Genomic DNA, 56,920 nt, shown 5'->3' with positions numbered 1-56,920 from the left:
TGCATGTGCGATCAGGCTTTTTTCATAAGCCGCGACCCGTGCGGAAAGGGCCGCTTTTCCGTCATCCTGAAACGGCAGCGAGGCTTCGGGAACATCACTCTCCAGACCGAGAACGAAGCGGTCCGCGGCATTGCGCAATTCACGCACATTGCCCGGCCACTCGCGCAGGGAGACGGCCGAAAGCAGACTTTGCGGCACCTCCATGTCTTCCCGCCCGTAACGGGCAGCGGCTTCCCGCACGAGATGCAGGAAAAGTAGCGGTATATCTGCGCTGCGCTGCGAGAGCGATGGCACGAGAAGCGTCGCCACGTTGAGCCGATAAAGAAGATCGGCACGGAACCGGCCAGCTGCGACCTCCTGTTCCAGATCGACCTTGCTGGTGGCGATGAAACGGACATCGAGTTCGACCGTTTCATTCGAGCCGAGACGGGTAATCACCCGTTCCTGCAAGACACGCAGGAATCGGCCCTGCAATTCGAAGGGCATGGAGCCGATCTCATCCAGCAAAATGGTGCCGCCGCGAGCATGTTCGAACTTGCCGTAGCGCGGGCGCAGCGCTCCGGGAAACGCACCGGCCTCATGGCCGAATAGTTCACTTTCAATCAGTGTCTGCGGAAGGGCGGCGCAATTGATCGCAACGAAGGGCCGGTTGGCTCTGGCGCTGATATCGTGCAGCGCCCGCGCCACCACCTCCTTGCCCGCGCCTGTGTCACCGACGATCAGCGTATCGGCGTCCGTCGCACCGATGGCGCGGATACGATACCGCAGATCGACCATGATCTGGGTTCTGCCGGGCAGACGCGTTTCGAGATCGTCATGCTTGCCCGCTACCGCCTTGAGGCGGCGGTTTTCCAGCACCAGAGCCCGCCGGTCATTCGCTCTTTTGATGATGCCGGCGAGATATTGCGGCGTAAACGGCTTCTCGATGAAATCATAGGCGCCGTTGCGCATGGCGTTGACCGCAAGCTGCACATCGCCGTGGCCCGTCATCAGGATGACAGGTATTTCAGGATCGAGCTCCCGCACCTTCTGCAGCAGCGTCATGCCATCCATGCCGGGCATCCTGATATCGCTGACCACGACACCGTCGAAGCTGTAACCGATGAGTTCGAGCGCATGTTCTGCGCTTGCCAGCATGGTGACCGCAAAACCGGAAAGCTCCAGTGCCTGCGCGGTGGAAAAGCGCAGTTCTTCCTCGTCATCGATCAACAGAACCCGCGACATGGTCATTCCGCAGCCGCCTCCACGCGCCAGGCGGCGGCTGGCAATTCGATCTCGAACTCAGCCCCGCCCTCTTCATGGTTCCTGACGCGGAGCTGGCCGCCAAAATCCTTGATGATATTATAGGAGATGGACAGGCCAAGACCGAGGCCGCGCCCCACGCCCTTGGTGGTGAAGAAGGGATCGAAAATGCGTTCTGAAATCGCCGCCGGCACACCCGGACCGCGATCACGAATGAAAATCGACACCGACTGGCCATGCTGCACGGCCCGCAGCGCAATGCGGCGATCCTCGCGCCCCTCCACCGCATCGGCAGCATTGGAGATGATGTTGACGAGCACCTGCTGCAGCCGCACCGGGCCGGCCTTCACGGCAAGCGGCACCCGGCCGAGATCCACATCCAGCACCGCATCGGCGGCCTTCAGCCGCGCACCGACGATTTCGAGCGTATCGCGAAGGACGGTTTCCAGACTTACCGCGGCCATTTTTTCATTGGGCTTGCGGGCGAAATTCCTGAGATGCTTGCTGATGGAGGCCATGCGATCGATAAGGCCCGAAATGCGCCTGAGGTTTTCCGTCACCTCCTCCAGCCGTCCCCGCTCCACGAGCAGCGAGGCGTTTTCGGCGTAGTTCTTGGCGGCTGCAAGCGGCTGATTGAACTCATGCGACAACGCCGCCGACATCTGCCCGAGCGCTGCGAGCTTGCCCGCCTGCACCAGATCGTTCTGCATCTTGCGCAATTGTTTTTCCGTCTGGCGGCGCTCGGCGACTTCGTGTTCGATCTCCTGATTGACCCGCGCCAGATCAGCGGTGCGCTCCTCCACCCGGCGTTCCAGTTCCGCCTGGGCCTCAGCCTGATGGGTCAGGCGTTCCCGCAGACGCCGCCGCCTTTGCAGCATGGCGGCGATGAGAGCGGCAGCAAGACACAGGCAGAGGATGATGGCTATCATCGCCGTCTTTACCTGCGTTCGGAGCGAACCCGTGTCCATCAGCACGCTGACTGTCCAGCCCGCGTCCGGCATCGGCTGCGACAGGACCATATATTCCCTTTCACCGTCATCCTGGCTGATCGTCATCAGCTGATGCGAACCGAAATTGCCGTTTTTCAGGGGCAATTCCTTAAGGGTGGCATTGGCGTAGCGGCGGGAAGTCTCCGTTCGCGCCAGCCTTTCGGGCGTCAGCGGCATGAGGCCGGAATAAAGCCATTGTGGCGTTCCGGTCATGAAGATGATGCCTTCGGGGTCCGATACCAGAATTCGGTTCTCGCCATCGCCGAATGACGCTTCTATGCCTTCAATATCGACCTTGAAGACGATGACACCCTTGATCTCCTCGTTGAAGAGAATGGGCGCTGAAAAATAATAGCCACGCTTGTGGGAGGTGGTGCCAAGCGCGAAGAAGCGTGACTGGAAGCCTTTGGCGGCATCCTGGAAATAGGGACGGTAGCTGAAATTCTCACCGACGAAACTTGTGGGACCATCATAGTTGCTGGCGGCGATGGTCTCCCCGTCCAGCGTGATGATGTAGATATCGGAGGATTCCAGCAGGGTGTTGATGGATTTGAGGTAGATATTGGCGCGCTGGCGCAGTTCGGCATCCTTGGGATGTGCGACCAGCTCCTCAATGTCGTCGTGATCGGCAATCAGGGCCGGCAGCGGCTCGTAACGGTTCAAAAGCCCCCCGAGCGCAGAGACGGCCAGCCGCAGCGTCGTGCGGCCCTGCTCGGACATTTCGCCGAAATAGCTTTCCGCTATGATGCCGCCACCTCTCGTCACGGCGCCGTAACCGAGGCCGAGGCTGAGAAGCATCAACACAATCCAGCGATATTTCACCGAAGCTCCCCTCCTGTTGCAGGCATCGAAACCTGCTCTCCCTGAAAGAGTGTAGGAGGAGTGACCGAATTTTCCAAGTGAGCGGAAAAGGCAGGTGGACGATCCTCAAAACAAAAAACCGGCCACGAGGACCGGTTTTTTGCAAAGATGATTTCAGAAAAGCTTATGCGCTTTCCTTCGGCGTCAGAACCTGACGGCCGCGATACATACCGGTCTTCAGATCGATATGGTGCGGACGGCGCAGTTCGCCGGAGTTCTTGTCTTCAACGTAGGTCGCAGACTTGAGACCGTCAGCCGAGCGGCGCATACCGCGCTTGGACGGGCTTGTTTTTCTTTTTGGTACAGCCATTTTTGTTACTCCACTTAAGCGGCGAAACAACGGAACCGGCCAGAACCAAAGGCCGAATGTCGGATGTCTCGATATCGGAAATTTGGCGCGCTTATACATGCCCAAACGGGCTTTGACCAGCCCTGACGCACATTTTTTCCGATTCAACGGAATGAGCGTGGCAAGCCACCCTCAGGCATCACAAATCACGCCTCACGTCTTATCGAAAACGATACGCTCCTTGAAGTGGTTCATGTCCTTAAATTCACAGAAAGCTGGCGGCCGCATCTCTATGACCGGTACGGCGGCGCGCAGCTTTTCCAGTTCCTCGTCGAGCATCGCCTGCCAGCGCGGCAGGCACTCCGGCTCGAACCAGCGGATGATGTAGGACAGGGTGATGTGAAATTCGTAAGTGTCATGATCAGGATGTCGGTAGCCGAAGAAATCGGCGAATGTATCCCGCCAGAGAGCCACGATCCGATCGTCCTCGGCGGTTGCGCCCTTCATCACCAGTCCCACGGGGCGCAGGCCCGTAACCTGCATGTTGAAGGCCGGCAAAGCTGGAAAGGCGGAAAGACGGTCGCGATAGTAGTCCGTCATCGCATCCACCGACGCATCGAGCGGCATTTCGCTCGGCCAATAGGGAAGTGTGCGTCGCAAATCGTTGACACCCTGGAATACCGTCATGTGCAGGCTGGAAATGGGGGTGAAGGCGAGCTGCGGCGCCTCGGCCATATCTAGAAAACACTGGCGGGTCGCAATGATCGCCTTTTCAGTCTGCGATCCCTCGACAAGATGGCAGACGACCGTGTTGCCCGAGTCGGGTAGAAACTCGCCAGCCGCGTTGAAGCGGCTGCCGAGATGGCGCGGCGGCTGATCGTGGTTGGCGGCGGAAATATAGTCGAGATCTTTCGAGACGCGCGGGGCGTGCATGGGAAACTCCTTGTGAGACGTTTCCCCTAGTCCCCACACGCGACAAAGCAATGACATCCGCCGGTCATTGAGCGATCAGTGCGCCTCATCCCAATTGTCAGCCGCACGTGCATCCACCTTGAGCGGCACCTTCATGGAAATCGCCGGCATGGCCGCGTTTTCCATCACGGAGACGACGACCGGCAGGGTCTTTTCGATTTCCGCTTCCTCGACTTCGAAGATGAGTTCGTCGTGCACCTGCAAAAGCATGCGGGCGGAAAGTTTTTCTGCCTCCAGCGCAGGCTCGATACGGACCATGGCGCGGCGGATGATATCGGCGGCGGAGCCCTGGATCGGCGCGTTGATCGCCGCGCGCTCGTTGAAGGCTTTTACCGAAGGGTTGGAAGAGCGAATTTCCGGATAATGCGCGCGGCGGCCGAAAATCGTTTCGACATAGCCGTTTTCACGGGCGAAGGCTTTGGTCGCTTCCATGTAATCGCGAATGCCGGGAAAACGCTCGAAATATTTCTTGATATAGTCGCCGGCTTCAGAGCGGGCGATGCCGAGCTGATTGGCGAGGCCAAAGGCGGAAATGCCGTAGATGATGCCGAAGTTGATGGCCTTGGCGCGGCGGCGGACTTCCGATGGCATGCCCTCGACAGGCACGCCGAACATTTCCGACGCGGTCATCGCATGAATGTCGATGCCGTTTTCGAAGGCGTTGCGCAGCTGCGGAATATCGGCGACATGGGCCAGCACGCGCAGCTCGATCTGGCTGTAATCGGCCGACAGAAGCTTATGTCCTGGCGTGGTGATGAAGGCCGTGCGGATCTTGCGCCCTTCCGCCGTGCGAACCGGGATATTCTGAAGGTTCGGCTCCGAGGAAGACAGGCGTCCGGTGGTGGTGGAGGCGAGCGCATAGGACGTATGCACCCGTTTCGTCTCGGGATGGATATATCCGGGCAGCGCATCCGTATAGGTCGATTTCAGCTTCGTCAGCTGCCGCCAGTCGACGATCTTGCGCGGCAGTTCGATACCTTCCGCCGCAAGATCTTCGAGAACCTGCGCCGATGTCGACCATTGGCCGGTCTTGGTCTTGGAACCGCCCGGCAGCCCCATCTTGCCAAACAGAATATCGCCGAGCTGCTTTGGCGATCCGATGTTGAAACGCTCGCCTGCCAGCTCGTAAATTTCCTCTTCGAAGGACGCGGCCTTCTGGGCGAGTTCGCCGGAAAGACGCGAGAGAATCTGCCGGTCGACGGTGATGCCGCGCTCTTCCATGTGCGCCAGAACCGGCACAAGGGGGCGCTCCAGCCGCTCATAAACCTTGGTCAGTCGTTCCGAGACAAGCCTCGGCTTCAGCGCCATCCAGAGCCGCAGGGTCACATCGGCATCTTCCGCAGCATAAGCGGTTGCCTTGTCGATATCGACAAAATCGAAGGTGACGCTCGACTTGCCCGATCCCGCCACGTCCTTATAGGCGATCGGCGTGTGGCCGAGCCAGCGTTCGGACAGCGAATCCATGCCATGCGTGGCCTTGCCGGCCTCGAGGACATAAGAAATCAGCATCGTGTCGTCGAAGCTCTGCATGACGACGCCGTGGCGTTTCATCAGCAGATAGTCATATTTCAGGTTCTGCGCGACCTTCAGAACGGCTTCGTCCTCGAGCAGGTCCTTCAGGCGCTCCAGCGCTTCGGCAAAAGGCACCTGCCCCTCCGCCATTCTGATGCCGTCGCTGAAGAGATCGCCGCCCGAACCGGTCTTGTGCGTCAAAGGAACGTAAGCGGCGCGGATATCGGTGCCCGTGGCGTCCTTGCCGTTATCGGCAATGGCCAGAGAAAAACCGACAAGCTCCGCCTGCATCGGGTCGAGCGAGGTCGTCTCCGTATCGAAGGCGACGACGCCCGTCTCCCGGGCCGCCGCGATCCAGCGGTCGAGCGTCGCAAGGTCCCTGATCGTCAGATAGGCGGTCGTATCGATCTTGGCGGCGGAAAAAAGCGTCTGTCGCGCTGTGGCGAGATCGGCGGGCGCGCTGCCCTCCCCCGTTACTTTCCTTGCCGGAGCGGCAGGCGAAGCCGAAGCGCCAGCGGCGTTAGTGGCCACTTCGCCAACCTTAACGGCGGCGGCCGGCGCATCGAGATCGGGACCATGGGCATCGGCACCCCATTGTACCGGCACATTGGCAGGGTCGATGGCGGAAGCGTCGGTTTCGGTCGCCTCGGCAACCCGGCGTGTCAACGTCGTGAATTCCATTGCCTTCAGGAAGGCGATCAGTTTTGGGCCGTTCTGCGATTCGAGCACCAGCGCTTCGAGAGACTGATCCAGCGGCACATCGGTTCTGAGCGCCACGAGCTGTCTGGAAAGGCGGGCAAGCTCCGCATTGGCGATGATATTTTCCCGGCGCTTCTGCTGCTTTATTTCGCCCGCTCGCGCCAGCAGCGTATCGAGATCGCCATATTCCTCCAGCAATTGCGCCGCCGTCTTCGGCCCGATGCCGGGAATGCCCGGAACATTATCGGTGGAATCGCCGGTCATCGCCTGCAGGTCGATCATCTTTTCGGGGCCTACGCCCCACTTTTCGACAACGTCCGGAATGCCGATCTGCTTGTCCTTCATGGCGTCGTACATGTGTACATTGGCCGTAACGAGCTGCATCAGATCCTTGTCGGAGGAGATGATCGTAACATCGGCGCCGATCGCCTCGGCCTGCCGGGCATAGGTGGCGATGATATCGTCCGCCTCGAAGCCTTCCGTCTCGATGCAAGGAAGGTTGAAGGCGCGCGTCGCCTCACGGATCAGGCCGAATTGCGGCACCAGATCTTCCGGCGGCGCGGTGCGGTTGGCCTTGTAGAGATCATAAAGTTCGTTGCGGAAAGTCTTCGACGAATAGTCGAAAATCACCGCAAAATGGGTCGGCGTCACCCCGACATCGGTATTGCGCGCATCCTTCAGCAGCTTCCACAACATGTTGCAGAAACCGGAGACGGCGTTGACCGGCAGCCCGTCCGACTTGCGGTTCAGCGGCGGGATTGCATGGAAGGCCCGGAAAATGAAACCGGAACCGTCAACGAGGAAGAGATGATCGCCTTTTTTCATGGGTAGCATGGATAGCGCGGGGCCGTTTTGACGTCTACCGAAACTTCGCACAACGCACCGTAAAGAGCGGGGAATGAAGCGGTAGCACAGGCCTGCAAAATTCACCTGAACGTTACCGATTTGTAATCCGCCCTTCCCTTGAAAAGCCGCATTTGCAGACACATTTCATAAGGGACGGCGCCTGATCACGCCGTAGTCTGATAGCTGGCTCGTCCCCCGCCGCGTCAGACCGGACAAAGGCCTTTCCCCCTCTCCGGGCCTTTGTCCTCCAATATGACCGCCATGGCCGACCCCTCCCGGCCATGGCGGTTTTATTTTATGCGCCGTTTCGGGCTGGCTTAAACATATCATGCGATATATATCGCGCTATCGAATTGCCGGGCTGAGCCGGCCGTGATGCTTTATGGGCGGAAAAATGGGTTTTTCCCGGGACGAATCGGCAATCTATCTCGCTTCGAAAATGGCGCGGGAATTCACCATGGCGCTGCAGAAAAGAGCCGCCGCCCTGGGTTTCTCGCCCGGACAATTCCCCATCCTCATCGAACTCTGGCACGAGGACGGCCTGACCCAGAGACAATTGCTCGATAGAATCGATGTCGAACAGGCGACGCTCGCCAATACGCTCTCGCGCATGGAACGCGACGGGCTGATTGTCCGCAAATCCCATCCAAGCGACCGCCGTGCCCAGATCATCGAGCTGACCCAGCGCGGCAGGGATCTGGAAGCCAACGCCATTGCCGCCTCCGAAGCCACCGAAGACGCGCTGCTCAAGGAGTTCCGGCGTTTCGAGAGGCAGCTTCTGCTGGAATATATGCGCCGGGCGATCGAAAGCGCCAAAAAAACGAAATAGCAATTACAGCCCGAAACCGCTTCGCACTTTCCCTGAACTGCTCTATCGTTCCGGCGGCCGCACGTTTGCCGATTCACGACGCGCCGGCCCCCTTGTTTCCCGCGATGCGCGATGCCCGGATGTTTCGTCTTATCGCCGGGTCACGACAGACATGACAGGATCAGCGATGACAGACGTTTCCCCCATTCTTTCCACCGCCGACGACAATCTCACCTCCAGCCTTGAGCGACTGTTCGAACTCGTACGTATTCCGTCGATTTCGACGGACCCCGCTTACAAGGCGGAATGCCGCAAGGCGGCGGAATGGCTGGTCAGAACGCTTTCGGCGCTCGGCTTTACGGCCTCCGTGCGCGATACCGCCGGCCACCCCATGGTCGTGGCGTGTCACGATGCGGCCACCAAGGACGCGCCGCATGTGCTTTTCTACGGCCATTATGACGTACAGCCGGTCGATCCGCTCGAGCTCTGGGAAAACGATCCGTTCGAACCCGCCGTCAAGGATATCGGCGCCGGCCGACAGGTGATTACCGGACGCGGAACGGCGGACGACAAGGGCCAGCTGATGACCTTCGTGGAGGCCTGCCGGGCGTACAAGGCTGTCAATGGCGGCCTGCCGGTGCGCGTCACCATTCTTTTTGAAGGCGAAGAAGAATCCGGCTCGCCGTCGCTGAAGCCTTTCCTCGAAGCCAATGCGGAAGAACTGAAGGCCGATTATGCGCTGGTCTGCGATACCGGCATGTGGGACCGGGATACGCCCGCCATTGCCGCAGCCCTTCGCGGCCTGGTCGGCGAGGAAGTCGTCATCACGGCAGCCGACCGCGATCTGCATTCCGGTCTGTTCGGTGGGGCGGCGGCAAACCCCATCCACATCCTCACCGATATTCTCGCCGGCCTACACGACGAGACCGGCCGGGTGACGCTTGCAGACTTTTATGACGGCGTGGAAGAAACCCCGGCCAACATCAAGGCCTCCTGGGAAACGCTGGGCCGCACGGCCGAAGCCTTCCTCGGCGAAGTCGGCCTTTCGGTTCCCTCGGGTGAAAAGGGTCGCTCCGTGCTGGAGCAGACCTGGGCGCGGCCGACCGCGGAAGTCAATGGCATTATCGGCGGCTATACCGGCGATGGTTTCAAGACCGTGATCGCTGCCAAGGCCTCTGCCAAGGTGTCTTTCCGCCTTGTCGGCGAGCAGGACCCTGCGGCCATTCGCGAAAGTTTCCGAGCCTATGTGCGCTCGAAGATTCCCGCTGACTGCTCCGTAGAGTTCCACGAACATGGCGGCTCACCCGCCATCCAGCTGTCTTACGACTCGCCCGTGCTGACCAAAGCCAAAAATGCGCTTTCGGAAGAGTGGCCGAAACCAGCCGTCGTCATCGGCATGGGTGGCTCGATCCCTATCGTCGGCGATTTCCAGAAGATGCTGGGAATGGATTCGCTGCTCGTCGGCTTCGGACTTACCGATGACCGTATTCATTCGCCGAATGAAAAATACGACCTGCAGTCCTTCCACAAGGGCATCCGCTCCTGGGTCCGCATTCTCGACGCGCTCGCGGCGAAATAATCCAGAAAAAGGAGGAGGCGCCGAACATTCGGCACCTCCTCGGCACATAAAACAAAAAGGCCGGGCAAGCCCGACCTTTCCATCCGTTTTCCGTCAATGCCAGTACATCCGTGGTCAAAGCGTTTAAACGGCCTGATGCTCCAGAGCGCGTCAAAGATATCGACGCTGCTTTCCGGCTCAGGATCGGCTGCTTTGGTTAATCTTTGGTTAACACAACAGCAGCGGCACTTTTAAAAGCGCCATTCCCGGCAGTTCCGGTCCGGAGCACTGTTGAACCCTATATTGGTATGTGACCCGGCTTTTTCAAGGGCAACCGGTCCAGCCCCTTCCAGCAAAAGAAAAAGGCCGGAAAAATCCGGCCTTTCCATTCATACGAATGACCCTTTCGGGCCAAAGCGCTTATCAGGCAGCAACGAGGTTGCCTGCGGACATCTTGCCCGAGCGGCGATCCTGCATCAGCTCGTAGGAGAGCTTCTGGCCGTCGTTGAGGGCGGTCAGACCAGCGCGCTCAACAGCGGAGATGTGAACGAATACGTCCTGCGAACCGTCGTCAGGCTGAATGAAGCCGTAGCCCTTGGTTGCGTTGAACCACTTTACTGTACCAGTCGCCATAACGATTTCCTTCCGTTGGCAATTGTATTTGCACTGCGAGCAGTGCGGACTTGGGTCGAATTTGAAGGAAAAGATCGTCGTGAGCGTCTAAAAAGACGCCGAAGCTCTGGTCGTCAAACAAATATCGATGGCGAAGTACCTAGGTTGGAAGGGGCTGAAAGTCAAGTTTCTTTGAACACGACCATCTGGTCAGGGTTCAGCGGGGAGCCAGACAACAGGAACGCCAAAAAGCAAAAACCCGGCGCGGGAGGAGGTGCGCCGGGTTCTTGAAACTGACTGACAATTGGGAGGAGGAGTATTGTCAGTCCAATCGGGCGACGCTGGGAGGAGGAGTGCGTCGCTTCGATGATTTGAAGATACAGGATCGCCGCTTAAAAAACAGACGTTTCATCGCAGCGCAGCATTGCGCAAAATGCATAGCTGTTTCGAGGTGACTTGAAGCTTCTCCGCGTAACGCCTAATAAATACGCATGTCTATCGAATCCGTCAGAGCCTTTTTCACCGAAAAGTCGCCCGAGGTTGCCGTGATCGAAACGGAAACCAGTTCGGCGACGGTTGCGCTGGCCGCCGAAGCGCATGGCGTCGACCCCGACCAGATTGCGAAAACCATTTGCCTGAAGGCGGGTGAAACCATTCTTCTCGTCGTCGCCGCCGGCACGAAGCGGCTCGACAACCGCAAATTCCGCGATCATTTCGGCGCAAAGCCGCGCATGCTCGGACCGGAAGAGGTGGTTGCGGTGACTAGCCATCCCATCGGCGGCGTGTGCCCTTTCGGCCTGCCCTCCCCGCTTCCGGTGTTTTGCGACATATCGCTGAAAAACTATCATGAGGTGGTTCCCGCGGCCGGCGCCACCAATGCGGCGGTGAAGATTTCGCCGGAGGTGATGGCCGAATTGACGGATGCGGAATGGGTCGACGTCTGCCAATGACGCCGATTTGATCCGGCCAGGACTTAACCCCGCCTTAAATCGCCGCATTTAAACTCTTCATCCTGGATTAAGGATCGCGCAGGCATAGAAGCCTGAAAACCCGAACGGGATGCGCGCGGTTTCGCGAATAGGAGCGACTTCGGCTGGATGGCAGGCAAGGGTAAATCACGCGAACGGGTAGAACCCTCCTTCGGGGATTTCCACGAATCCGGTGATGACCTGCGCCTCGACGCCAGCGAGCGCATCAGCGGAACCACAAAGCAGCAAGCCAGAAAACCGAAGCCGACATCCGACCGCACCAAATCCAGGAAAAAAGAAAAGCGCACCCGCAGTTCCGGCCGCGGCGCGACGGGCTTCATTCGCTCCCTCGTCTATTGGTGCATCGTACTTGGCATCTGGGGCGGCATCGGTGTTGCCGGTCTCGTTCTCTATTACGGCGCGCGCATGCCCAGCGCCAGCAGCTGGTCCATTCCCGAACGCCCGCCGAATGTGAAGATCGTTTCGGTGAATGGCAGCGTGCTGGCCAATCGCGGCACCACCGGCGGCGAGGCGCTCGCGCTGGAAGATATGTCGCCCTATATTCCGCAGGCCGTCATGGCGATTGAGGACCGGCGGTTTTATTCGCATTTCGGGGTCGATCCGCTCGGTCTCGGACGCGCCATCGTCACGAATGTGCTGACGGGACGAACCGTGCAGGGCGGCTCGACGCTGACGCAGCAGCTCGCGAAAAACCTGTTCCTCTCGCCGGATCGCACGCTGGAACGCAAGGTTCAGGAAGTGCTGCTGTCCTTCTGGCTGGAGCATAAGTTCACCAAGGACCAGATTCTCGCGATGTATCTCAATCGCGTCTATTTCGGCTCCAACGCCTATGGCGTCGAGGCGGCCTCGCGGCGCTACTTCAACAAATCCGCGCGCGACGTCAATCTGGGCGAGGCGGCCATGCTGGCCGGGCTTCTTAAAGCGCCCTCGCGCCTTTCGCCGGCGCGCGACCCGCAGGCGGCGGAAGAGCGGGCGCAGGTCGTGCTGCAATCCATGCGCGATGTCGGCTTCATCACCGACGATGAAATCAAGACCGCCATGTCGCAGCCGCCGACCAAGGCGAAACGGTTCTGGTCTGGCGCCGAACATTACGCCGCCGATATGGTGCTGGAGGAAGTGCGCAACCTCGTCGGCGAGGTCAAGCAGGACATCGTCGTCGACACGACCATCGATCCCAATCTCGAGCGTGACGCCGAAAAGGCGCTGACCCACGTGCTGCAGGGTGACGGCAAGAAGCAGGGCGCTTCGCAGGCGGCGCTGGTTTCCATCGATGGCACGGGCGCGATCCGGGCCGTGGTGGGCGGGGCGGATTATGCCGAAAGCCAGTTCAATCGCGCCGCCAAGGCAAAACGGCAACCCGGCTCCGCATTCAAGCCCTTCGTTTACGTCGCCGCGCTCGAATCCGGGCTCACTCCCTATACCGTTCGTAACGACGCGCCCGTTCGTATCGGCAACTGGACCCCGGAAAATTACGAGAAGAAATATCGAGGCGAAGTGACGCTCGCCACCGCGCTCGCCAATTCGCTGAACACCATTGCCGCGCAGCTGGTGATGGAAGTGGGTCCGGATCGTGTGACCCAGGTGGCGCATCGCATGGGCATCGAATCCGAGCTGCAGAACAATGCCTCCATCGCGCTCGGCACCTCGGAAGTGTCGCTGATGGAGCTGACGGCCTCCTACGCCCCCTTCATGAATGGCGGCTACAAGGCGACGCCGCATATCGTCAAACGCATCACCGATGCGGATGGCAAGGTGCTTTACGAAAACAAATACGACAACCCGCCGCGCGTCCTGAGCGAAGAGATCGCCGCGACCATGAACAGCATGCTGTCGCGCGTTATCACCGAAGGCACCGGCAAGGCGGCACGGCTGCAGGGCTGGCAGGCGGCAGGAAAATCCGGCACGACGCAATCGTTCCGCGACGCCCTTTTTGTCGGCTACACAAGCAACCTGACCACCGGCGTGTGGTTCGGCAATGACGACGGCACATCGATGAAGAAGGTCACCGGCGGCGGACTTCCCGCAAAGGCCTGGAAAGATTTCATGACCGCCGCCCATTCCGGCCTTTCGCCTTCACCGCTCTTCGGGCTTGGCGCAGGCGGCGTGCCGCCGCTTGGGGAAATGCAGCAGCCGGCGCCGGAAAGCGCGCCATCCTCCATCGGCGATATCATTTCCAATGCGCTCGGCGGCGGAACGACGGATAATCGTGCCTATCCCGAAGCCCCCGTTGCGCCGAATCCGAATCAGCCCGGTGTGCCGATGCCGCCGGCAAATATCCCTTCCCGCGATATCGAACCCGGCTATTCAGCCGGCAACGGGCCTGTGCCACCCGCCGATATCGGCGGTCAGGCGCCATCCGGACCGAAGCAGACGACCCTGCTCGATATTCTGATGGGAAACTGACGGCTTAGGATGGCCGAAAGGCGCTTGTCTCAGGGCCGATGGCGATTTCGCCAGCGCTGCACGAAAATTCCCGATTTTGCAGGTTTTGGTTCCATGGGACCGGCCGTCTCCGCAGCCACGAGCGGAGAGGATGCCGACCCTGCAACATCCGCGTGCAGTCTCATTAACCGTAGATTGCCATTTGCGCCGGGGCGGTTACATTTCGGATGACTTTTTACGGTAAATGAATTATTAATCGTTCATATAAATTAATTTTCTTCTATCAAAATAACTTTTCAGGGCTTTATATTATGCTGGGTACTAAAGGCTCATCGCATGCCGTTTTTTACGGTGCCTCCTATTCCGCAGCCACCACTTTCGAATCGCCGGAAACGCAACCTTCCTCTTCGGGAAAAACCGTCTCCGTATTCCTGCGCGGCCAGTTCGCGCTCAAAAGAACGATGGATATCGCAGGGGCGTCCATCGCCCTTGTCGCACTCGCGCCGGTGCTGCTCACCGTGGCAGTGATGGTCAAACTCGACAGCAGGGGACCGGTCCTGTTTTCACAGGTCCGCTGGGGCATGAACGGGCGGAAAATCCGTGTCTATAAATTCCGCTCCATGAGGACCGATCTTTGCGACGCCACCGGTGTGGCGCAAACGGTGAAGAACGACCCCAGAATAACCCGGATCGGCGCGGTTCTTCGCCGCACGAATATCGACGAACTACCGCAGCTTCTGAATGTGCTGAAAGGCGATATGTCGCTGGTCGGGCCCCGCTGCCATGCCATCGGCATGCTGGCGGCCGGCCGTCTTTATGAGGAGCTGGTGCCGCACTACCATATGCGGCACCGGGTGCGGCCGGGCATTACCGGCCTTGCCCAGATGCGGGGGTTGCGCGGCCCGACGGATCGCAGCGACAAGGCGCGCGCCCGAATCGTCTCCGATCTTTATTACGTCGACAATTTTTCGCTCTGGCTGGATATCAAGATCATGGTCGGAACGGTGATTTCCGAGTTGCGCGGCGGCAAGGGGTTCTGATTTTTCAGGCGCCATTGCCGCAGCCGCAATCCGCCGCTGCAAAAATAAAAAGCCCGGCAGCGATGCCGGGCTTTTATCATGAGATCATCATGACAATCAGTTTGTCGGCGCGGGAGCCGCAGCGGGATCCGGAAGCGGTGCTGGGTTTGCCGAAAGCGTCCGCAGATAAGCGATGAGATCGGCGCGTTCCGTCTCCTTCTTCACGCCCGCAAAACCCATGGCCGTGCCGGGAACGTGTTTCTTGGGAGCTTCGAGGAAGAAGCTGAGATGATCGTAATCCCAATGCACGGAACCGCCCTTGGAGAAATCCTTCATGCCCGCGGAGTAGCTGAAACCTTCATGGCTGGCGATCGGCCGGTTGACGATATCGAAGAGATTAGGGCCGACCTTGTTTGCACCACCACTCTCTCCGGTATGACAGCTCGTACACTTCTTGAAGACCGTCTCGCCCTTGGCGGCATCGGCGCTCGCAAGCAATTGCGCGATCGGCGTCGCCGCGGCAGCGGCTTCTCCGCCACCTGCTTCGCCGCCACCCTCTGCCGCAGCAATGGCGTAACCTTCCTTTTCGGGCGCAGGCGCATGGAAAATGCCCTCAGACGCAATCGACACCGACATCAGGACGAAAACCGTGCCAAGCAACGCCCCAACGCCCATATTTACATAAGAATTCATCTATATGCGCTCCCTCGCATCCGCTTGATATAACGGGCATCTTGAAATTGCTCGAAAGCTATGGCTTTTGCACAGCCTGCGCAACTTGAATAATGCTCCCCACACCGTGACGTTTTGACACTTTTCGGGCGGGATTTGAAGGGTGTCGGATGAAGAATCGGGATTTCGAGAAAGCTGTCGTCCTCATACCGGCGCGGATGGCATCCACGCGCCTGCCGGGCAAACCGCTCGCCGACATCGGCGGCAAGCCGATGATCGTGCAGGTGGCGCTGCGCGCACGCGAGGCCGGCGCGGAGCGAATCGTTGTAGCCGTCGATGACGAACAGGTGTTTTTGGCCGTCAAAAATGCCGGTTTCGACGTGATGATGACGCGCGACGACCACCAATCCGGCTCGGACCGCATTTTCGAAGCGCTGCAGAAAGCCGATCCCTATGGCAAGGCGGAATATGTCATCAATGTCCAGGGCGATCTTCCGACCATCGAAGCGGAGACGATCCGCGCTTCGCTGCGTCCGCTGGAAAATGCCGCCGTCGATATTGCGACACTGACGGTCGAAATCACCGACGACGAAGAAAAAACCAACCCAAACGTGGTGAAAGTGGTGGGCAGCCCGCTTTCCGAGTCGCGATTGCGCGCGCTTTATTTTACCCGCACCACCGCCCCTTATGGCGATGGCCCGCTTTATCATCACATCGGACTTTATACCTATCGCCGCGCCGCGCTGGAAACATTCGTGAGCCTGCCGCCCTCGCCGCTGGAAAAACGCGAGCGGCTGGAACAGCTGCGCGCGCTGGAAGCGGGGATGCGCATCGACGCCGAAATCGTCAGTTCCGTGCCGCTCGGCGTCGACACGCCGCACGATCTGGAAAAAGCCCGCAAAATCCTCGCAAGCAGAACCCTCTAACGGACAGTCCCATGACCTTGAGCACAAATCGCATTGCCTTCCAGGGCGAATTCGGCGCGAATTCCGATATGGCCTGCCGTGACATGTTCCCGGATATGGAGCCTTTGCCGTGCCCGACATTCGAGGATGCCTTCAACGCCATTGAAAATGGCGAAGCCGATCTCGGCATGATCCCGATTGAAAACACGCTGGCCGGCCGCGTTGCGGATATCCATCACCTGCTGCCGGAATCGCGCCTGCACATCATCGGCGAATATTTCATGCCGATCCGCTTCCAGTTGATGGTGATGCCGGGCGTGAAGAAGGATGAAATCCGCACCGTCCACAGCCACATTCACGCGCTTGGCCAGTGCCGGAAAATCATCCGTTCGAACGGCTGGAAGCCGGTCATCGCCGGCGATACGGCGGGATCCGCAAGACTGGTGTCCGAAAAGGGCGACCGCAGCATGGCGGCTCTCGCGCCGCGCCTTGCCGCCAATCTGTACGGCCTCGATATTCTTGCTGAAAACGTCGAAGATTCGGAAAACAACGTCACGCGTTTCGTTGTGCTTTCCCGCGATGAAAACTGGGCCAAGCGTCAGTCTAGTGACGAAATCGTCGTCACTACCTTTGTCTTCAACGTCCGTAATATTCCGGCCGCGCTCTACAAGGCCATGGGCGGCTTCGCGACCAACGGCATCAACATGACGAAGCTCGAAAGCTACCAGCTCGGCGGCAAATTCGTGGCGACGCAGTTTTATGCCGATATTGAAGGCCATCCCGATGACGAGCCGGTGCGGCATGCGCTGGACGAGCTGCGCTTCTTCTCCGAAAAAGTCCGCATTCTCGGCGTCTACAAGGGCCATGCGATGCGCGGCAAGCTCAACCAGGGTTGAGCCTGCCGAACGCGATTATTTCGTCCATTCCACCCAGTCGCGCATCAGCCGGTGCGCGATTGCGCCGCCGGGAGGCGCGGAAAAGCCCTCACCCGTTGCCGTCTCCAGCATTTTTGCGACTTCCGCCCGCGTGAACCAGCGGCAATCCTCCAGTTCGATCTCATCGCGGGCAATATCGAAAGACAGTGCCTCGGCATAACAGCCGATCATCAGCGTATGCGGCATCGGCCAGGGCTGCGATGCGTGATAACGCACGCGGCCGATTTCGACGCCGGATTCCTCATGCGTTTCGCGGCGAACGGCCTGCTCGATGGTTTCGCCCGGCTCCACAAAACCGGCAAGGCACGAATACATGCCCGGTGCAAAATGCGCACCACGGCCAAGCAGGCACAGATCACGCTCTATATCGAGCGTCATCATGATGACGACGGGATCGGTGCGGGGAAAAATCGTGTGGTTGCAAGCGGCGCAGATACGCTTGTAGCCGCCGATACGCAGCTCCATGGCGCCGCCGCACTTACCGCAAAAGCGATTGTCGGCGTTCCAGTGGGTGAGGCTGACGGCCTGGGCAACCTCGCTCAACAATTCCTCATCGAGAAGATGGTCGCGATAAAGGGTACGGGCATCGGCTAGTTTATAGTGGCTCGCGAGCTGATCCTCGGCCACGGCGACCGGCACCGCGATTCTCGGCTCGCCGGTTTCGCGATATCCGAGCAGCACGGCATTGTCGAAATCCGGCTGCAGTTCGGCCAGCTCATAGGCGGAAAACAGGGGGTCGATGACCTGCTCGTCATGCTTCAGGACAAGCCGGTTGCCGGAAAAGGCAAAAATATGGGTGCCGTCTATTTTCAGTGCATCGGCAACGCACTCCTCCGTTCGCTTTTCAGCGAAACGGTCGAGGGCGTTTTTGGAAAAGGCCGTCAGCAGGCTTGCTTCGGGATGGGGGGCAGTGGTTTCAAAAATTTTCATGGAAATCATCAGAGCGCGCCGGAGATTTTTTTCATCAAAGTTTCCTTTTCGCCCACGGCATAAGGCACAGGCGTTCCGTGACCCCAGATGGGACCCGGCCAGCAGGTGTCTCCTTCATTGCGGGCGATAATATGGACATGAAGCTGCCGGACGATATTGCCCAAAGCACCGACATTGATTTTGGTGGCTCCGGTGATTTCTTTCAAGGCAGACGCGACGAGATTGGTCTCGAATGTCAGCACGGCCTGATCAAGCGGGGTGAGATCGAACAATTCACTGACGCCATCTCGCTGCGGCACCAGCACCAGCCAGGGCCAGCGGTTGTCGTTTTGCAAACGCAGTTCACATAGTCCCAAACGCGTCACAAGCACACTGTCGCGCGCCAGTCTGTCGTCCAGCCGGAATGTCTCCAAGGTGTCCTCCATGTTTGTTTTCATCGTGATAGCAGTTTTTTGAAGGCTTGGCTTGCATTTGCTTTCGATATTGCCGATATGTGGCCCCGGGAGGTTGGTGGTGGACGAGCCACTCGCCAACCGGGTCAGGTCCGGAAGGAAGCAGCCCTAACGAGCCCGGCACGGGTCGCCGTGCCAGCCTCCCACCCTTTTTTAAAAGACGTGCTCAGCTTTCGCCGGGCCAGTTCAGCGCCCCAAGACAACTGGCAAAACAAACTGGCGAGGCAATGAGCGACACTGTACCCACCACATCAAGCGAATCCCAGGTCGGGACCGGCTACCGGGTACTGGCGCGCAAATACCGTCCCAAGGATTTTTCCGATCTGATGGTCGGCCAGGAGCCGATGGTCCGCACGCTGACCAACGCGTTTGAGACGGGGCGTATCGCGCAGGCCTATATGCTGACCGGCGTTCGCGGCGTGGGCAAGACGACCACGGCCCGCATTCTCGCCCGCGCGCTGAATTACAAGACCGACACCATCGACAAGCCGACCATCGACCTGCGCATTCCCGGTGAACATTGCCAGGCGATCATGGAAGGCCGGCATGTCGACGTGATCGAGATGGACGCCGCCTCCCATACCGGCATCGACGATATTCGCGAGATCATCGAGCAGGTGCGTTACCGCCCGGTCTCGGCGCGCTACAAGGTCTATATCATCGACGAAGTGCACATGCTGTCGACGCAGGCTTTCAACGGTCTTCTGAAGACCTTGGAAGAGCCGCCGGAGCATGTGAAATTCATCTTCGCGACCACCGAAATCCGCAAGGTTCCGATCACCGTTCTGTCGCGCTGCCAGCGCTTCGATCTGCGCCGCATCAGCGCCGCCGATCTGGTCGGCCTGTTCACCGCCATTGCCGGTAAGGAGGGGTTTGACGCCGATCCGCAGGCACTGTCGATGATTGCGCGTGCGGCCGAAGGTTCTGCCCGTGACGGTCTTTCCCTTCTCGATCAGGCGATTGCCCATGGTGGAGGCCGCGTTGAAGCCGAAGCGGTGCGCGGTATGCTCGGCCTTGCCGACCGTGCACGTATCGTCGATCTCTTCCAGCATGTCGTCAAAGGCGATGTCGCGGCCGCCCTTTCGGAATTCAACGGGCAATATGAGGCGGGTGCAAACCCTGTCGTGGTGCTCAACGACCTTGCCGATTTCACCCATCTCGTCACCCGCATGAAATATGTGCCTGACGCGGCGGAAGACCCCTCGCTTTCCGAGATCGAACGCGTGCGCGGCGCAGAATTTGCCGAGACGATTGCAGTAACCGCGCTGTCGCGCATCTGGCAGATGCTGCTGAAGGGCATTCCGGAAACGGAAAACGCCTCGCGCCCTGCGGGTGCGGCCGAAATGGTGCTGATCCGGCTTTCGCATGCCGCCAATCTGCCCGCGCCTGAAGATGCCGCACGGCGCTTGGCGGAGCTTTCGAACGGTGACGGCGGTTACGCCAATGGCGGACCTTCGGGCGGCGGCAATGGCGGCGGTGCCCGCGCCTATTCGTCGGGACAGGCCGTGGCCGCGGGAAGACCTGTCGATCTTCCCGCCCAGCGCCAGGCGACGCCACAGACCTCCGCCGTGCTGCGCGCTGTTCCGGACAGCCGCCCGCAGGAGATGCAGGTCGCGGCACCGAAAACCGAAGAGCGGCCGGAGCCGAAGGTTCCCGTCAATTCGGTGCAGGATATTGCTGATCTCTGCCAGAAGAACCGCGATCCCGTCATGCGGGCCAAGGTGCGCAACTTTGTGCGGCTGGTGCGGCTGGAGCCCGGCCGACTTGATATGCGCCTCGGCGAAGGCGCGCCCGGATCGCTTCCCGGCGAACTTGGCGTCAAGCTCAAGGAATGGACCGGTATCCACTGGATCATCAGCCTCAGCAAGGAACAGGGCGAGCCGACCCTTGTGGAAGCGGAAGGCAATGCCCGCGACGCCCGTCTTGTCGATGCGCGTCAGGATCCTGACGTGGCCGCCATTCTGGCGCAGTTTCCCGGCGCAAAAATTACCGACGTGCGCATCCGCGCCGCCGCACAGGATGAGGCGGAAGAAATCGCGCCGCCATCGGTTGCCGAATCGAGCGAGGGCGACATCCTTCCCGGCGACGACATCGAGTTTTAAACAAAAAGAACAGGAGATTGGCACATGCGCGACATCATGGGCATGATGGGCAAGGTCAAGGAAATGCAGTCCAAGATGGAGAAGGTGCAGGAAGAAATCGCCGCCCTTGAAGTCGAAGGCAGGGCTGGTGGCGGCCTGGTGACCGTCATTCTCAATGGCAAGGGCGAAATGCGTGGCCTGAAAATCGATCCTTCGCTGTTCAAGGAAGACGAGGTGGAAATCCTCGAAGACCTGATCGTGGCTGCCCACAAGGACGCCAAGGAAAAGGGCGAAGCACAGGCGCAGGAAAAGATGGCGGGCCTGACCGCGGGTCTGCCGCTGCCGCCCGGCATGAAATTCCCGTTCTGATATAATCCGACCGAAGAGGATGGCGTGACGCATGCCGTCCTCGCGTCAAGACAGGGTCTAGGCTTCCAGCATCGCGCGGAACCGGCTTGCAAGCGGCGTTTCGAGATAGGCCCTGCGTTCGGCTGCACCGAGTTGCATGGGGCGGAAGTGCTGCAGAATAGTCGGTATCGGCAGTTTCGTTCCCCGATAGGGTTCGAAGGCGATATCCTCTCCGGCGGCGAGCATTCCACCTTTCAGCACCCGGCAATAAAAACCCGGCTGGCCCGCCTGCCGGAAACGCGGTGCGAAATCGGGATCGCCGATGCGGGCTGACAGGGTGGCGCAGGGAATGCGGGCGGCGGTCACCTCCAGCACGACTTCGCTGGCCGACAACCTGTCCCCCACATGGAGTTTTGCGCTGTCGACACCCTCCAGCACGAGATTTTCACCGAAAAATCCGGGTTCGACCACAAAACCCAGAGAGCGCGACCAGAAATCGAGATCGACGGACCCCATGACGTAAATCGCCTGATCCGGCCCGCCATGATGTTTGCGATTGCAGACGGCATCGCTGACGATACCTTCCGCGTCAACCATGACCGGGCCCTGCACGGCATGTTTGAAGATTCCCGTCTTCGCCGTCTTTCCCGGCAGGCTTTTTGCTTCGCCCCGGCATACCGCCCTGATTTTCATGGACTGCCCTTTGCGCTTCATGATTCCCGTTTCCCGATTTATGCAGTAGAAAGCGCTCATGGCAAAACGAGTCACCGGTCCCGAAATCGAAAAACTGATCCAGCTTCTGGCAAAAGTGCCGGGGCTTGGCCCCCGCTCGGCGCGGCGGGCGGCGTTGCATCTCATCAAGAAGAAGGAACAGCTTCTTGGGCCGCTGGGCCATGCCATGGGCGAGGCCTATGACAAGGTGAAGATCTGCTCCTGCTGCGGCAATGTCGATACGATCGATCCCTGCACCGTCTGCGCCGACGACCGGCGCGACCAGTCGGTCATCATCGTGGTGGAGGACGTGTCGGATCTCTGGGCGCTGGAGCGGACGGGCGCTATGAACACCGCCTATCACGTGCTGGGTGGCACGCTTTCGCCGCTCGACGGCGTCGGGCCGGAGGACCTGAATATCAAGGGCCTGATCGACCGTGTCAGCGCCGGCGGCATTCGCGAGCTTATCATCGCCGTCAATGCGACGGTGGAGGGGCAGGCAACCGCCCACTACATCACCGACCGCCTTTCCGGTTTCGACATCAAGATCACCCGGCTTGCACATGGCGTGCCGGTGGGCGGTGAACTCGATTATCTCGACGAAGGCACATTGACGGCGGCGCTTCGGGCGCGCACGACGATCTGAAGTCACCCTCCCTCCCGTCATTCAAAGAGGAGACCGAATGCGAAACCATTTTGCCCCGAAGGCACTGGCTGCACTTCTTTCCGTTTTTTCAGCAACAACGGCTTTAGCGCAATCGGCACCGACAGGAGCAGCGGCAGCCCGATATGACGCTGAATTTAATGCCTGGCTGAAAAAGGAAATCTGGCCGGAAGCCCGCAAGGCCGGCATTTCGCAAAAGACGCTTGAAGCTACGCTCAGCGGTCTCTCCATCAGCTGGAACCTGCCAGATCTCGTCATTCCCGGCCAGAAGCCACCGAAGGAACAGAGCCAGAGCCAGGCGGAATTTTCCTCGCCCGGCGCCTATTTCTCAGAAAAGCGGCTGCAGGGGCTTGCCGGCACCGGCCGCTCGCTTGCCGCCACCCATGCGGCTACGCTGCGCAGGATCGAAGCGAAATACGGCGTGCCCGGTGATATCGTCGTTGCGATATGGGGCCGCGAATCCGGTTTCGGCCGGGCAAAACTGCCACATTCCGTGGTCGATGTACTGGCCACGAAAGCCTATATGTCCACCCGCAAGGAGATGTTCCGCGCCGAGCTGATCGATGCGCTGAAGATCGTAGAAAGCGGTGATATCGCAGCCTCGCGCATGATGGGCTCCTGGGCCGGCGCGCTCGGCCAGCCGCAATTCATGCCGTCTAGCTATCTCAAATATGCCGTGGATTTCGATGGCGACGGCCATCGCGATATCTGGAATTCCGTGCCGGACGCGCTGGCATCCATAGCGAACTATCTTTCCCAGCGCGGCTGGCAGAGAAATCGCGACTGGGGTTTCGAAGTGTCGATCCCCGCCAATGTTTCCTGCGCGCAGGAAGGCCCCGACCTTGCCCGGCCGGTGGCCGATTGGGCGAAGATGGGCATTACCCGCATTTCCGGAAAAGCCTTCCCGTCCAATGACCTTTCCGCCGATGGCATGATGCTGGTTCCGGCCGGACGGCACGGGCCGGAATTCGTGGTGACGCCGAATTTTTACGTCATCAAGGAATATAATAATTCCGATCTCTACGCGCTGTTCATCGGCAATCTCGCCGACCGCATCGCCCATGGGGCGGGCCCGTTCAAGGGTGAATGGGGCAATGTCGGATCGATGCTGCGCTCGGATGTTCTCACCATGCAGAAGGCGCTGGTGGCCAAGGGTTACGATGTCGGCAAGGCGGACGGGCTGGCGGGTTTCAAGACGCGTCGCTCACTCGGCGATTGGCAGGCTAAAAACGGCTTGGCCCCAACGTGTTTTCCAGACGCCACGCTGAAGACGAAGCTGAAGTAGCGTTGCTGGCAACGTGTGAAAACCTCTCCTCCGTCATGCTCGGGCCTGTCCCGAGCATCTGCAACCGATTGATTTAACGATAGGTGCTTGGATCCTCGGGACAGGCCCGAGGATGACGGGGGAGTGTGTGGGAGGGGCATCGCCACTCACTTAACCATCGTCTCTCAATGCTGATCCGTATGGGGCTTATGAAAGATATCGTCGGTCGGCGGAATGGTCTGCCGCTCGATCATCCGGTGCACGCGCGGCCGTGTCTTGCCGCGGTGAAGCTCGAGCAGCCGGTCCCAGGCCTCCGCATCCGCCTGGGTGCGGCGGTGGTTGTGGCGGACATATTCCACCCAGGTCGGCACATGGTAGCTTTCGGTCCAGATGTCGGGGTTTTCCAGATCGCGCATCAGGTTCCAGTTGCGGGCTCCATCCCGGATGCGGATACGGCGGCGCTCGGCCATCAGCGGCAGGAATTCGCCCAGATCCTCGTCATGGATTTCATAGTCGATCAGAATGGCGATAGGGCCGCTGCGCGGCTTGATATCCAGCCTCAGCGGCGGCTCCACGAAACGGTTGAGCGGATCGAGATTGAGCGAAGCAAAAGCCGGCATGGCGAGCTTGAGACCGACGACGACGCCAAGCAGCATCAACGCGCACGAACAGAGCAGCGAATAGGAAATGCCGTAATCTTCCGCCAGCTCGCCCCACAGCCAGCTGCCGACCGCAATGCCGCCGAAGGTGAGCGTCTGGTAAAGCGAGAGCGCCCGGCCAACCACCCAGCGCGGAGTGGAGAGCTGGACGATGGTGTTGAAGAGCGATAGCGCCAGAACCCAGCAGGCGCCGGCAACGGTCAGAACCAGCGAGGTAATGATCGCACTCGTGCTCACCGCCGTTACGCCAGCGCTGAAGGCGAAGCCTAGAAATGCGACGCGCACGATCCATTCGCTGGACAGCACCTCGCGCAATCTCGCGCTGATCAGCGCACCGCCAATCGCGCCGACGCCGAAGGCACCCAGCATGACGCCATAGGTCAGAGGGCCGCCCTCCACCAGATCGCGGGCGACGATGGGCATCAAAGCGAGGATGGCGCTGGCGGAAAGGCCGAAAAGGAAGCCGCGCACCAGCACCTTGCCGATATTGGGCGACATCGCCACATAACGCATGCCGGCCGAAATGGCGGCCAGAAGCTGCTCGCGTGGCAGGGTGGAGGCATATTTGGGCGGCTGCCAGCGAAACAGGGCGTAGATCAGCGTGAAATAGCTCAGCGCATTCACGAAAAACGCGGCAGCGGCACCGGCGGCCGCGACGATGATGCCGCCGATGGCCGGGCCGACGCTGCGGGTGATGTTGAAGCCGACGCTGTTCAACGTCACGGCGGCCGGCAAATCTTCGCGCGGCACCATTTCGCCGACGGAGGCCTGCCAGGACGGATTGTTGAGCGCGGTGCCGCAGCCGATCATGAAGGTGAAGAAGAGCAGAAGCCACGGCGTGAGCCAGCCGGACCAGGCAAAGACCGTCAGCAGCACGGAGGCCGTCAGCATCAGAAGCTGCGCCGAAATCATGATGCGGCGGCGGTCGAAACTATCGGCCAGCGCCCCTGAAATCAGCGAGAACAGCATGATCGGCAAAGAGGTGGAGGCCTGCACCAGCGCGATCATGTTTTCCGAACTCGAGAGCGAGGTCATCATCCACGCGGCGCCCACCGCCTGGATCAGTCCGCCGAAATTCGAGGCAAGGCTGGCGATCCAGATTCGTCTGTAAGTCAAATGCCTTAAAGGCGCGAGTGGCGATTTACGGTCAGGCACGCTCTGTCCACTTGATGCAACTGCGATTTGTCAAACGGCAACTATAGACAGTGCCGGCAATCATGCCAGCCTTTCCGACATGGTAAGGGTGAAAATGTGGCCGAGCCGTCACTGAAACGCGGACGCCCGCGAAAACCTTGCAATCCTGCCCCGATGGGTCTATATGACCCCTGAAATTCTTGATCGCTTGATGAAGAGTGGGGCCGCAAGGCTCCGCTCTTTTTCGTTAGGCGAACCGGAAACCACGGGCAGAAGGCCCGGTGAACATCAAAGACCGGAAGGCCAGATGGCAGACACCGCACATGAACCGCGACTGATTACCGAAACGGGCATCGACCAGCGTATTGCCGAGATCATCGAGCCTGTTTTGACGGGCATGGGATATCTCCTGGTGCGCGTGCGGCTCTCCAACCAGAACGGCATGACGCTTCAGATCATGGCCGAGCGCGAAGACGGGACCATGACCGTCGAGGACTGCGAAGCCGTCTCCATGGCGATTTCACCGGTTCTTGATGTGGAAGATCCGGTCGATAAAGCGTATCATCTCGAAGTTTCCTCGCCCGGCATCGACCGGCCGATGGTTCGCAAATCGGATTTCACCCGCTGGCAGGGTCATCTGGTGAAGGTCGAAACCTCCATTCTGGTCGAGAACCGCAAGCGGTTTCGCGGCAAGATCGTCGAGGTCAATGCGGACGGCTTCAAGCTGGAACGCGACCAGATCGCCTATGGCGAGGAACCGACAGTCATCATTCCGTTCAGCGCGCTTTCGGATGCGAAGCTCATTCTGACGGACGATCTCATTCGTGATGCGCTGCGGGCAGACAAGGCGGCCAAGGCCGCCGCCGCAAACCAGAACGACGAAAACGAAGCAGACGAAGACTAATTCCAACGTAAAGCCCGGAAACAAGGGCGAACCCCGCAATCATGCGACTTACGGAGATAGAAAAATGGCAGTGAGTGCTAACCGGCTTGAGCTTCTGCAGATCGCCGATGCTGTGGCGCGCGAAAAGGTCATCGACCGCGAAATCGTGCTTGCCGCAATGGCCGACGCTATCCAGAAAGCCGCCCGCTCGCGCTATGGTTCGGAAACCAACATCCGCGCCGACATCAACTCCAAGACCGGCGAAATCCGCCTGCAGCGTCTTCTGGAAGTTGTCGAGGCCGCCGAGGATTATTCGACCCAGATCCCGCTTGAGCTGGCCCGCGACCGCAACCCGGACGCCAAGCTCGGCGATTTCATCGCCGATCCGCTGCCGCCGATGGATTTCGGCCGTATCGCCGCACAGTCCGCCAAGCAGGTCATCGTTCAGAAGGTACGCGAAGCCGAGCGTGACCGCCAGTATGACGAGTTCAAGGACCGCATCGGCGAAATCGTCAACGGCACCGTCAAGCGCGTCGAATATGGCAATGTCATCGTCGATCTCGGCCGTGGCGAAGGCATCATCCGTCGTGACGAGATGATCCCGCGGGAAAACATGCGTTACGGCGACCGCGTTCGCGCCTATGTTTACGACGTTCGCCGCGAACAGCGCGGCCCGCAGATTTTCCTGTCGCGTACCCATCCGCAGTTCATGGTGAAGCTCTTCACCATGGAAGTTCCGGAAATCTACGACGGCATCATCCAGATCAAGTCGGTTGCCCGTGACCCCGGTTCGCGCGCCAAGATCGCCGTCATCTCGAACGACTCGTCGATCGATCCGGTCGGCGCCTGCGTCGGTATGCGCGGTTCGCGCGTTCAGGCCGTCGTCGGCGAACTTCAGGGCGAGAAGATCGACATCATTCCGTGGAGCCAGGAACCGGCTTCCTTCATCGTCAACGCCCTGCAGCCGGCGGAAGTCGCCAAGGTCGTTCTGGATGAAGAATCCGAGCGTATCGAAGTGGTGGTTCCGGACGAGCAGCTGTCGCTTGCCATCGGCCGTCGCGGCCAGAACGTGCGTCTGGCATCGCAGCTGACCGGCTGGGATATCGACATCATGACCGAACAGGAAGAATCCGAGCGTCGCCAGAAGGAATTCAACGAGCGCACGGCACTCTTCATGGAAGCCCTCGACGTCGACGAAATGGTCGGTCAGGTTCTGGCGTCGGAAGGCTTCGCGCAGGTCGAAGAACTTGCTTATGTCGATCTTGACGAAATTTCCTCGATCGACGGCTTCGATGAAGACACCGCCGATGAAATCCAGACCCGCGCCCGCGAATATCTGGAACGCCTGGAAGCCGAAATGGACGCCAAGCGCAAGGAACTCGGCGTTGCCGACGAACTGCGCCAGATCGACGGCCTGACCTCGCAGATGATGGTGGCGCTGGGCGAAGACGGCATCAAGACCATCGAGGACTTTGCCGGTTGTGCGGCGGACGATCTGGTCGGCTGGAGCGAGCGCAAGGACGGCGAGACGAAGAAGTTCGAAGGCATCTTCTCCAAGCTCGACGTTTCGCGCGTCGAGGCCGAGAACATGGTGGTGCAGGCTCGCCTTCTGGCAGGCTGGATCACCGCCGAAGAGCTCGCTTCCGCAGAGGAAGCTGATGCGGAAGCTGCCGAGGAGGCGGATACCGCCGAGCAGGAATGATATCGCAGGCGCATGAGCCGGATGAGCTGCCCGAGACGGATGACGACGGGCGGATCAAGGGCGACGTCAATGGACGTATGTGCATTGTGACACGGCAGAGCGGATCGCCCGATGAGCTGATCCGCTTCGTCGCAGGACCGGATGGCAACGTCGTGCCGGACCTGAAACGCCAATTGCCGGGGCGCGGCTGCTGGGTGACACCCGAGCGCGCCCTGATCGAGAAGGCCATCGCGAAGAAGCTCTTCGCGCGGGCACTCAAACGCGACGTCAAGGCCGGGCCGGAGCTTCTTGCTCTTCTCGACCGGCTGATGGCGCAGCAGCTTGCAGGGATGATGAACATGGCGCGCAAGGCGGGCCAGTTCATCAGCGGCGCGACGAAGGTCGATGCCGCCGTCCGGTCCGGGAATGCGATTGCCGTGTTCCATGCAACCGATGCTGCGGCAGACGGCGTGAGGAAACTGGACCAGGCCCGCAAGGCCTGGGCGCTCGGCAGCGATGCCGGCAATGAAATTCCGTCCTTCCGGCTCTTCAGTGGGGCCGAAATGGACGAGTTGATGGGCCAGAATGCTTTTATCCATGCCTGCGCGCTTGCAGGGCAGGCGGGTGAGGGTGTAGTGAAGCGCGCAACGATGCTTGAGCGGTACCGCCTTGGCGGCCAACCTCAGGCGGAACGCGACGCTGCCCGGACAGAACAATGACGCGGTCGACTGAAATGTACGGTCGCCGCGTTCCGATGCAGCAATTGAACGACGAGACCTGATGAACGTCATCCGGTTCTCGTCCGAAGGAACGGGAACGGAATGACCGACAACAACGACGACAAGACACTTAACGCACAGCCCAAGAAGACTCTCACCCTCAAGCCGGGCGGGATGAATCAGGGCACCGTGCGGCAGGATATGGGTCGAGGTCGCACGAACGCGGTTGTTGTGGAAACACGCAAGCGCCGCCCCCTGCGTCCAGAAGACGAGAAGCAGGTTCATTCGACCGCAGCGCCCGCTCCGAAGCCGGCCGCCCCTGCCCCCGCGGCAGCACCGCGTCCGCAGGCGCCGCAGCAGCGCATCCACCAGCCCAGCGGCCAGCAGCAGCGTCCGGGTTCCTCCCAGCCGCAGCAGCGTCCCGGCTCGTCCGCACCGCAGCAGCGCCAGCCAGAGCGTCCGCGCGGCAACGTCCTGCACGATCTGTCCGCAGGCGAGATGGAAGCCCGCCGCCGCGCGCTGATGGAAGCACAGGCTCGTGACGTGATCGAAGCCAAGCAGCGTGCCGAAGATGAAGCGCGCCGCAAGGTCGAGGAAGAACTCCGCATCGCCGCCGAAAAGGAAGAGGCTGCACGCCGTGCCGCCGAGGAAGCCGCAGCTGCCAAGGTGGCGGCAAGCCAGCCGGCCGTGGAAGCGAAATCCGAACAGGCCGCTGAAAAGCCGGCTGTCACCGCTCAGCCGGCGCCGCGCTCGGAGGCTCGTCCTCAGCCCGCCGCTGCTGCGCCCGGTCGCGCAGCCCCGGAAACCGCTGCTCCGCGCGGACGCCGTACCGATGGCGACGATGAGGACGATCGCGGTGCACGCCGTGGTAACCTGCCGGTTCGTGGCAAGGTGGCCGCACCTGCGCCTGCGAAGCCCGCAGCCCGCCTGAAGACGGAAGAAGAACGCCGTCGCGGCAAGCTGACCGTCACCTCGTCCAACCTGGATGAAGACGGCACGCCGCGTGGCCGCTCCATGGCATCCATGCGCCGCCGCCAGGAAAAATTCCGCCGCAGCCAGATGCAGGAGACCCGTGAAAAGGTCATGCGCGAAGTGATCCTGCCTGAGACCATCACCATTCAGGAACTGTCGCAGCGCATGTCCGAACGCGCCGTCGACGTCATCAAGTTCCTGATGAAGGAAGGCCAGATGATGAAGCCGGGCGACGTGATCGACGCCGATCTGGCGGAACTGATCGCGGTCGAATTCGGCCACACCGTCAAGCGCGTTTCCGAATCCGACGTGGAAGAAGGCATCTTCAACCAGGCGGATGACGAAGGCGAAATGCTGCCGCGTCCGCCGGTTGTCACGATCATGGGTCACGTCGACCACGGCAAGACCTCGCTGCTCGACGCCATTCGCCAGGCGAATGTGGTTGCTGGCGAAGCCGGTGGCATCACCCAGCATATCGGTGCCTATCAGGTCGAAAAGAACGGCCAGAAGATCACCTTCATCGACACCCCCGGCCACGCCGCCTTCACGGCCATGCGTGCCCGTGGTGCGCAGGCGACGGATATCGCCGTTCTGGTGGTCGCCGCTGACGACAGCGTGATGCCGCAGACGATCGAGTCCATCAACCATGCCAAGGCAGCCGGTGTTCCGATCGTCGTTGCGATCAACAAGATCGACAAGCACGAAGCAAACCCTGAAAAGGTTCGCCAGCAGCTCTTGCAGCACGAAGTTTTCGTGGAATCGATGGGCGGTGAAGTTCTTGACGTGGAAGTCTCCGCCAAGAAACAGCTTGGCCTCGACAAACTGCTTGAAGCGATCCTGCTGCAGGCTGAAATTCTCGACCTCAAGGCAGATCCGAACCGGACCGCAGAAGGTACCGTCATCGAAGCGGAACTCGACCGCGGCCGCGGTGCCGTCGCTACAGTTCTCGTGCAGAAGGGTACGCTGAAGCCTGGTCAGATCATCGTCGCTGGCGACCAGTGGGGCCGCGTTCGCGCTCTCGTCAACGACAAGGGTGAACACGTCAAGGAAGCCGGTCCGGCCATGCCTGTCGAGATTCTCGGTCTTTCCGGCACGCCATCTGCCGGTGACCGTTTCGCGGTTGTCGAAAACGAAAGCCGTGCTCGCGAGATTTCCGAGTACCGCCAGCGTCTGGCACGCGACAAGGCTGTCGCCCGTCAGACGGGCCAGCGCGGTTCGCTGGAACAGATGATGAGCCAGCTGCAGACTTCGGGAATGAAGGAATTCCCGCTGGTCATTAAGGCAGACGTGCAGGGTTCGGTCGAAGCCATCATCGCTTCGCTCGACAAGCTCGGCACCGACGAAGTCCGCGCTCGTATCGTTCACTCGGGCGCTGGCGCCATCACGGAATCGGATATCTCGCTTGCCGAGGCATCCAACGCCGCGATCATCGGCTTCAACGTTCGCGCCAACGCACAGGCACGTACGGCTTCCGAACGCGCCGGCATCGAGATCCGCTACTACAACATCATCTACGATCTGGTGGATGACGTGAAGGCGGCGATGTCGGGCCTGCTTTCGCCGGAGCGTCGCGAGACCTTCCTCGGCAACGCGGAAATCCTCGAAGTGTTCAACATCACCAAGGTCGGCAAGGTCGCGGGTTGCCGCGTCGTCGAAGGCAAGGTGGAGCGTGGTGCAGGCGTGCGTCTGGTTCGCGACAACGTCGTCATCCACGAAGGCAAGCTCAAGACCCTCAAGCGCTTCAAGGACGAAGTGGCAGAAGTACCGGTCGGTCAGGAATGCGGTATGGCCTTCGAAAACTACGAAGACATCCGCGCCGGCGACACCATCGAGTGCTTCCGCGTCGAACACATCACGAGAACGCTCTAAAGCATTTCCAGGAAAAGTGGACCCCGGTTTTCCGTCCGGAAATGCGATAGAACAAAGAGCGTTCTCGCCGCAAAACAGGACTTTACTGTCGGGCGCCGGCTTACCGGCGCTCGCTCCGTTTGAGGCATAACCCATGGCAAAAGCAACATCATCGGCCCCTTCGCAACGCATGCTGCGCGTCGGCGAACAGGTGCGCGCCGCACTGACCCAGATTCTCCAGCGCGGCGAAGTCCGCGACGACCTGATCGAAAGCACCGTCATTTCCATTTCGGAAGTGCGCATGTCGCCCGATCTCAAGATCGCTACCGCTTACGTGACGCCGCTTGGCGTTGCCGACCACACCGACATCATCACCGCGCTCAACCGCCATGCCAAATTCATGCGCGGCCGTCTCGGACCCCAGCTTCGGCAGATGAAATACATGCCGGAACTGCGCTTCCGCGACGATACGAGTTTCGACAACTACCAGAAGATCGACGCGCTTCTGCGCTCGCCCGAAGTGCAGCGCGATCTTGGACCTTCAAACGAAAAAGACGACGAACAGAACTGAAGCATGTCCAAACCACGCAAACAGCAGAACCGCAAACCCAAGGGCCGCCCGATTTCCGGCTGGCTCATTCTCGACAAGCCGCTGGATTTCGGCTCGACCGAGGCCGTTTCCAAGATCAAGTGGCTGTTCAACGCCCAGAAGGCGGGCCATGCCGGCACGCTCGATCCGCTCGCTTCCGGCATGCTGCCGATCGCGCTTGGTGACGCGACCAAGACCGTGCCTTACGTCATGGACGGCCGGAAAATCTATGAATTTACCGTGACCTGGGGCGAACAACGCACGACCGACGATCTGGAAGGCGAGGTGGTCGAGTCATCCGATCAGCGCCCGGACGAGCAGTCGATCCGCGATATCCTGCCCAGTTATACTGGTGTCATCCTCCAGACGCCGCCGCAATTCTCAGCCATCAAGATCGCCGGCGAACGCGCCTATGATCTGGCGCGTGACGGCGAGACGGTGGAAATTCCCGCGCGCGAGGTGGAAATTCATCGCCTGACATTGCTGGCCTGCCCGGATGCCGATACGGCCCATTTCGAGGTGGAATGCGGCAAGGGCACCTATGTGCGGGCGCTGGCGCGCGACATGGGCCGCGATCTCGGCTGTTTCGGCCATATTTCGGAACTGCGCCGCACCATGGTCGCCCCTTTTGGCGAAGACATGATGGTGCCACTCGAAACCTTGACGGCACTGGAGGCCGTGGAGGATCGCGACGAACGGCTGGAGGCGCTGGACGCATTCCTGATCGATACCGCCGAGGCGCTTTCCGCCCTTCCCCGCCTCATCATCAACGACGATCAGGCGCACAGGCTGAAGATGGGCAACCCAATCCTGCTTCGTGGGCGCGATGCACCGGCCAATCATCCGGAAGCCTATGCCACCGCGCATGGCAAGCTCGTCGCCATTGGCGAAATCGGCGAAGGCGAATTCCGGCCGAAGCGTGTTTTCGGCTAAGCCAAGGCTCAAGAGGCGCTGTCAATCGCCTCTTTCAATTGCACCCGGAATAGTTTATAGGCAGCGCCAGCTTGGGCTTTGCCTATGCTGCTGAATGGCCAGAGCTGGACGACATCCCGGCTTTAGGCGTCCCATTTTTCCTTAAAACAGAAAGGATCGTCCGATGTCGATTACTGCAGAGCGCAAAGCCGCCCTCATCAAGGAATATGCCACGAAGGAAGGCGACACCGGTTCGCCGGAAGTTCAGGTTGCTATCCTGACCGAGCGGATCAACAACCTGACCGGTCACTTCAAGGACCACAAGAAGGACAACCACTCCCGTCGTGGCCTTCTGACGCTGGTTTCGAGCCGTCGTTCGCTTCTCGACTATCTGAAGAAGAAGGACGAAGCCCGTTACTCCAAGCTGATCGGTGCTCTCGGCATTCGCCGCTAATAACTTCTCCGGCGGGTTTCTCAACGATGCCCGCCGGTTTTTATATCCGGCCTTTGAGGCCACAGAAATTTCCGGGCGTTCGCCGCAGATGTGGCCCCGGACGATAAGGGTGACCCGGATGGGCCGGTGCCGCCTTTTTCAACCGCAGACCTGTCATGGGGCAGGATTGCCGGATGCTTCTTTAGGAAGCTTCCCGCTGTCTTGCCCGTGATTGAGTCACAGCGCTGCTTCCGCCGGTACGACGCCGGAGCGGGCAGCCACAACCAAGGACAAGATATGTTCAATCAACACTCCGTGGAAATCGAATGGGCAGGCCGCCCGCTGAAGCTCGAGACCGGCAAGGTTGCCCGTCAGGCTGACGGCGCCGTCATCGCAACCTACGGCGAGACGATGGTTCTCGCGACCGTGGTTTCCGCAAAGTCTCCGAAGCCGGGCCAGGACTTCTTCCCGCTGACCGTCAACTATCAGGAAAAGACCTACGCAGCCGGCAAGATTCCCGGCGGCTACTTCAAGCGCGAAGGCCGTCCGAGCGAAAACGAAACGCTGGTTTCGCGTCTGATCGACCGTCCGATCCGCCCGCTTTTCCCGGAAGGCTACAAGAACGACACGCAGGTCGTCGTCACCGTCATCCAGCACGATCTGGAAAACAACCCGGACGTCCTGTCGATGGTTGCGGCTTCCGCAGCGCTTACGCTCTCTGGCGTTCCCTTCATGGGCCCGGTTGGCGGCGCGCGCGTTGGCTACATCAACGGTGAGTATGTTCTTAACCCGCATCTGGACGAAATGGACGAGTCTGTTCTCGACCTCGTCGTTGCCGGTACGCAGGACGCTGTTTTGATGGTTGAGTCCGAGGCCAAGGAACTCAACGAAGAAATCATGCTCGGTGCCGTCATGTTCGGCCACCGCGGCTTCCAGCCGGTTATCGACGCAATCATCAAGCTCGCCGAAGTTGCCGCCAAGGAACCGCGCGAATTCGAACCGGAAGATTTCTCCGCTCTCGAAAACGAAATGCTGGCGCTCGCCGAAGCGGAACTGCGCGATGCCTACAAGATCACCGAAAAGGCAGCCCGCTACGCTGCCGTCGACGCCGTGAAGGCGAAGGTAAAGGCGCACTTCCTGCCGGAAGAAGGCGAAGCCAAGTATACGCCGGAAGAAATCGGCGCTGTCTTCAAGCACCTTCAGGCGAAAATCGTTCGCTGGAACGTTCTCGACACCAAGAGCCGTATCGATGGCCGCGACCTGTCGACCGTTCGTCCGATCATCTCGGAAGTCGGCCTGCTGCCGCGCACCCACGGTTCGGCGTTGTTCACCCGCGGTGAAACCCAGGCGATCGTTGTTGCGACCCTCGGCACCGGCGAAGACGAGCAGTATGTCGACAGCCTCACCGGCATGTACAAGGAACGCTTCCTGCTGCACTACAACTTCCCGCCCTACTCGGTCGGCGAAACAGGCCGCATGGGCTCCCCGGGCCGTCGCGAAATCGGTCACGGCAAGCTCGCATGGCGCGCTATTCGCCCGATGCTGCCGACTGCGGAACAGTTCCCCTACACGCTGCGCGTCGTTTCCGAAATCACCGAGTCCAACGGCTCCTCGTCGATGGCAACCGTTTGCGGCACCTCGCTCGCACTGATGGATGCCGGCGTTCCGCTGGCCAAGCCGGTTGCCGGTATCGCCATGGGCCTCATCCTTGAAGGCGAGCGCTTTGCGGTTCTCTCCGACATCCTCGGCGACGAAGACCACCTCGGCGACATGGACTTCAAGGTTGCGGGTACGGCCGACGGCATCACCTCGCTGCAGATGGACATTAAGATTGCCGGTATTACCGAAGAGATCATGAAGATCGCTCTGGAGCAGGCACAGGGTGGCCGCAAGCACATTCTCGGCGAAATGGCCAATGCCATCACCGAGAGCCGCAGCCAGCTCGGCGAATTCGCGCCGCGCATCGAAGTGATGAACATCCCGGTCGACAAGATCCGTGAAGTCATCGGTTCCGGCGGCAAGGTCATTCGCGAAATCGTCGAAAAGACCGGCGCGAAGATCAACATCGAAGACGACGGCACCGTAAAGATCGCTTCTTCTTCCGGCAAGGAAATCGAAGCGGCCCGCAAGTGGATCCACTCGATCGTTGCGGAACCGGAAGTCGGCCAGATCTACGAAGGCACGGTTGTGAAGACCGCTGACTTCGGCGCTTTCGTCAACTTCTTCGGCGCCCGTGACGGCCTCGTCCACATCTCGCAGCTCGCTTCCGAGCGTGTCGCCAAGACCTCTGACGTCGTCAAGGAAGGCGACAAGGTCTGGGTCAAGCTGATGGGCTTCGACGAGCGGGGCAAGGTTCGCCTGTCCATGAAGGTTGTCGACCAGGCAACCGGCAAGGAAGTCGCTGCCGACAAGAAGAAGGAAGACGGCGAAGCCGCTGCCGAATAAGGCCGCGCCGCCAGACCCTATCGAGGCGCGGGTTTTGCCCGCGCCTTTTTTCTATTCCATCCTGAGGATGCTCCCATGAGCCGTGACGCCGTGAAAACCCTTTTCCATCCCTTTGCCTCTGACATGCTTGCCATGCCGAAAGAGGGCGAACGCGTTCTGTTTCTGGGAGCGGAAGCCGGTCCCCGGCTGGATGGTTTTGACGCGGAGATCGTCGCGGTCCAGCATCTACGGCCGCTTTATCGTGCTCTGCAGGCTCACGGCGCAGAGGTGACACCGGATATTTCGGGTGAGGATTACGATGCGGCGCTGCTGCTCTGCGGCAAACATCGCGGCGAGAATGAAAACCGCGTCGCCGAAGCGCTTTCGCGTGTGAAGGCCGGTGGCCTGATCGTCGCGGCCGGATCGAAGGAAGACGGCATCGTGACGCTGCGCAAGACGCTGGCAAAGCTTGGCATCGAAGCGGAATCCACGCCGAAATATCACGGCGTCGCTCTCTGGTTCAAACGACCGGACGATGTTGCATCTGCCGTGGCGAAACTTGCCCAGAAGCCCGTTACGGTCGAAGGCCGCTTCACCGCCCTGCCCGGTATGTTCTCCCATGACCGCGTGGATGACGGCTCGGAACTGCTCGCATCTCGTCTGCCGACCGATTTTGACGGCAATGCCGCCGATTTCGGCGCCGGTTGGGGTTATCTCTCCGTCATGCTGGCCGAGAAATCGCCGCGCACGGCCCGTATCGATCTGTTCGAGGCGGACTGGAATGCGCTGGAATTCGCCAAGACCAATCTTCTCGAAAACAATCCACGATTGACGGCGCGCTTCTTCTGGCAGGATCTGGCAAATGAGCCGCCGAAAGAAAAATACGATCTCATCATCATGAACCCGCCTTTCCATGCGGCGGGACAGGCAGCAGAACCGGCCCTCGGCCAGGCCTTCATCAAGGCTGCCGCCGGCGCGCTGCGCAGCGGCGGCAAGCTGCTGATGGTCGCCAATCGAGGCATGCCCTATGAGCCGGCGCTCGCGGCGGAATTCCGCACCAGTACTGAGGTGTGCCGGAATGCCCGCTTCAAGATTCTGAGCGCCCAGAAATAATCAACGCAGCAGAATAATCAGCTCAGCAGCCATGCCCACAGCGACACGGAAAGAACGCCGGTCGCCGTGGAAATGCTGATGGTGGAGGCCGCAACGCTGTGGCCGATGCCGAAGCGGTTGGCGATCAGCCATGCATTCACCCCCGTGGGCACCGAGGAGGTGAGCACGAGTGCTGCGGTCCATTCCCGGCTTAGACCGAGCGCGTGACCCATTGCCCACACACAGGCGGGCAGCAGCAGCAGCTTGAACACCGTCATGGTGACGGCAATGCCCATGTTGCCCCGGATGGTATATTTCGTCAGCGCCATGCCGAGCGAAATAAGCGCCGCCGGCCCCGCCATGGAGGCGATCTGATCGACCACGGTTTTCAGAATGGGCGTCAGCGCCACACCGGAAACATTGGTCGAAAGCCCGATGGCAAGGCCGATCACCAACGGATTGGTGATGAGATTGCGGCCCACCTGCTTGAACACCGCAGCCATGCTTCGCTTTTCCCCGCCGACCGCCTTGTGCGTGGCGTTTTCCATCAGGATCGTGCCGGCGATCATCATCACCGGCAAGTGGATGGCGAGCAGGATGGAGAGAGCCACCAACCCCTCATCCCCGACGGAGCGCCCGACCAGCGGCAGGCCGATGAAGATATTGTTCGCAAATGCCGAGGAAATGCCGGCAATGACGGCGATGCGGACATCCTGCTTGAAAACATGACGGGTGACGATATGCCCGACCGTCCAGGTGACGGCCACGCCGGCGAAATAGGTGATCCACAGACGGAACGGCGACGCACCGTGAAAATTCGCTTCCGCAAGTGTGCGGAAGATCAAGGTCGGCACGGCGATCTTGAACACGAAATCGCTGAGAATATCGCCGGCATCGGCCCTGAACAGACCGGCCTTGACGGTGAGCCAACCGATCAGGATGAGAATGAAAATCGGGGCGACATTCGCGGCAACGGCAGACATGGAGGGAAAGCTTTCGCGGCTTTTGCGGGAGATACTCCGCTTTAGAGCCTTTTCCACGGGAATGGAATCGCGAAAACGCTCCCAATCTTCCTTTTCGCCAAATGGGGCGTCCAAGAAGGAGAAGGCCAGTGGGCCGCTTCGGGTAAAAAACTCGCCTTGGCCCGCAAAATCCGCAAGGCCGAACGTTACCCAAAAAGAAAAAGCGGGGTCTCCCCCGCCTTTTATGTCCGTTATATGCCGCCAGTACATCCGTGGCGGAGATAACGGTTGAGCCAGAAGACCATCATGTCTTCCATTCCGGTATGCATTCACACACCTTTGCTCTGACAAATGAAATAGCTTAACCACATTACAGGCAGATGACGCGTTTCGCTCCTCGCGGAGAACCGCATATTTTCTGTTTGGGCTTTTCTTGCCGCCAGAAATGTTTAAGACCTTTCGAAAAATACGCACACCCTGTGCGAAACGGATAGGGCCTATGACGAAATTCGACGTACTGACTGTCGGCAATGCCATCGTCGACATCATTTCCCGCTGCGATGATCGCTTTCTCAACGACAATGCCATTACGAAAGGCGCGATGAACCTCATCGACGCGGAACGGGCCGAGTTGCTTTACTCGCTGATGGGACCGGCTCTCGAAGCCTCCGGCGGCAGCGCTGGCAACACGGCGGCGGGTGTGGCGAATTTCGGCGGCAAGGCCGCCTATTTCGGCAAGGTGGCCGAAGACCAGCTCGGCGAAATCTTCCAGCACGATATTCGCGCGCAGGGCGTTTATTTCGAAACCAAGCCGGAAGGCACGTTCCCGCCGACCGCGCGTTCGATGATCTTCGTAACTGAAGATGGCGAGCGTTCGATGAACACCTATCTCGGCGCCTGCGTCGATCTCGGTCCTGAAGACGTGGAAGAAGACGTGGTTGCGGATACAAAAGTCACCTACTTCGAGGGTTACCTTTGGGACCCGCCGCGCGCCAAGGACGCCATTCGCGAATGCGCCCGCATTGCCCATGAAAACGGCCGCGAAGTCTCCATGACGCTGTCCGACAGCTTCTGCGTCGGCCGCTATCGCGACGAATTCCTCGACCTGATGCGTTCCGGTACTGTGGACATTGTTTTCGCCAACAAGCAGGAAGCGCTTTCACTTTACGAAACCGACGATTTCGAGCTTGCGCTGACCAAAATCGCAGCCGACTGCAAGATCGCAGCGGTGACGATGAGCGAGGAAGGCGCCGTCATCCTGCGCGGCACGGAACGTGTGAAGGTCGAAGCCTATCCGGTGCATGACGTGGTCGACACGACGGGCGCCGGCGATCTTTTCGCTGCGGGCTTCCTGTTCGGTTATACGCAGGACCGGTCGCTTGAAGAGTGCGGCAAGCTCGGCTGCCTTGCGGCTGCCGCCGTCATTCAGCAGGTCGGGCCGCGCCCGATGTCATCGCTCAAGGCACTTGGCGAGAAGCACGGCCTTATTTAAAGGCTTCGCCGGGGTAAGCACCCCAGATTTCGCCCTGCGAAACCCAGCCCGAGGCCTGGCCGGCCTCGGCGCGGCACCAGTCGCCATTGCATTCGCCGATCCTGAAGACGACGCCCGGCTCAAGCCGCGCAACGACAGAAGCGCCCGACTGCGCCTCGCGGCGCATGTTCACATAAACTTCCTTGCCCTTGCCACGCATCCACGGAGCCGCAACGGCCGTGCGCTCACCGGAAAGCAGAGCCTGGTTGACCCAGCCTTCCGTCCCGTCAGCATCGCGGATGCGCCGCCAGTTTTCATATTCCTGAATGATTTCCACCGGCATTCCCGATTTCAGATACATCCATGACACGGCATAATCCGTGCTCGGTCCGATGCGCATGTTGACGCGCTTGGATTTCAGGCTGACAAAACGCGGCAGGGGCAGGCCGCTTGCGCCTTTGGCGGCACCCTGCGCCATGGTGTCGGTTGCCGCACCGAGGAGGCCCAAAGACAATGCAATGCAAACGATAGAAACCACACTGCGCATGCCCATTTCCGTTTCCCGCCTTCTGCAAACCGGATGATATTTAAGGAGGCTCGCTTCCACATGCCTCAAGCTTCAGCGAGTTTTATTTGTCTTCGCCGGTGGGTCTGGTAGAAACGCCCTGATTGAAAGAAATTATCGCTCTTTCTGGTTAATGACTTCTGAACAAGGCAGCGGCAAACGATGACCCACAAGAAGAGACCGACAGTCTATATCACCCGCAAATTGCCTGACGTCGTCGAAACCAGAATGCGCGAACTCTTCGATGCCGAACTGAATATCGACGATACGCCGCGCAGCGAGGCGGAGCTTGTCGCCGCCATGCAAAGGGTGGACGTGCTCGTGCCCACCGTCACCGACCGTATCACCGCCGCGATGATCGAGCAGGCAGGGCCGCAACTGAAGCTGATCGCCAGCTTCTCCAACGGTATCGACCATGTGGATGTGGATGCCGCGGCCCGAAAGGGCATTACCGTCACCAACACGCCAAATGTGCTGACCGAGGACAGCGCCGATATCACCATGGCGCTGGTGCTCGCCGTGCCGCGCCGCATGATCGAAGGCACACGTGTGCTCGCCAATGGCGCGGACGAATGGCTCGGCTGGTCGCCTACCTGGATGCTCGGGCGGCGCATTTCCGGCAAGCGCATCGGCATTGTCGGCATGGGCCGCATCGGAACGGCGGTGGCGCGGCGCGCCAAGGCCTTCGGCCTTTCCATTCATTATCACAACCGCAAACGCGTCAATCCGGCGACGGAAGCGGAGCTTGAGGCGACCTATTGGGACAGCCTCGACCAGATGCTGGCGCGGGTGGATATCGTCTCCGTCAATTGCCCTTCGACGCCCGCAACCTATCACCTGATTTCGGCGCGGCGGCTGGCACTGATGCAGCCGACCAGCTACATCGTGAATACCGCACGCGGCGATATTATCGATGAGGCGGCGATGATCCAGTGCCTGCGCGAAGGCAAGATCGCCGGCGCCGGCCTCGATGTCTATGAGAATGAGCCTGCCGTAAACCCCAAACTCATCAAGCTCGCCAAGGAAGGCAAGGTCGTGCTGCTTCCGCATATGGGCTCTGCGACGATCGAAGGCCGTATCGAGATGGGCGACAAGGTCATCATCAACATCCGCACGCTGTTCGACGGCCACCGTCCGCCGAACCGGGTGCTGCCGGGGCGGAACTGAGCCGGCTCAGCCGAGGAATTTGGTCATTTCGATCGAGGTCGTGCGGTTATAGCCGGCATGGGCGTTTTCGGCGGTCTTGACGAAACCCCAGGCGGCGAATTTGGCATGATTGGCGATAAGCTCGATACGAGTTTCCAGCCGTAGCGCCGGTAACGCCAATTCACGGGCCAGCGCTTCGGCCTGCTCCAGAAGCATCCTGCCGATGCCCTTTCCCTGCGCTTTCGGGGAAACACAGAGTTTGCCTACATAAAGACAGGCCGGCGGCTCCGGCCGGCAAAACAGGCAGCCGACAATCTCATCGCCATCAAGCGCCACGAAAGCGATCTCCACCCTCGCCTTCTCCGCCAGATTTTCAAGCGTCAGGCGATTGGCCGAGGATGGCGGATCGATGACGCCATCCATATAAGCAAAGGAGAACATGATAAGCGCCAGCAATTCCTGCCAGCGATCGAACTCCTCCCCGATCCTGACGATTTCGGTCATGGTTTTTTTCCCGCTGGCCGCCGCTTGTATCGCACGGTTTCGAAACGGGCCGACAGGGCGTCGTAGAGGAGCAGGCGGCCGATCAGCGGCTCGCCGGCACCGGTGATAACCTTGATCGCCTCCATGGCCATAAGCGTGCCGATAACCCCGGTCAGCGCGCCGACAATGCCTGTTTCCGCGCAATTGGGAATGAGGCCCTGCGGCGGCGGTTCCGGAAACAGGTCACGATAGCCGGGCAGCAGAGCGCCCTCGGCATTCGTCTCATAGGGTTTCAGCACCGTCACCGAACCATCGAAACGGCCGACAGCCCCCGTTACCAACGGTCTTTTTGCAACCTCCGCCGCATCGGCGGCGGTATAACGCGTATCGAAATTGTCCGAGCCGTCGATCAGGAGATCGAAGGATGGCAGATGGTCATGCGCCCAGACCTGCGAAAAGCGCTCTTCATAAACAAGCGTGCGGACATGCGGATTGAGCCGGGCGATGGCCTTGCGCGCGCTCTCCGTCTTCAGCTCCCCAATCGTACCGGTATCGTGGATCACCTGTCGCTGCAGATTGGACAGCGAAACCACATCGTCATCGATCATGCCGAGTGTGCCGACACCGGCGGCGGCAAGATAATGCAGGACAGGAGCGCCGAGACCGCCGGCCCCGATGACCAGCACACGCGCCGCCTTCAGCCGCTGCTGGCCCACGCCGCCGATTTCCGGCAACAGGATATGGCGCTTGTAGCGTTCGATTTCTTCCGGGCTCAGCGGGTCCATGTCGCCCTCCATCTTTTAGCCGTCATGCCGTGATGCTCCCATGGGAAACATTGAAGAATTGCGCCCTGTCGCCGAGGGCGGAGAACATCGCCGTATCCGTTCCGGTCATAAAACTCTGGCCGCCAAGCGCATGAATGAGATCGAACAGAGCCGCCCGCCTGCCCTCATCCAGATGGGCGGCGATCTCGTCCAGCAGCAGAACCGGCGCATGACCAGTCATATTGGCGGTCAGCTGCGCATGCGCAAGCACCAGCCCCACCAGCAGCGCCTTCTGTTCCCCGGTTGAACAGCGTTCGGCTTCCATGTCCTTCTCCGCATGGCGCACGAAGAGATCGACGCGGTGCGGCCCATCCAGCGTGCGGCCGGCAGCTGCATCACGATACCGGCCATCGCGCAACATAAGCCTGTATTCATCCTCCAGATCGACGGCGGGACGATTGAGCCCATCGTCCATGAAACCGGAGAGAGAGAGCGCCGCGGAAGGGAAAGCGGCATTGCCCGCCCGCCCCTCGATGAGGCTCTTCAAGAGGCCAAGCATCTCATAACGGGCGACCGCCATCGAGATGCCGAGTTCCGCCATCTGCTTTTCGATACCGTCCAGCCAGACCGGATCGAAGCGGCCTTCCGAAAGCAGCCTGTTGCGGCCGCGCATGGCCTTTTCGAAATCGCTTGCCCGCCGCCCATGGGCAGGATCGAGCGACAGCACCAGCCGGTCAAGAAACCGCCGGCGGTCGGAGGACGAGCCGGTAAAGAGGCCGTCCATGGCGGGCGTCAGCCACAGAACCCGCAGATGGTCAGTCAATTCATCGACGGATTTCACCGGCGTGCCATTCAGCCTCAGGCGGCGCGACACTACCTCGCCATCGCCTTCAATTCCCGTACCGATGGCAACTTCGCCATCCATGCCCTCGACATCGGCGAAGATCGAGAAGCCGGTGGCTTCGGCCCCTACCCGCGTCACATCAGGCAGGGTAGCGCGGCGCAGACCCCTTCCGGGTGAAAGAAAGGAGACGGCCTCCAGGAGATTGGTCTTGCCGGAACCGTTGTCGCCCGTCAGCACCACGTGGCGGTCATCGAGCGTGAGCGCAGCCGCCGCATAATTGCGGAAGTCCGTGAGTTTCAGCCGTAAAAGCGACACCTTGTTCGTCATGTGTACGGCCTAAAACGAAGATCGACGGATAGCAAGGTGGGGAACGTCCGTCCGCACCGGAAGACAGCCGCTACAGTGCAATTCATTCTTCAGTAGCAACTTTTTTAGACCCCGGTTATTTATGAACCGGTCCTCATCATCGGTAGCCCATTCATGCGCCTGATCTTTTCTTTCTTTCTCACTCTCGGTCTTCTCTCCTCCTGCGCAGGCCGACCGGGGGCGGATGTGCTGGAGGCCGTCAACACCAGGACCCGAGACACCAAAATCGTGACCGCCTTCGTGGCGAGCACACGGGAGAAAAACACGGACGCGAAAAAGGGCTTCGGCACGGAGCGGGCAATGGAGCCGAACTACGCCAGTTTCGATATTTCCATTCCGCCCACCCATAAAAGCGGGAAAATCGAATGGGCCAGCGGCAAGCCCGACCCGAAAACGGATTTCGTCGTCACCAGGGCCGATATGCTGACGAAGACGCGCTTTAATGCCGATCTTGGCGACATAGCCCGCTCCGGCAAGCAGATCGCACTTTTTGTACACGGCTATAATTACAGCTATCAGGAAGCCCTGTTCCGCGCGGCGCAGATGGCGGCGGACGCCAATATGAACGGCGTGCCGCTGGTCTTTTCCTGGCCGTCGCAGGCCTCTGTCGCCGGCTATGTGGCCGACAAGGAGTCCGCGACCTTTTCACGCGATGCGCTCGCCGCGATGTTGATCGATCTCACCCGGCAGACCCCGAAGAAAAGCGTCGTCGTGTTCGGGCACAGCATGGGCGGCTGGCTGGTCATGGAGGCGCTGCGGCAATTGCGCTTCCAGGGCAGGAACGATGTCATCGCCAAGCTGCAGGTGGTGCTGGCTGCGCCCGATATCGACGCCGATGTCTTCCGCAAGCAGATCGAGGTTGTCGGCCGGCTCAGCCCGCCGCTCACCGTTCTCGTTTCCAAGGACGACCGCGCGCTCAAAGCCTCCTCCATCCTCGGTGCCGACGTCACCCGTATCGGTGCGCTGGATGTGACCGACCGCCAAGTGCAGGAAGCCGCCCTCAAGGAGGGCGTGCAATTCGTCGACATCTCGAATCTGAAGGCATCGGACCCGCTCAACCACGACCGCTATGCGGCGCTTGCCTCCATGGTGCCGCAACTTGAGGCAAGCAGACGCGGGGGTGACATCAACAGTGCCGGAGCCTTCGTTTTCGATGCGATAGGCGCCACCGTCGCCAGCCCCTTCCGCCTTGCGAGCCAGGTGGTAAACCCGCGATAGCTTTTGCGGGCCCGTCCGACATACCGGTTTCAGAAATCCCAGTCTTCGTCTTCGGTCGCAACCGCCTTGCCGATGACATAGGAGGAGCCGGAGCCGGAAAAGAAGTCGTGGTTCTCGTCGGCATTAGGCGAGAGCGCCGAGAGGATCGCCGGATTGACCCGGCAGGCCTCGGCCGGAAACAGCGCCTCATAACCCAGATTCATCAGGGCCTTGTTGGCGTTGTAATGGAGAAACTGCTTGACGTCTTCCGTCAGGCCCACGCCGTCATAGAGGTCTTCGGTATATTTGGCCTCGTTGTCGTAAAGCTCGAGCAGGAGATCGAAGGCAAAATCCTTGATCTCCTGTCTTTGCGTTTCACCGAGACGCTCCAGCGCCCGCTGGAACTTGTAGCCGATATAATAACCATGCACGGCCTCATCGCGGATGATCAAGCGGATCAGATCCGCCGTGTTGGTGAGCTTGGCGCGGCTTGACCAGAACATCGGCAGGTAGAAGCCGGAATAGAACAGGAAACTTTCCAGAAACACGCTGGCGATCTTCTTTTTCAGCGGATCACCGCTGTCATATTCCCGCATGATGAGCGCGGATTTACGCTGCAAAAATTCGTTTTCCTCAGACCAGCGATAGGCGTCGTCAACGTCAGGCGTGAGGCAGAGCGTCGAGAAAATCGATGAATAGGAGCGGGCGTGCACGGCCTCCATGAAGGAGATGTTGGAAAGCACCGCCGCCTCATGCGGGGTGGCCGAATCCGCCATCAGCCGCACGGCGCCGACACCGTTCTGGATGGTGTCGAGCAATGTCAGGCCGGTGAAGACACGGATCGTCAGTTTCTGTTCTTCCGGCTTCAGGGTTCCCCAGGAGGGGATATCGTTGGAGAGCGGCACCTTTTCCGGCAGCCAGAAATTAGAGGTCAGGCGGTTCCAGACTTCGAGGTCCTTGTCGTCCTCAATGCGGTTCCAGTTGACCGCGCGGATGCGGGACACGGGTTTTACGGCGATATTCATTCTCTTGTCCCTCAAATCAGAGCGTGCAGGAAACGCAGCCCTGAACCTGCGTGCCTTCCAGCGCCATCTGGCGCAAACGGATGTAATAGATGGTCTTGATGCCCTTCTTCCAGGCGTAGATCTGCGCCCGGTTGATATCGCGCGTCGTTGCCGTATCGCGGAAGAACAGCGTCAGCGACAGGCCCTGGTCGACATGCTGGGTCGCGGCCGCATAGGTATCGATGATCTTTTCCGGGCCGATCTCGTAGGCATCCTGATAATATTCGAGATTGTCGTTCGAGAGATAGGAAGCCGGGTAATAAACGCGGCCGATCTTGCCCTCTTTGCGGATTTCGATCTTCGAAACGATCGGATGAATGGAGGAGGTGGAGTGGTTGATATATGAGATCGAACCGGTAGGCGGCACGGCCTGAAGGTTCTGATTATAGAGACCAGACGCCATGACGTCCTTCTTCAAAACCGCCCAGTCCTCCTGAGTCGGAATGGCGATGCCGGCCTTTTCAAACAGCACCTTCACCTTTTCGGTCGCAGGCAGCCATTCCCGGTCGGTATATTTGTCGAAATATTCGCCGGAAGCGTATTTGGAATTTTCAAAGCCCTTGAAGCTCTGGCCCCTTTCCACCGCCAGCCGGTTGCTGGCGCGGATGGCGTGATAGGTCACGGTGTAGAAATAGATATTGGTGAAATCGACGCCTTCTTCGGAACCATAAAAGATGCGTTCGCGCGCCAGATAACCGTGCAGGTTCATCTGGCCCAACCCGATGGCGTGGCTCGCATCATTGCCCTTTTCCACCGAAGGAACAGAGGAAATGTGGCTCATGTCCGATACCGCCGTCAGCGCCCGGATGGAGGTCTCGATCGTCTTGCCGAAATCGGCCGAATCCATCGTCGAGGCGATGTTCAGTGAGCCGAGATTGCAGGAAATATCCTTGCCCATATGACTATAGGAAAGATCGGCATTAAATTCGCTTGCCTCGCTGACCTGCAGGATTTCCGAGCAGAGATTGCTCATGCTGATACGGCCGGCGACCGGATTGGCGCGGTTCACCGTATCCTCGAACATGAGGTAGGGATAACCGCTTTCGAACTGGATTTCGGCGATCACCTGGAAGAATTCGCGCGCCTTGATCTTCTTCTTGCGGATGCGGCTATCGGCAACCATTTCCTGGTATTTTTCGGTGACCGAAATTTCGGTCAACGGCACGCCATAGACCCGCTCCACATCATAGGGCGAGAACAGATACATATCCTCGTTGTTGCGGGCGAGCTCGAAGGTGATGTCGGGGATCACCACGCCGAGCGACAGGGTCTTGATGCGGATTTTTTCGTCGGCATTTTCGCGCTTGGTATCGAGGAAGCGCATGATATCCGGGTGATGGGCGTGCAGATACACCGCACCCGCACCCTGGCGAGCGCCAAGCTGGTTGGCGTAGGAAAACGAATCTTCCAGCAGCTTCATGACGGGAATAACGCCGGACGACTGGTTTTCGATCTGTTTGATCGGCGCTCCGAATTCGCGAATATTGGTCAAGGAGAGCGCCACGCCGCCGCCGCGCTTGGAAAGCTGCAGCGCCGAATTGATGGAGCGGCCGATGCTTTCCATATTGTCTTCTACACGCAGCAGAAAACACGAGACCAGCTCGCCGCGGCTCTTCTTGCCGGCGTTTAGGAATGTCGGCGTTGCCGGCTGGAAGCGGCCTGAAATGATTTCATCGACCAGATTGCGGGCAAGCTGCTCATCACCGCGCGCAAGGGCCAGCGCCACCATGCAGACGCGATCCTCGTAACGCTCCAGATAACGTTTTCCGTCGAAGGTCTTCAGCGTGTAGGAGGTGTAATATTTGAACGCGCCGAGAAAGGTCGGAAAGCGGAATTTCCGGGCATAGGCCTCGTCATAGAGGTCGCGAACGAAATTGAAGGAATACTGGTCCAGCACCTCCTGCTCGTAATATCCCTCCGTCACCAGATAATCGAGCTTTTCCCTGAGGTTATGGAAAAAGACGGTATTCTGGTTGACGTGCTGGAGGAAATATTGCCGGGCGGCCAGGCGATCCTTGTCGAGCTGAATCTTCCCGTTCTCGTCGTAAAGGTTCAGCATCGCGTTCAGCGCGTGGTAGTCCAGAGCCGCATCGAGCGGTTTCTGGGTTGCGGCTGCCGGCTGTTTGGCGTCCTTGCGCATGGCGCTCGAGGTCAGCGTGTCCAAAATCGTTCCAATCCATGTTTGACGTTGGCGACATCTTCTTCCGTGCCGAGAAGCTCGAAGCGATAGAGAAACGGCACTGCGCATTTGCGCGAGACGATATCTCCGGCGGATGCGAAAGCTGCGCCAAAATTCGTGTTTCCCGCCGCGATGACGCCGCGAATGAGATTTCGGTTGGAGGGCTCGTTCAAAAACCGGATGACCGGTTTCGGCACGGCCCCTTTGGTGCCGCCGCCGCCATAGGTGGGGGTGACGAGCACATAGGGCTCGGACACATGGGGAACATCTTCCTCAACGCCAAGCGGCAGGCGAAACAGACGCCGTCCCAGTTTCAGAAGGAAACGATGGGTGTTTTCAGAACGGCTGGAATAATAGACGATCAGGCCCATCGCCCTGCCGCCTCAGCTGATCGAGCCGATCATATCCGGCCGGAAACCCGCCCAATGGCGTTCGCCGGCAACGACCACGGGAACCTGCATGTAACCGAGGCCGCGGACATGATCGAGCGCATCCGCATCTTCGGAAATATCGACGATCTCATAGCTGACGCCGATGCGGTCGAGTGCGCGATAGGTGGCAGTGCATTGGACGCAGGCGGGCTTGCTGTAAACGGTGACGGTCATGATTTCCTCTTTCGAAGCCGGTTTCGGACACGGCTCAACATTGCCGATTGCAATCGCAATCGGCGGCGATGGATCTGTCATTAGGGTGGGCGTGCGCGGCTTTTAGCCGCGTAAAATCGCTCTCTACGCCGACGAGCGTAGCAACTCAAACAAATGCACTGGCATGACTTCACCCCGAAGCTTGTTCTGGAGGGGGCAGAAAAGGGCGCACGCAAATCATTTGCGTCATGCACCTTCCTCCGGACACCCCGCCCGTGGACGTTTGCGCTCAAGGCAGGTCTCCTGACTTGCGGGTCACAACATCTATTCCGGCCTTCCCGGAGCTCTTAACCCCAGTGACCCAAATCGGAACGATGCTCACCGCTCACAGTTGCGGGGGCAGTTTCGGCCTTGTTCCGCCATGATGGCGTTACGCACCGAATTCCCGTCTTAGCTCCCAACCCTTGCGAATCGGAAGAACCTCGAACACCACATATAGTATATGAGGAAATTTCTCGTCAATGAATAGACGCACAAAAGCCCCACCCTGTGGATCAAAAAGATTCAACACATGGTCAACAAAGGCTTAACGGCTCAAGCGCGCCGTCGCTCAAACAGAGAAAAGCGTTAATCTATTCCCAGATATCGATGCGGATATCGGCGGGACGGGCGTTTTCGATCACCCTTTTTCCGTTCGGAAGATCGTTTTCGAAAAGTTTGGCGTGGATCTCAGCCTCGTCGAGACCATAGCCCTGCCACCGTTTTCGCAGCCTCTCCTCCAGCACCGCGACGGACGGCCCTACAAAAATGGTGAGGTCGAAGCTTTTGGAAAGAGTTGTCCACGGCGCCTCGTCCAGCAGCAGATAATTGCCTTCAGCGAGGACAAAGCGTGTTTCCGGCGCAACCGCACGAGCAGACGCTATGGCGATTTCACGGGAGCGGTCGAAAACCGGAACAAGCACCTCCTGTCCGCCCTTGCGGACGGCGGAGACGATATCGAGAAAACCGCGCACATCGAAAGTTTCCGGTGCGCCCTTTCGCGGCAGCAGCCCCCGTCCTTCAAGGATGCCATTGTCCATATGGAAGCCATCCATGGGCAGAACGGCGGCCGTTTCGCCCCGTGCCAGCAAAGCACCGCAAAGGGCATCCGCCAGCGTGGATTTGCCGGCCCCAGGGGGACCGGCAATAGCGACGATAAAACGGGATTTACCTTCTGCCCGCCGAAGAACGTCTTCGGCGATCGTTTCAAGCTTCAGCGTCATGCGGCAAGCGTTTCCTTCGGCGCTTCCTTGGCACCCGTCATGAAGGCGACCGCATCCGACATGGAATAGTCCTTCGGATTGATAACGCACAGACGCTTGCCGAGCCGGTGGATATGAATGCGATCCGCAACCTCGAAGACATGCGGCATGTTATGCGAGATGAGGACGATCGGCAGGCCTCTCGAGCGCACATCCAGAATAAGCTCCAGAACACGCCGGCTTTCCTTGACGCCAAGTGCTGCCGTCGGCTCGTCAAGAATGACGACCTTGGAGCCAAAGGCGGCTGCACGCGCCACCGCCACACCCTGACGCTGGCCGCCGGAGAGGGTTTCCACTGCCTGATTGATGTTCTGGATCGTCATCAGGCCGAGTTCCGACAGTTTCTCCCGGGCGAATTTTTCCATGGCCGGGCGGTCGAGCGCCCGGAACAGGCTGCCCTGGATGCCGGGTTTACGGATTTCGCGGCCGAGAAACATATTGTCGGCTATGGAAAGCGCCGGTGAGAGCGCCAGGTTCTGATAGACCGTCTCGATGCCAGCCTTGCGCGCCTCGATGGGCGAGCGGAACTGGACGGGCTGGCCTTCCAGCCGGATTTCGCCTTCATCGGGTGTCACCGCACCGGAAATCGCCTTGATGAGAGAGGATTTACCGGCGCCGTTATCGCCGATCACCGCCAGGATTTCGCCCGGATAGAGATCGAAATCGGCATGGTCGAGGGCGGTCACGCGACCATAGCGCTTGACGAGATTGCGTGCTGTGAGAATGGGTTCTTTTGCCATCAGCCTGCTACCTTTCTGATCCACTGGTCGATTGCGACAGCCATGATGATGAGGACGCCGATCAACAGATAGGTCCATTGCGGGTCCGTTCCGATAAGCCGGAGGCCGAGCGAAAAGACGCCGACGATCAGGGCGCCGAAAATCATGCCCATGATGGAACCGCGCCCGCCGAACAGCGACAGCCCGCCGATAACCACCGCCGTGATGGATTCGATATTGGCGAATTGACCGGCGGTCGGCGAAACCGAGCCGATGCGGCCGATCAAGGCCCAGCCGGCGAAGGCGCAGATGAGGCCGGATAGCGTGTAAACGGTGGTCAGCATGCGCTTGACGTTGACACCGGCAAGTTCGGCGGCATCCGGATCGTCACCCACCGCATAAAGATGGCGGCCCCAGGCGGTGCGGTTCAGCACATACCAGAGCAGGGCGACGAGCAGGACCATGGCGATGACGCCATAGGTGAAGACCGCGCTGCCGACACGGATATTAGCGCCGAAGAATTGCAGGATCGGCGCCTGCTGGGCGATATCCTGGGCGCGGATCGTCTCGTTTGCGGAATAGAGGAAGTTGGTCGCCAGAACGATCTGCCACATGCCGAGCGTGACGATGAAGGGCGGCAGGCGCATGCGCGAGACCAGAATACCGTTGATGAAGCCGCAAAATGCGCCGACGGCAAGGCCACAGAGAATGGAGAGTTCCGCCGGCAAGCCGTAACGGAAGGTGAACTGTCCCATGATAACGGAGGACAGGACCATGATCGCGCCAACCGACAGATCGATGCCCGCCGTAAGGATGACCAGCGACTGCGCCGCGCCGACAATACCGACGATGGCGACCTGCTGCAAAATAAGGGTCAGCGTGAAGGCCGAGAAAAACTTGCCGCCGAGAAGCAGGCCGAAAACAATCAGCGACAGCACCAGAACGATAAGCGGAACGGCCGCCGGGCTGGAGTGGAGAAAGTGCTGCAGTTTTTCCAGCACACTCTTGTCGTGCGTATCGAAAGCGGCGACCTGCGTCGAACTTCCCGAAAGCACTTTTTCAAATTCATTATGCGGCTGAGCCCGCACCGGCTGATCGCTCATGGATTTTCCTCCCGATCGCTCTATCGCACCAGCCCTGACACCGGAGTCTATGACACCGGGGTCTATCTCCAAAGAGAATGATGCGTAGATTTCAAAGTGTTGTGAAGCGGCCTATCATCCCCGCAGGACGCGTGACGCGCTCGTTTGTTCCTTTGTCCGATCCCCCGGATCGTGCCTGATGTTCATTCTGGTCCAAGGGCGGGGGCACGAATGCCCCCGCGGGTTTCAACGGTAAGGCATCAGCCCCAGCACTTGTTGAGACCTTCCTTCGTATCGATGGAGTCGAGGCCCTTGACCGGCTTGTCGGTTACCAGCGTCACGCCGGTATCGACGAAGTTCTTGCCCTCGGTCGGCTTCGGCTTTTCACCCGTGTCGGCAAACTTCTTGACGGCTTCGACGCCGAGAGCCGCCATCAGCAGCGGATATTGCTGCGAGGTCGCGCCAATCACGCCTTCCGCAACGTTCTTGACGCCGGGGCAACCGCCATCGACGGAAACGATCAGAACATCCTTTTCACGGCCGACCGCTTTCAGCGCCTCGTAAGCGCCAGCTGCGGCGGGCTCGTTGATGGTGTGGACGACATTGATGGTCGGGTCCTTCTGCAACAGATTTTCCATCGCCGCGCGACCGCCTTCTTCGTTGCCATTGGTGACATCATGGCCAACGATGCGCGGATCGTTTTCATCGCCGATCTTGTTGATGTCCTTCACGTCGATTCCAAAGCCCTTCATAAAGCCCTGGTTGCGCAGCACATCCACCGTCGGCTGGGAGGGGGTGAGGTTGAGGAAGGCGATCTTCGCATCCTTGGCCTTGTCGCCGAGGCTGCCGGCGGCCCATTTGCCGATCAGCTCACCAGCCAGAAGGTTGTCGGTGGCGAAGGTGGAATCAGCGGCATCGACAGGCTCGAGCGGTGTGTCGAGGGCGATGACCAGAAGACCGGCGTCACGCGCCTTTTGCACGGCCGGAACGATGCCCTTGGTGTCAGATGCAGTGATCAGGATACCCTTAGCGCCATCGGCAATGCAGGTCTCGATGGCGGCTACCTGGCTTTCGGAATCGCCGTCGATCTTGCCGGCATAGGATTTCAGCGTCACGCCAAGTTCTTTAGCCTTGGCGGTCGCACCTTCTTTCATCTTGACGAAAAAGGGATTGGTATCGGTTTTGGTGATGAGGCAAACCGAGGTATCGGCCGCAGACGCAACGGAAGCGAAAGAAACGCCAAGCGCAAGCGCGCCCAGAAGAGCGGAAACAGTGGTCTTCATGAGATCCTCCCAATGGATATTTGAGCACCGTGACGGTTGCCCGACGATCCCGTCTCCTCCGAGATCGACGACCGTTGGCTCAGATGGAACCACCAAAGGAAACGCCTGTCAATAAATAAATCCGATTGAATTATTAATTCCCTATGGCATTCTAATATGCGGCAGGGAGGAATATCGCCGCGTCGTTTAACGTTGCGATAGCAAGATTGCCATAAAGCCTGCTGTATCGGTCGCGGCGGATAGGGCGGGCGGGAGGATGACACTATGAGACAATCTGTCGAGACGGCGCCGCCGGCGCCGCCCACCACCATGGATATAAGCGGCGGCGCCAACCAGATCGGAGTGCGCGCTTATAATGAGCGGCTCGTGCTGTCTCTCGTTCGCCGTCACGGCGGACTGTCAAAAGCCGAGATATCAAGACTTTGCGGCCTTTCAGCACAGACCGTCTCGGTCATCATGCGCTCGCTTGAAAAGGACGGGCTTCTCATTCGCGGTGAAAGGCTGCGCGGCAAAGTCGGCCAGCCATCGACACCGATGCGGCTTAATCCCGACGCCGTCTTTTCTTTCGGTGTGAAAATCGGCCGACGCAGCGTCGATCTCGTGCTGATGGATTTTGTCGGCCGGATCAGGCTCAAGCTGCGCAGAACCTACCCCTACCCTCTTCCGGAATGGATACTACCCTTCGTAATCGACGGCATAACGGAACTCGAATCGAAGCTCTCCCCTGCCGAGCGGGAAAAAATTGCCGGCGTCGGCATCGCCGCTCCATTTGAATTGTGGAACTGGGCGCAGGAGGTGGGCGCTCCACAGATTGAAATGGAGAGATGGCGGGGCGTCGATATCCGCTCGGAAATTGCCGAAAACGTCAGCTATCCGGTTTTTCTGCAGAACGACGCGACCAGCGCCTGCGGCGCCGAACTGGTTTTTGGCGCAGGCCAGCACCATCCGGATTTTCTTTACGTCTTCATCGGCTCCTTCATAGGCGGCGGCGTCGTTTTGAATTCAGCGTTATTTTCCGGAAAGACGGGAACGGCCGGCGCCATCGGCCCCCTGCCGGTGCAGGGGCAGGATGGCAATACCGTCCAGCTTCTGAAAATCGCATCGATCTTCGTTCTGGAAAACATGCTGCGCGAAAAGGGTATCGATCCGCGCCCCCTGTGGTTTTCTCCCGACGAGTGGATCGATTTCGGCGAGCCGCTGGAAAGCTGGATCAGGAAAACCGCAGCGGCGCTGGCGCAGGCCGTCATTGCCGCCGCCTCCATCATCGATTTTTCGAGCGTCATCATCGATGGCGGTTTTCCCGACTGGGTCAGAACAAGGATTGTCGCCGCCACCCGGCTGGCCCTTAAGCACCACGATCTTCAGGGTGTCACAATGCCTGACATCATCGAAGGCGCGGTCGGCAGCCAGGCGCGGGCAATCGGCGGCGCGAGCTTGCCGCTGTTTTCGCGCTATCTCATCGATCAGAACGTTCTGTTCAAGGATACGACCGGCTGAGCCTTCGCAACGCTCTGCGGTTTTATTACTCAGCTAATAAGTTGCATATCTGCCGGTCATTCACCAGCAGCGTGCTGCATGATCGCCGCCAGAAAGGCAGGCCCATAGCGCTCGAGCTTGGTATCTCCGACGCCGGGAATCCCAGCCATTTCCTTTGCCGAGGCCGGTTTTGCCGTCGCAAGTTCTATGAGGGTTTTGTCGTGGAAAATCACATAGGGCGGAACATTCTGTGCCCGGGCAATTTCCATGCGCTTCGCACGCAGCGCCTCAAAAAGACTGCGATCGGATTCCGGCAAGACCGCCGATACCGTGTTACGGGGCGTCTGTTGCCGTGCGGAACGGGGAGCGGATGGTATCCTCAGCATCAATGCCGTTTTTTCGCGCAGGAACCGCCGTCCATCCTCGGAGATGGACAGGCCGCCATGTCCCGACAGATCCACCTCAATCATGCGTAACGCAACCAGCTGACGCAGGATGGCGCGCCATGTGCGGTTGTCGTGCTCCTTGCCTATACCGTAGGTGGTGATGCGGTCATGTCCGAAGCGGGAAATCCGCTCGTCCTCGACACCCAGCAATACGCGGATGACATAGGCCTGGCCGAAACGTTCACCCGTGCGATAAATACAGGACAGAAGTTTCTGCGCGGCGATGGCGCCATCAAACAGGTCCGGCGGCTCGGCGCAGGTATCGCAATTGCCGCAGGGCTCACACCGGTCGCCGAAATAGGAGAGCAGAACCTGCCGGCGGCAACTCGCCGTTTCTGCGAGGCCGAGCAGCGCATCGAGCTTCTGGCGCTCCATATATTTACGCTGGTCCGCGGCATCAGATTCTTCGATGAAACGATTGCGCAGGGCGATATCTTCATAGCCGTAGAGCATGAGCACGTCCGACGGCAGACCATCGCGGCCGGCTCGGCCCGTTTCCTGATAATAGGCCTCGATGCTGCCGGGCAGGTCGATATGAACCACGAAGCGCACATCCGGCTTGTCTATGCCCATGCCGAAGGCGACGGTCGCGACAATGATGACCGCCTCGCCGTGCTGGAAACGGGTCTGGTTCTCCTCACGAGCGGCCTTGTCCATGCCGGCGTGATAGGGTAACGCATCGCGACCCTCCTCCCGCAGCCATGCGGCCGTTTCGTCCACCTTGCGTTTGGAAAGGCAATAGACGATACCGCTCTCACCGTCGCGATCCTTCAGAAAGCGCTTCAGCTGCGCGCGCGGATTATCCTTTTCCATGATCGCATAGCGGATATTGGGCCGGTCGAACCCGGCAATGAAGGCATCGTGCTCTCCAATCCCCAAGTGACCGAGAATTTCAGCGCGCGTGGGCTCGTCGGCCGTCGCCGTCAGCGCCATGCGCGGCGTATCGGGAAAACGCTCGATCAGCGTGTCTAGCTGGCGGTAGGGCGGCCGGAAATCATGGCCCCATTGAGACAGGCAATGGGCCTCATCGACCGCGATCAGCGACAGGTCGATGGATTGCAACGCATCGAGGACATCGGGCTTGAGCAAGGTTTCCGGCGCAGCATAAAGAATATCGACCTTGCCGGCCCGCATATCCCGCCAAAGCGCGCGCCGATCTTCCAGGGAAAGATCGGAATTGAGAGCTTCGGCCCGCACGCCTGCCTGACGCAGGGCAGCGACCTGATCGACCATCAGTGCGATGAGCGGCGAGACGATCAACCCCATGCCGTCACGCGCGAGCGCCGGAATCTGGTAACAAAGTGACTTTCCACCGCCCGTCGGCATCAGAACGAAGGCATTGTTTCCCGCCATTACATGCCGAATGATGTCGGCCTGCCTTCCGCGAAACGCATCGTAGCCATAGACGGTCTTGAGGATATGCAAGGGATCAGCGGTCACGGCAGCTTTTATCCGAACAGGAATGATGGCGCATCATCACCGTTTTCTGATCGATGGCAATGCCGAAGATGGCTTTGTTCATGGAAGTAAATTGCGGGATTGATTTTGTGATCAGCGGCCTAGTTTCTCCCTGACGGTGGTCCGGATTTCATAAGTCCAGAAACACAAAAAACCCCGTGGCTAGTGCCACGGGGTTTTGAGATTTGGTTGCGGGGGCAGGATTTGAACCTGCGGCCTTCAGGTTATGAGCCTGACGAGCTACCGGGCTGCTCCACCCCGCGTTGACTGGTTTTATTATAGCATAAAGGCCGCTTGATGCGGCCTTTTGATTTGGGCTTTGTGCCGGTTTTTGTGAATGAGAAGATTTGTGTTGCGTTTTGCAGACCTGGCAGCGACCTACTCTCCCGCGTCTTGAGACGAAGTACCATTGGCGCTGGGGCGTTTCACGGCCGTGTTCGGAAT

49 protein-coding genes, 1 tRNA gene, 1 other RNA gene and 1 riboswitch (1 of these 52 cut by a window edge) are annotated in these 56,920 nt (G+C 59.6%); of the genes, 25 read left to right on the top strand and 26 right to left on the bottom strand.

Annotated elements, in window-relative coordinates:
• The 5 genes from EM858_RS10395 to polA form a co-directional block, all read right to left on the bottom strand.
• Positions 1-1,230: the 5' portion of a sigma-54 dependent transcriptional regulator gene (locus EM858_RS10395; protein WP_127756653.1), read on the bottom strand. It extends 117 nt beyond the left edge of the window; the window shows 1,230 of its 1,347 coding nt (coding positions 1-1,230); it begins with the start codon at positions 1,228-1,230; its stop codon lies off the left edge, out of view.
• Complete coding sequence (locus tag EM858_RS10390) at positions 1,227-3,029, bottom strand: sensor histidine kinase (RefSeq protein ID WP_164865411.1); 1,803 nt, start codon at positions 3,027-3,029, stop codon at positions 1,227-1,229. The genes EM858_RS10395 and EM858_RS10390 overlap by 4 nt, the downstream gene beginning before the upstream one ends.
• Positions 3,030-3,216: 187 nt before the next feature.
• Complete coding sequence (rpmF, locus tag EM858_RS10385) at positions 3,217-3,402, bottom strand: 50S ribosomal protein L32 (RefSeq protein ID WP_003507205.1); 186 nt, start codon at positions 3,400-3,402, stop codon at positions 3,217-3,219.
• Between the two features lie 192 nt (positions 3,403-3,594).
• The gene (locus tag EM858_RS10380; protein ID WP_127756651.1) at positions 3,595-4,314 is read right to left on the bottom strand and encodes a DUF1868 domain-containing protein; all 720 of its coding nucleotides are present in this window, start codon (positions 4,312-4,314) and stop codon (positions 3,595-3,597) included.
• A 75-nt stretch (positions 4,315-4,389) separates the two neighbouring features.
• Positions 4,390-7,389, bottom strand: a complete 3,000-nt coding sequence (gene polA / locus EM858_RS10375; protein ID WP_127756813.1) for a DNA polymerase I — start codon at positions 7,387-7,389, stop codon at positions 4,390-4,392.
• 415 nt (positions 7,390-7,804) lie between these two features.
• Between polA and EM858_RS10370 the strand changes: the two genes are divergently transcribed.
• The gene (locus EM858_RS10370) at positions 7,805-8,239 is read left to right on the top strand and encodes a MarR family transcriptional regulator (protein ID WP_003524324.1); all 435 of its coding nucleotides are present in this window, start codon (positions 7,805-7,807) and stop codon (positions 8,237-8,239) included.
• Positions 8,240-8,405: 166 nt separating this feature from the next.
• Positions 8,406-9,797: a dipeptidase gene (locus tag EM858_RS10365; protein ID WP_127756650.1), complete on the top strand. Its 1,392-nt coding sequence runs from the start codon at positions 8,406-8,408 to the stop codon at positions 9,795-9,797.
• Positions 9,798-10,199: 402 nt separating this feature from the next.
• Here EM858_RS10365 and EM858_RS10360 read toward each other — a convergent pair whose 3' ends face one another.
• Complete coding sequence (locus EM858_RS10360; RefSeq protein WP_003492998.1) at positions 10,200-10,409, bottom strand: cold shock domain-containing protein; 210 nt, start codon at positions 10,407-10,409, stop codon at positions 10,200-10,202.
• Positions 10,410-10,879: 470 nt separating this feature from the next.
• Here EM858_RS10360 and EM858_RS10350 point away from each other — a divergent pair, with 470 nt between their 5' ends.
• The 3 genes from EM858_RS10350 (at position 10,880) to EM858_RS10340 (ending at position 14,799) form a co-directional block, all read left to right on the top strand.
• Complete coding sequence (locus EM858_RS10350) at positions 10,880-11,338, top strand: YbaK/EbsC family protein (protein WP_127756648.1); 459 nt, start codon at positions 10,880-10,882, stop codon at positions 11,336-11,338.
• A gap of 147 nt (positions 11,339-11,485) precedes the next feature.
• The gene (locus EM858_RS10345) at positions 11,486-13,780 is read left to right on the top strand and encodes a transglycosylase domain-containing protein (protein WP_080818425.1); all 2,295 of its coding nucleotides are present in this window, start codon (positions 11,486-11,488) and stop codon (positions 13,778-13,780) included.
• Between the two features lie 290 nt (positions 13,781-14,070).
• A complete protein-coding gene (locus EM858_RS10340) occupies positions 14,071-14,799 on the top strand; it encodes a sugar transferase (protein ID WP_127756647.1) in 729 nt (242 codons plus the stop codon).
• Between the two features lie 96 nt (positions 14,800-14,895).
• On the opposite strand, the gene EM858_RS10335 is transcribed toward EM858_RS10340, so the two are convergent.
• On the bottom strand, positions 14,896-15,471 hold the full coding sequence (locus EM858_RS10335; protein ID WP_127756646.1) for a cytochrome c family protein: 576 nt from the start codon (positions 15,469-15,471) through the stop codon (positions 14,896-14,898).
• A gap of 149 nt (positions 15,472-15,620) precedes the next feature.
• Here EM858_RS10335 and EM858_RS10330 point away from each other — a divergent pair, with 149 nt between their 5' ends.
• Both EM858_RS10330 and EM858_RS10325 read left to right on the top strand, forming a co-directional pair.
• Entirely contained in the window at positions 15,621-16,376 is a 756-nt protein-coding gene (locus EM858_RS10330; protein WP_127756645.1) for a 3-deoxy-manno-octulosonate cytidylyltransferase, read from the top strand.
• Between the two features lie 11 nt (positions 16,377-16,387).
• Complete coding sequence (locus tag EM858_RS10325; RefSeq protein ID WP_003524315.1) at positions 16,388-17,251, top strand: prephenate dehydratase; 864 nt, start codon at positions 16,388-16,390, stop codon at positions 17,249-17,251.
• 15 nt (positions 17,252-17,266) lie between these two features.
• On the opposite strand, the gene nudC is transcribed toward EM858_RS10325, so the two are convergent.
• Both nudC and EM858_RS10315 read right to left on the bottom strand, forming a co-directional pair.
• A complete protein-coding gene (gene nudC / locus EM858_RS10320; protein ID WP_127756644.1) occupies positions 17,267-18,229 on the bottom strand; it encodes an NAD(+) diphosphatase in 963 nt (320 codons plus the stop codon).
• Complete coding sequence (locus EM858_RS10315; protein ID WP_059758936.1) at positions 18,229-18,657, bottom strand: HIT family protein; 429 nt, start codon at positions 18,655-18,657, stop codon at positions 18,229-18,231. The genes nudC and EM858_RS10315 overlap by 1 nt, the downstream gene beginning before the upstream one ends.
• Positions 18,658-18,722: 65 nt before the next feature.
• Here EM858_RS10315 and ffs point away from each other — a divergent pair.
• The 3 genes from ffs (at position 18,723) to EM858_RS10300 (ending at position 21,122) form a co-directional block, all read left to right on the top strand.
• Positions 18,723-18,819: signal recognition particle sRNA small type (gene ffs, locus EM858_RS10310), an RNA gene on the top strand.
• Positions 18,820-18,899: 80 nt separating this feature from the next.
• Positions 18,900-20,774, top strand: a complete 1,875-nt coding sequence (locus tag EM858_RS10305; protein ID WP_127756643.1) for a DNA polymerase III subunit gamma/tau — start codon at positions 18,900-18,902, stop codon at positions 20,772-20,774.
• A gap of 24 nt (positions 20,775-20,798) precedes the next feature.
• A complete protein-coding gene (locus EM858_RS10300; protein ID WP_003507179.1) occupies positions 20,799-21,122 on the top strand; it encodes a YbaB/EbfC family nucleoid-associated protein in 324 nt (107 codons plus the stop codon).
• A 57-nt stretch (positions 21,123-21,179) separates the two neighbouring features.
• Here the strand turns inward: EM858_RS10300 and EM858_RS10295 are convergent, their stop codons facing one another.
• Positions 21,180-21,815, bottom strand: coding sequence for an MOSC domain-containing protein (locus tag EM858_RS10295; RefSeq protein WP_164865393.1), 636 nt, complete (start codon positions 21,813-21,815; stop codon positions 21,180-21,182).
• A 37-nt stretch (positions 21,816-21,852) separates the two neighbouring features.
• Here EM858_RS10295 and recR point away from each other — a divergent pair, with 37 nt between their 5' ends.
• Together recR and EM858_RS10285 are read left to right on the top strand one after the other, a co-directional pair.
• The gene (gene recR / locus EM858_RS10290; RefSeq protein ID WP_127756642.1) at positions 21,853-22,458 is read left to right on the top strand and encodes a recombination mediator RecR; all 606 of its coding nucleotides are present in this window, start codon (positions 21,853-21,855) and stop codon (positions 22,456-22,458) included.
• A gap of 37 nt (positions 22,459-22,495) precedes the next feature.
• The gene (locus EM858_RS10285; RefSeq protein ID WP_127756641.1) at positions 22,496-23,761 is read left to right on the top strand and encodes a lytic murein transglycosylase; all 1,266 of its coding nucleotides are present in this window, start codon (positions 22,496-22,498) and stop codon (positions 23,759-23,761) included.
• Between the two features lie 164 nt (positions 23,762-23,925).
• On the opposite strand, the gene EM858_RS10280 is transcribed toward EM858_RS10285, so the two are convergent.
• A complete protein-coding gene (locus EM858_RS10280; protein ID WP_004439071.1) occupies positions 23,926-25,554 on the bottom strand; it encodes an MFS transporter in 1,629 nt (542 codons plus the stop codon).
• Positions 25,555-25,840: 286 nt separating this feature from the next.
• On the opposite strand from EM858_RS10280, the gene rimP reads away from it, so the two are divergent.
• From rimP to EM858_RS10235, 9 genes are all read left to right on the top strand, one after another.
• Positions 25,841-26,437 carry a ribosome maturation factor RimP gene (gene rimP / locus EM858_RS10275; protein ID WP_059758925.1) on the top strand — a complete coding sequence of 199 codons (597 nt, stop codon included), beginning with the start codon at positions 25,841-25,843 and terminating at the stop codon, positions 26,435-26,437.
• Between the two features lie 64 nt (positions 26,438-26,501).
• Positions 26,502-28,118, top strand: a complete 1,617-nt coding sequence (gene nusA, locus EM858_RS10270) for a transcription termination factor NusA (protein WP_127756640.1) — start codon at positions 26,502-26,504, stop codon at positions 28,116-28,118.
• On the top strand, positions 28,115-28,816 hold the full coding sequence (locus tag EM858_RS10265; protein ID WP_080818445.1) for an RNA-binding protein: 702 nt from the start codon (positions 28,115-28,117) through the stop codon (positions 28,814-28,816). Before nusA ends, EM858_RS10265 begins: the two co-directional genes overlap by 4 nt.
• Positions 28,817-28,918: 102 nt before the next feature.
• The gene (gene infB / locus EM858_RS10260; RefSeq protein WP_127756639.1) at positions 28,919-31,657 is read left to right on the top strand and encodes a translation initiation factor IF-2; all 2,739 of its coding nucleotides are present in this window, start codon (positions 28,919-28,921) and stop codon (positions 31,655-31,657) included.
• A 133-nt stretch (positions 31,658-31,790) separates the two neighbouring features.
• Positions 31,791-32,207: a 30S ribosome-binding factor RbfA gene (gene rbfA, locus EM858_RS10255; RefSeq protein WP_004439055.1), complete on the top strand. Its 417-nt coding sequence runs from the start codon at positions 31,791-31,793 to the stop codon at positions 32,205-32,207.
• Between the two features lie 3 nt (positions 32,208-32,210).
• Complete coding sequence (gene truB, locus EM858_RS10250; RefSeq protein WP_127756638.1) at positions 32,211-33,158, top strand: tRNA pseudouridine(55) synthase TruB; 948 nt, start codon at positions 32,211-32,213, stop codon at positions 33,156-33,158.
• 163 nt (positions 33,159-33,321) lie between these two features.
• Complete coding sequence (rpsO, locus tag EM858_RS10245; RefSeq protein WP_003492949.1) at positions 33,322-33,591, top strand: 30S ribosomal protein S15; 270 nt, start codon at positions 33,322-33,324, stop codon at positions 33,589-33,591.
• A 276-nt stretch (positions 33,592-33,867) separates the two neighbouring features.
• Complete coding sequence (gene pnp, locus EM858_RS10240) at positions 33,868-36,015, top strand: polyribonucleotide nucleotidyltransferase (RefSeq protein ID WP_065656375.1); 2,148 nt, start codon at positions 33,868-33,870, stop codon at positions 36,013-36,015.
• 75 nt (positions 36,016-36,090) lie between these two features.
• Positions 36,091-37,107, top strand: coding sequence for a class I SAM-dependent methyltransferase (locus tag EM858_RS10235; protein ID WP_127756637.1), 1,017 nt, complete (start codon positions 36,091-36,093; stop codon positions 37,105-37,107).
• A gap of 17 nt (positions 37,108-37,124) precedes the next feature.
• Here EM858_RS10235 and EM858_RS10230 read toward each other — a convergent pair whose 3' ends face one another.
• On the bottom strand, positions 37,125-38,069 hold the full coding sequence (locus EM858_RS10230; protein ID WP_127756636.1) for an AEC family transporter: 945 nt from the start codon (positions 38,067-38,069) through the stop codon (positions 37,125-37,127).
• A gap of 478 nt (positions 38,070-38,547) precedes the next feature.
• Between EM858_RS10230 and EM858_RS10225 the strand changes: the two genes are divergently transcribed.
• On the top strand, positions 38,548-39,540 hold the full coding sequence (locus tag EM858_RS10225; RefSeq protein WP_127756635.1) for an adenosine kinase: 993 nt from the start codon (positions 38,548-38,550) through the stop codon (positions 39,538-39,540).
• Here the strand turns inward: EM858_RS10225 and EM858_RS10220 are convergent.
• Entirely contained in the window at positions 39,533-40,066 is a 534-nt protein-coding gene (locus tag EM858_RS10220) for an SH3 domain-containing protein (RefSeq protein ID WP_164865392.1), read from the bottom strand. The two genes, EM858_RS10225 and EM858_RS10220, sit on opposite strands and share 8 nt — an antisense overlap.
• Before the next feature lie 180 nt (positions 40,067-40,246).
• Here EM858_RS10220 and EM858_RS10215 point away from each other — a divergent pair, with 180 nt between their 5' ends.
• On the top strand, positions 40,247-41,251 hold the full coding sequence (locus tag EM858_RS10215) for a D-glycerate dehydrogenase (protein WP_080818465.1): 1,005 nt from the start codon (positions 40,247-40,249) through the stop codon (positions 41,249-41,251).
• A gap of 6 nt (positions 41,252-41,257) precedes the next feature.
• Here EM858_RS10215 and EM858_RS10210 read toward each other — a convergent pair whose 3' ends face one another.
• The 3 genes from EM858_RS10210 to recF are packed head-to-tail and all read right to left on the bottom strand — an operon-like array spanning position 41,258 to position 43,648.
• Positions 41,258-41,734: a GNAT family N-acetyltransferase gene (locus EM858_RS10210; protein ID WP_127756633.1), complete on the bottom strand. Its 477-nt coding sequence runs from the start codon at positions 41,732-41,734 to the stop codon at positions 41,258-41,260.
• On the bottom strand, positions 41,731-42,498 hold the full coding sequence (locus tag EM858_RS10205; RefSeq protein WP_127756632.1) for a molybdopterin-synthase adenylyltransferase MoeB: 768 nt from the start codon (positions 42,496-42,498) through the stop codon (positions 41,731-41,733). Before EM858_RS10205 ends, EM858_RS10210 begins: the two co-directional genes overlap by 4 nt.
• A 22-nt stretch (positions 42,499-42,520) precedes the next feature.
• On the bottom strand, positions 42,521-43,648 hold the full coding sequence (recF, locus tag EM858_RS10200) for a DNA replication/repair protein RecF (protein WP_127756631.1): 1,128 nt from the start codon (positions 43,646-43,648) through the stop codon (positions 42,521-42,523).
• Between the two features lie 153 nt (positions 43,649-43,801).
• On the opposite strand from recF, the gene EM858_RS10195 reads away from it, so the two are divergent.
• The gene (locus EM858_RS10195; protein WP_127756630.1) at positions 43,802-44,905 is read left to right on the top strand and encodes an alpha/beta hydrolase; all 1,104 of its coding nucleotides are present in this window, start codon (positions 43,802-43,804) and stop codon (positions 44,903-44,905) included.
• Between the two features lie 29 nt (positions 44,906-44,934).
• Here EM858_RS10195 and nrdF read toward each other — a convergent pair whose 3' ends face one another.
• The 8 genes from nrdF to EM858_RS10155 all read right to left on the bottom strand — a co-directional run bounded on the left by nrdF (position 44,935) and on the right by EM858_RS10155 (position 53,096).
• Positions 44,935-45,909, bottom strand: coding sequence for a class 1b ribonucleoside-diphosphate reductase subunit beta (gene nrdF / locus EM858_RS10190; RefSeq protein WP_127756629.1), 975 nt, complete (start codon positions 45,907-45,909; stop codon positions 44,935-44,937).
• Positions 45,910-45,925: 16 nt separating this feature from the next.
• Positions 45,926-48,088: a class 1b ribonucleoside-diphosphate reductase subunit alpha gene (gene nrdE, locus EM858_RS10185; RefSeq protein WP_080818866.1), complete on the bottom strand. Its 2,163-nt coding sequence runs from the start codon at positions 48,086-48,088 to the stop codon at positions 45,926-45,928.
• An 11-nt stretch (positions 48,089-48,099) separates the two neighbouring features.
• Positions 48,100-48,498, bottom strand: coding sequence for a class Ib ribonucleoside-diphosphate reductase assembly flavoprotein NrdI (gene nrdI, locus EM858_RS10180; protein ID WP_020812691.1), 399 nt, complete (start codon positions 48,496-48,498; stop codon positions 48,100-48,102).
• A gap of 12 nt (positions 48,499-48,510) precedes the next feature.
• Positions 48,511-48,732, bottom strand: coding sequence for a glutaredoxin-like protein NrdH (gene nrdH, locus EM858_RS10175; RefSeq protein ID WP_003514250.1), 222 nt, complete (start codon positions 48,730-48,732; stop codon positions 48,511-48,513).
• A gap of 254 nt (positions 48,733-48,986) precedes the next feature.
• Positions 48,987-49,211: riboswitch (cobalamin riboswitch) on the bottom strand.
• 132 nt (positions 49,212-49,343) lie between these two features.
• Positions 49,344-49,973, bottom strand: a complete 630-nt coding sequence (locus tag EM858_RS10170) for a nucleoside triphosphate hydrolase (protein ID WP_127756628.1) — start codon at positions 49,971-49,973, stop codon at positions 49,344-49,346.
• Complete coding sequence (locus EM858_RS10165) at positions 49,970-50,752, bottom strand: ATP-binding cassette domain-containing protein (protein ID WP_003524281.1); 783 nt, start codon at positions 50,750-50,752, stop codon at positions 49,970-49,972. The genes EM858_RS10170 and EM858_RS10165 overlap by 4 nt, the downstream gene beginning before the upstream one ends.
• Entirely contained in the window at positions 50,752-51,834 is a 1,083-nt protein-coding gene (locus EM858_RS10160) for an ABC transporter permease (protein ID WP_003524280.1), read from the bottom strand. The genes EM858_RS10165 and EM858_RS10160 overlap by 1 nt, the downstream gene beginning before the upstream one ends.
• A gap of 239 nt (positions 51,835-52,073) precedes the next feature.
• Positions 52,074-53,096 carry a sugar ABC transporter substrate-binding protein gene (locus EM858_RS10155; protein ID WP_003524279.1) on the bottom strand — a complete coding sequence of 341 codons (1,023 nt, stop codon included), beginning with the start codon at positions 53,094-53,096 and terminating at the stop codon, positions 52,074-52,076.
• A gap of 264 nt (positions 53,097-53,360) precedes the next feature.
• Here EM858_RS10155 and EM858_RS10150 point away from each other — a divergent pair, with 264 nt between their 5' ends.
• On the top strand, positions 53,361-54,593 hold the full coding sequence (locus tag EM858_RS10150) for an ROK family transcriptional regulator (protein WP_127756627.1): 1,233 nt from the start codon (positions 53,361-53,363) through the stop codon (positions 54,591-54,593).
• Positions 54,594-54,649: 56 nt separating this feature from the next.
• On the opposite strand, the gene recQ is transcribed toward EM858_RS10150, so the two are convergent.
• Positions 54,650-56,458, bottom strand: coding sequence for a DNA helicase RecQ (gene recQ / locus EM858_RS10145; protein ID WP_127756626.1), 1,809 nt, complete (start codon positions 56,456-56,458; stop codon positions 54,650-54,652).
• A 204-nt stretch (positions 56,459-56,662) separates the two neighbouring features.
• Positions 56,663-56,739: transfer RNA gene (locus EM858_RS10140), tRNA-Met, on the bottom strand.
• Between the last annotated feature and the right edge of the window lie 181 nt (positions 56,740-56,920).

The sequence above is a fragment of the Agrobacterium sp. CNPSo 2736 genome (assembly GCF_004005385.1).
GTDB lineage: Bacteria > Pseudomonadota > Alphaproteobacteria > Rhizobiales > Rhizobiaceae > Agrobacterium > Agrobacterium leguminum.
This window is presented reverse-complemented; position numbering and strand designations above follow the sequence as displayed.

What these genes read in the sequence shown, in the direction of transcription:
- EM858_RS10390 (WP_164865411.1), bottom strand. Translation starts at nt 3,029, where the DNA reads ATGCTTCTCAGCCTCGGCCTCGGTTACGGCGCCGTGACGAGAGGTGGC.
- rpmF (WP_003507205.1), bottom strand. Translation starts at nt 3,402, where the DNA reads ATGGCTGTACCAAAAAGAAAAACAAGCCCGTCCAAGCGCGGTATGCGC.
- EM858_RS10380 (WP_127756651.1), bottom strand. Translation starts at nt 4,314, where the DNA reads ATGCACGCCCCGCGCGTCTCGAAAGATCTCGACTATATTTCCGCCGCC.
- polA (WP_127756813.1), bottom strand. Translation starts at nt 7,389, where the DNA reads ATGAAAAAAGGCGATCATCTCTTCCTCGTTGACGGTTCCGGTTTCATT.
- EM858_RS10370 (WP_003524324.1), top strand. Translation starts at nt 7,805, where the DNA reads ATGGGTTTTTCCCGGGACGAATCGGCAATCTATCTCGCTTCGAAAATG.
- EM858_RS10365 (WP_127756650.1), top strand. Translation starts at nt 8,406, where the DNA reads ATGACAGACGTTTCCCCCATTCTTTCCACCGCCGACGACAATCTCACC.
- EM858_RS10360 (WP_003492998.1), bottom strand. Translation starts at nt 10,409, where the DNA reads ATGGCGACTGGTACAGTAAAGTGGTTCAACGCAACCAAGGGCTACGGC.
- EM858_RS10350 (WP_127756648.1), top strand. Translation starts at nt 10,880, where the DNA reads ATGTCTATCGAATCCGTCAGAGCCTTTTTCACCGAAAAGTCGCCCGAG.
- EM858_RS10345 (WP_080818425.1), top strand. Translation starts at nt 11,486, where the DNA reads ATGGCAGGCAAGGGTAAATCACGCGAACGGGTAGAACCCTCCTTCGGG.
- EM858_RS10340 (WP_127756647.1), top strand. Translation starts at nt 14,071, where the DNA reads ATGCTGGGTACTAAAGGCTCATCGCATGCCGTTTTTTACGGTGCCTCC.
- EM858_RS10335 (WP_127756646.1), bottom strand. Translation starts at nt 15,471, where the DNA reads ATGAATTCTTATGTAAATATGGGCGTTGGGGCGTTGCTTGGCACGGTT.
- EM858_RS10330 (WP_127756645.1), top strand. Translation starts at nt 15,621, where the DNA reads ATGAAGAATCGGGATTTCGAGAAAGCTGTCGTCCTCATACCGGCGCGG.
- EM858_RS10325 (WP_003524315.1), top strand. Translation starts at nt 16,388, where the DNA reads ATGACCTTGAGCACAAATCGCATTGCCTTCCAGGGCGAATTCGGCGCG.
- nudC (WP_127756644.1), bottom strand. Translation starts at nt 18,229, where the DNA reads ATGATTTCCATGAAAATTTTTGAAACCACTGCCCCCCATCCCGAAGCA.
- EM858_RS10315 (WP_059758936.1), bottom strand. Translation starts at nt 18,657, where the DNA reads ATGAAAACAAACATGGAGGACACCTTGGAGACATTCCGGCTGGACGAC.
- EM858_RS10305 (WP_127756643.1), top strand. Translation starts at nt 18,900, where the DNA reads ATGAGCGACACTGTACCCACCACATCAAGCGAATCCCAGGTCGGGACC.
- EM858_RS10300 (WP_003507179.1), top strand. Translation starts at nt 20,799, where the DNA reads ATGCGCGACATCATGGGCATGATGGGCAAGGTCAAGGAAATGCAGTCC.
- EM858_RS10295 (WP_164865393.1), bottom strand. Translation starts at nt 21,815, where the DNA reads ATGAAGCGCAAAGGGCAGTCCATGAAAATCAGGGCGGTATGCCGGGGC.
- recR (WP_127756642.1), top strand. Translation starts at nt 21,853, where the DNA reads ATGGCAAAACGAGTCACCGGTCCCGAAATCGAAAAACTGATCCAGCTT.
- EM858_RS10285 (WP_127756641.1), top strand. Translation starts at nt 22,496, where the DNA reads ATGCGAAACCATTTTGCCCCGAAGGCACTGGCTGCACTTCTTTCCGTT.
- rimP (WP_059758925.1), top strand. Translation starts at nt 25,841, where the DNA reads ATGGCAGACACCGCACATGAACCGCGACTGATTACCGAAACGGGCATC.
- nusA (WP_127756640.1), top strand. Translation starts at nt 26,502, where the DNA reads ATGGCAGTGAGTGCTAACCGGCTTGAGCTTCTGCAGATCGCCGATGCT.
- EM858_RS10265 (WP_080818445.1), top strand. Translation starts at nt 28,115, where the DNA reads ATGATATCGCAGGCGCATGAGCCGGATGAGCTGCCCGAGACGGATGAC.
- infB (WP_127756639.1), top strand. Translation starts at nt 28,919, where the DNA reads ATGACCGACAACAACGACGACAAGACACTTAACGCACAGCCCAAGAAG.
- rbfA (WP_004439055.1), top strand. Translation starts at nt 31,791, where the DNA reads ATGGCAAAAGCAACATCATCGGCCCCTTCGCAACGCATGCTGCGCGTC.
- truB (WP_127756638.1), top strand. Translation starts at nt 32,211, where the DNA reads ATGTCCAAACCACGCAAACAGCAGAACCGCAAACCCAAGGGCCGCCCG.
- rpsO (WP_003492949.1), top strand. Translation starts at nt 33,322, where the DNA reads ATGTCGATTACTGCAGAGCGCAAAGCCGCCCTCATCAAGGAATATGCC.
- pnp (WP_065656375.1), top strand. Translation starts at nt 33,868, where the DNA reads ATGTTCAATCAACACTCCGTGGAAATCGAATGGGCAGGCCGCCCGCTG.
- EM858_RS10235 (WP_127756637.1), top strand. Translation starts at nt 36,091, where the DNA reads ATGAGCCGTGACGCCGTGAAAACCCTTTTCCATCCCTTTGCCTCTGAC.
- EM858_RS10230 (WP_127756636.1), bottom strand. Translation starts at nt 38,069, where the DNA reads ATGTCTGCCGTTGCCGCGAATGTCGCCCCGATTTTCATTCTCATCCTG.
- EM858_RS10225 (WP_127756635.1), top strand. Translation starts at nt 38,548, where the DNA reads ATGACGAAATTCGACGTACTGACTGTCGGCAATGCCATCGTCGACATC.
- EM858_RS10220 (WP_164865392.1), bottom strand. Translation starts at nt 40,066, where the DNA reads ATGCGCAGTGTGGTTTCTATCGTTTGCATTGCATTGTCTTTGGGCCTC.
- EM858_RS10215 (WP_080818465.1), top strand. Translation starts at nt 40,247, where the DNA reads ATGACCCACAAGAAGAGACCGACAGTCTATATCACCCGCAAATTGCCT.
- EM858_RS10210 (WP_127756633.1), bottom strand. Translation starts at nt 41,734, where the DNA reads ATGACCGAAATCGTCAGGATCGGGGAGGAGTTCGATCGCTGGCAGGAA.
- EM858_RS10205 (WP_127756632.1), bottom strand. Translation starts at nt 42,498, where the DNA reads ATGGACCCGCTGAGCCCGGAAGAAATCGAACGCTACAAGCGCCATATC.
- recF (WP_127756631.1), bottom strand. Translation starts at nt 43,648, where the DNA reads ATGACGAACAAGGTGTCGCTTTTACGGCTGAAACTCACGGACTTCCGC.
- EM858_RS10195 (WP_127756630.1), top strand. Translation starts at nt 43,802, where the DNA reads ATGCGCCTGATCTTTTCTTTCTTTCTCACTCTCGGTCTTCTCTCCTCC.
- nrdF (WP_127756629.1), bottom strand. Translation starts at nt 45,909, where the DNA reads ATGAATATCGCCGTAAAACCCGTGTCCCGCATCCGCGCGGTCAACTGG.
- nrdE (WP_080818866.1), bottom strand. Translation starts at nt 48,088, where the DNA reads ATGCGCAAGGACGCCAAACAGCCGGCAGCCGCAACCCAGAAACCGCTC.
- nrdI (WP_020812691.1), bottom strand. Translation starts at nt 48,498, where the DNA reads ATGGGCCTGATCGTCTATTATTCCAGCCGTTCTGAAAACACCCATCGT.
- nrdH (WP_003514250.1), bottom strand. Translation starts at nt 48,732, where the DNA reads ATGACCGTCACCGTTTACAGCAAGCCCGCCTGCGTCCAATGCACTGCC.
- EM858_RS10170 (WP_127756628.1), bottom strand. Translation starts at nt 49,973, where the DNA reads ATGACGCTGAAGCTTGAAACGATCGCCGAAGACGTTCTTCGGCGGGCA.
- EM858_RS10165 (WP_003524281.1), bottom strand. Translation starts at nt 50,752, where the DNA reads ATGGCAAAAGAACCCATTCTCACAGCACGCAATCTCGTCAAGCGCTAT.
- EM858_RS10160 (WP_003524280.1), bottom strand. Translation starts at nt 51,834, where the DNA reads ATGAGCGATCAGCCGGTGCGGGCTCAGCCGCATAATGAATTTGAAAAA.
- EM858_RS10155 (WP_003524279.1), bottom strand. Translation starts at nt 53,096, where the DNA reads ATGAAGACCACTGTTTCCGCTCTTCTGGGCGCGCTTGCGCTTGGCGTT.
- EM858_RS10150 (WP_127756627.1), top strand. Translation starts at nt 53,361, where the DNA reads ATGAGACAATCTGTCGAGACGGCGCCGCCGGCGCCGCCCACCACCATG.